Source organism: Stenotrophomonas sp. NPDC078853 (assembly GCF_044901215.1).
In the GTDB taxonomy this organism is placed as follows: domain Bacteria; phylum Pseudomonadota; class Gammaproteobacteria; order Xanthomonadales; family Xanthomonadaceae; genus Stenotrophomonas; species Stenotrophomonas lacuserhaii.
The window spans coordinates 285,618-343,288 of the sequence record NZ_JBJDOQ010000003.1; the positions used below are offsets into that span (position 1 = coordinate 285,618).

Sequence of the window (57,671 nt, forward strand, 5' to 3'; positions counted from 1 at the left end):
GCCGCTACTTCCGCAAGCTGGACCGCTATTCGGCCAACCTCGCACTGATGGCCGACATCTCCATGATGACGCTCGGCGGCAAGCTGAAGTTCAAGGAGTCGCTGTCCGGTCGCCTGGGCGACGTGCTGAGCCATGTCTACATGACCAGCGCGATGCTCAAGCGATACCACGATGAAGGCGCACCGGTGGCCGACCAGCCGCTGTTGGCCTGGGCCTTCCATGACAGCGTGCACAAGATCGAAGAATCGCTGTCGGCGGCGCTGCGCAACTTCCCGATCCGTCCGATCGGCTGGCTGATGTGGCTGCTGATCTTCCCGCTGGGCCGTCGTGCCGAAGCCCCCGGTGACCGCCTGAGCCGTCGCGTCGCCGCGCTGCTGATGGCCCCCAACGAAGCCCGCGACCGCTTGGCCGATGGCGTGTTCATGACCCCGTGCGAGAACAACCCGGGCGGGCGCATCAACAGCTACCTGGCCAAGGCGATCATGGCCGAGCCGGTGGAGCGCAAGTTCCTCAAGGCGCTCAAGAGCAAGGGCATCGAGGCGCTGGACTACAACAAGCAGCTGGACGAAGCCGTGGCCGAAGGCGTGCTGACCCAGGACGAACGCAGCCTGCTGGAAGAGCTGCGTGCGATCACCCTGGAAGCGATCACCGTGGATGATTTCGACACCCACGAACTGCGCTCGGCCGGTTACTACGACCTGCCGCGCAAGGAGACCGGTTCGCAGCAGGCGGCCTGACCGCCTCGCAACCGAACCGGGATCCCGACGGGGTCGGATTCCTTTTCCGCAGGAAAAGGGCTCTGACCCCTTCTTATTTCAGTGCAGGTTGCGGCCAGCCAGCCAGATCGCTCCCAGCGCCAGCAGGGCGGGCAGTGCCTGGATGTAGAAGATCCGCCGGTTCACCGTCCATGCGCCGTAACAGCCGGCCACCACCACGCAGACCAGGCTGAAGATGGTGATCTCGAAGTAGCGGACCAGGCCGACCAGGATGCCGGCGGCCAGGAAGCCGTTGTAGAGCCCCTGGTTGGCCGCCAGCACGCGCGTGGCCTGTGCCTTCTCCGGCGTATTGCGGAAGGTCTTCAGGCCCAGCGGGCGCGTCCACAGGAACATTTCCAGCACCAGGAAGTAGACGTGCAGCGCAGCGACCAGCAGCGTCAGTGACAACGCGATCCAGATCCAGTACATGGGCAATCCTCGAGTAAGTGCGCAGAGCTTACTTGACGATCGGCAGCCGGCGGGCGCATGCGCGGGCCCGCTAGCGGTCGCGTGGCAGTTTCTTCTCCTGGCGCAGCACGCCGAAGGCCGCCAGGGTCATCAGCGATGCCACCACGATGCCGCCAGCGAACACGATGTTCGACCCCAGCAGCGACAGGCCCTTGTGCACCCAGGTGAAGCCCAGGTCCGCACCGCGGTAGACCACGGTGTCGATGGCCGCGCCGGCCTTGTAGCGCCACTGGCGGTCCACACGGGTGTAGAGGGTCTCGCGCGCCGGCTTGAACAGCGAGAACTCGCTGGCGCGCGTCACCACCTGCACCACCGCCACCAGCAGCGGCAGCGGCGAGGCCGCCAGCACCGAGAAGCCGACGATGATGGCCAGCGCCGGGATCAACAGCGCCGGTGCCACCCCATGCCGCGACAGCAGCCAGCGCGTGAGCGTCAACTGCACCAGCAGGGTCAACGTGTTCACCGCCAGGTCCAGGTGCGAATAGAAGGCGGTGCGCGCTTCCGGATCCGGATAGGCCACGCGTACGATCGACACCTGCTGGTTGTACAGCAGCGTGCCCACGCCCACCCCGAACACCACCAGCAGCGCCAGCCAGCGCAGCAGCGGTTCGCGCACGATCAGCTTGAGGCCATCCAGCACGCTGCCCCCCATCGGCTGCTCACCGGACACCAGCTGCTGCTCACGCTCGCGCAGGATCGCCCAGTGCCGCAGCCGCCAGATGCACAGCAGGCAGATGCTGAGGAAGCCGGCCGAGACCAGCATCAGGTTGGCGATGCCCACACGCTGCACCAGCGCCCCGGTGATGACCGGGCCAAGGAACGCGCCCAGCGTTCCGGCCGCGCCGATGTAGCCGTAGTACGCCCGCGCCTGTGCATTGGAGAACACATCGGCCATGAAGCTCCAGAACACCGCCACGGCGAACAGGTTGAACACCGTCACCCAGAAGAAGAACGCCATGCCCCGGCCCGGCACGTTGCTGTCGAACATCAGGTGGAAGCCGAGCAGGGTGACGATGAAGAAGCCATACACGACCGGCATGAAGACGCGCCGCGGCTGCCGGCTCACCAGCCAGCCGTACACCGGCTGCAACACCAGCATGATCAGGAACACGCAGGTGAACAGGAACTGCAGGACGAAATCCTGCAATGGGACCCCTTGGCTGCCGAACAAGGCGATCAACGCCGGCGGGAACACTTCCTGCAGGTCTGAAGAGGACGCCATCGCCTCGCGCACCGGGCGCAGTACGTAATACCCGCTGAGCAGGCAGAAGAAATACAGGAAGGACCACCCCAGCGCGGGCGTGTCCCGCAGGGCCTGCACCAGTCCGCGCAGCGGGCCGCGTAGCAGCGGCGGCTCCAGCGGCGCGCTCACGCGTCACCCCGCACGCGCGCAGGGCGGCAGCAGCAGGACATGGGCGACTCCGGGAGGAAGGAAGCGCGTACGTTATCCAATGCACTGCAACATCACCAGCGTGCCGGTGCGGCAGGCCCGCGCAGCGCGGCGCCGGGATGGCGCCCGATCCGGCACCGAAATCCCAGTATTTTCAGCAAGATGCGCATTCATCTTCGCTTTGTTTGTGCAACGACGAAAAGCGGGGCTAGAATCGGTCACAGCAGTCGCGCTCGGGTCCCGATCAATGAACAAGAACAGCAGGCGCCGTCCGTTCCGCACGGCGGCCACCGGAATGCTGGGCATGCTGATGCCCGTCGCCCTTTCCACCACGGCGCAGACGTCCGCGCTGCCGCCGATGCCCACCAACATCGAAACCGCTGTCGCGTCGCCGGCGCATACGCATCCGGCGGCCTACCGCACCGGCCTGGCCGCCCATCCGCAGGCACCGGCGGCCGGCTTCAACGTGGCCAACATCGAATCGATGGCGCAGCAGCTCACCTATGGCGAGCGCGTGCCGGGCATGGCGGTGGCCATCGTGCAGGGCGGTCGCATCCTCAGCGCGCGCGGCTATGGCGTCACCGACGTCAACAATCCGCTGCCGGTCGATTCGCACACCGTGTTCCGCCTGGCCTCGCTGTCCAAGGCCTTCGCCGGCACCATGGCCGGGCTGCTGGTCAACGATGGCACGCTGCGCTGGGACAGCAAGGTCACCGACTACGTGCCGGGCTTCCAGCTGGCCACGCCGGAGGCCACCGACCGGCTGACCGTTGCCGACCTGCTGAGCCACCGCGTCGGCCTGCCCTACAACGCCTACGACCGCGACGTCGAAGCCAACGCCGAGTACTACACCCTGACCCAGAAGCTGGGATCCACCTCGCTGAAGTGCCTGCCCGGTGACTGCTATGCGTACCAGAACGTGGCCTACAGCCTGATCGGCGATGTGGTCTACGCCGCATCGGGCAGCTTCTACGAACAGGCCGTCGAACGGCGCCTGTTCAAGCCGCTGGGCATGGACGATGCCAGTCTCGGCCTTGCCGGCATCCAGGCCAGCTCGCGCTGGGCGCGACCGCACGTGCGCAGCCGCAATGGCTGGGTTTCGCTGAGCCCGAAGCCGACCTATTACCGGCTCGCGCCTGCGGCCGGCGTCAATGCCAGCGCCAACGACATGGCGCAGTGGCTGCTGGCCCAGACCGGCCACCGCCCGGACGTGCTGCCCGCCCCGCTGCTGGCCACCCTGCACGCTTCGCTGGTCAACACCCCGGGCGAAATGCGTTCGGGCTGGCGCCGCGAGCGCCTGCGTTCGGCGGGCTATGCCCTGGGCTGGCGCAACTTCGATTACGCCGGCCACGAAGTGGTGTTCCATGCCGGCGCGGTGCAGGGCTATCGCGGTCTGGTGGCGCTGGTCCCCGAACGCGACATGGGCATCGCCATCATGTGGAACGGCGAAAGCAGCCTGCCCAGCGGCCTGCTGCCGACCGTGCTGGATTCCGCCCTGGGCCTGCCGACCCAGCGCTGGCTGGACGTGGATACCGACTTCGGCAGCGACAGCCTGATGGCCGAAGGTGCACCTTCGCAGGACAAGCGCAAGGGCGCCTCGTCCAACCGCGCCAGCGCCTCGCCACGATAACAAAGCATAAAAAAACCCCCTCTCCGCTGGGCTGTCGGAGAGGGGGCTTCAGGTACGGCTATCGGGACGTGCTTAGATCAGCGGCGCCGGGGTTGCCGGGAGGGCCACCGGAGCGGCCTTCTTGCGGCGTGCCGGGCTCTTGCGGGCGGCCTTCTTTGCGGCCGGCTTCTTCGCAGCTGCCTTTTTCGCGGTCTTCTTCACGGCCTTCTTGGCGGTCGCTTTCTTGGCGACTTTCTTGGTGGCCTTCTTGGTCGCCTTCTTTACTGCTTTCTTGGCAGTGGCCTTCTTGGCGGTCGCTTTCTTGGCTACCTTCTTGGCGGCCTTCTTCACTGCCTTCTTGGCAGTTGCCTTCTTGGCGACCTTCTTGGCGGGCTTGCGCGCGACCTTCTTCGCTGCCTTCTTGGCAGTCGCCTTCTTGGCGACCTTCTTGACGGCCTTCTTCGCGGTCTTCTTCACTGCCTTCTTGGCAGTTGCCTTCTTGGCGACCTTGCGCGCGGTGGTCTTCTTGGCCGCCGCCTTCTTCACTGCCTTCTTGGCGGTCGCCTTCTTGGCGACCTTCTTGGCAGTGGCTTTCTTGGCGGTGGCTTTCTTGGCTACTTTCTTCGTCGCCTTCTTGGCGGCGGGCTTCTTCTTCGCAGTTGCCATGGGATGGCTCCTCGTCAGTGATGGAGTGTTGAAACGCCCAGGTAAATCGAACCCGCTGAAGCTGCTCGCGGGGCCCGCCGACGCGTCTTCCGCGTCGTGACGGTTGCTGCGATGCGCGCTTCGATCGGCGAGGCTGGCATCGCGGCAGAACGTAGCGTGCAATTGCCACGGGGAAGCTGGGCCGACTGCGCCGCGCGTCGCGGTGCAGTGGGTGTCCGGGTTGTGCTTCGCGCCTGGCGTTTGATCGGTTGCACTCGGTTTTGCAGTAAAGGTCTGCTGGGCGAAACCTAATCACGCTTTTTTGGGCTGTCAACAACCCCCCACGAAAAAATTCACGCCGCAGGTGTCCGGCGATGGCTGCTGGCGGTGCGAGCGGCGGCGTTGCCGATCACCGCTACCGGCATGCATCGACCGGCGCAACGCGCATGCGCGCATCGGCACGGCGAACGAAAGCACTTTAAACAAGCCTTATTCTGAAACAGCCGCACAACACGCGGAATGATGCGGTACTGCCGCGCGCAGCGTGGCGGTGACCATCCCACCTTCCCCAACGCTTCGCAAACGGTCACTTTTTTTTTCACACGCGGCGCCTCGAACTTTGCGACGCAAACGCGATTTTGCGCAAAACTTTTCGCCCCCGCCGCACCAGCCGCCAACCCTCGGACCTACCGACAACCTCGTCGACAACCGCATGCTCATGCCCGAGGCCAACCTCCGCTGCGCGCTGCGCGCATGAGCGAGGTGCCCGGATGCGGACAAAAAAAAAGGACCGCCAGGGGCGGTCCTTTGGTCTACCGGGGCGACGACGGATCAGTGGTCGTCGTCTTCCAGTACTTCGGCGTAGTCGTCCGGACCGAGCAGTTCCTCCAGCTCGGCAGCCAGGTCGCTCGGCTGCACGACATACAGCCAACCTTCGCCGTACGCATCTTCGTTGATGGTTTCCGGCTTGTCCGTCAGGGCCGAATTGACCTTGATGATGGTGCCGGTGACCGGGCTGTAGACATCCGACGCGGCCTTGACCGACTCGACGACCGCGATGGTTTCGCCGGCCTTGGCTTCGCCGTCCACCTCGGGCAGCTCGACATAGACCAGATCGCCGAGCAGGCCCTGGGCATGGTCGGAAATACCTACGGTGACGCTGCCGTCGGATTCGACGCGCGCCCATTCGTGGGACTTGAGGAACTTGAGGTCGCCGGGGATCTCGCTCATGGCACTGCTCCAGGAATACGGGTGTGGAAAAAACGCGGGTAGTGTAACCAACCGGCCGGCCCTGCTGGCAGGCCCCGGCCGACAAAACAGGATCAGGCGACCGGCAACACGCCGTCCTGCGCCTGGCCTTCGCGCACGAACGGGAACTTGACCACGCGCACCGGCACGGCACGGCCGCGGATGTCCACGCTCACCTCGCCCAGCTCACCTGCGGGCACGCGGGCGAACGCGATGCCCTTGGCCAGCGTCGGCGAGAACGTGCCCGACAGGATCTCGCCCTGGCCAGCGGCGGTGAGCACGGCCTGGCCATGCCGCAGCACGCCCTTCTCATCCATCACCAGGCCGATCATCTGGCGCGCATTGCCGGCGGCTTTCTGCGCTTCCAGCACGTCGCGGCCGATGAAGTCGCGGCCTTCGTCGAGCGAGACCGTCCAGGCCAGCGCGGCTTCGTACGGGGTGATCTCTTCGTCCATGTCTTGGCCGTAGAGATTCATGCCGGCTTCCAGGCGCAGCGTGTCGCGCGCGCCGAGGCCGGCCGGCTTGACGCCCGCCTGCAGCAGTTGGCTCCAGAACGCCACCACGGCGTCCTGCGGCAAGAGGATTTCGAAACCGTCTTCTCCGGTGTAGCCGGTGCGCGCCACGAACAGGGCGACACCGTCGGCCGAGGTCACATCGGTGGCCGCGAAGCGTGCCAGCTTGGCCAGGGTAGCGGCGCCAGCGGCGTCGACCAGACCGATCACCGCATCGCGCGCCTGCGGGCCCTGCACGGCCAGGATGGCCAGGTCGGGACGCTGCTGCACCGACACGCCGAACGGCAGCGCCTGTTCGGTCAGCCAGGCCAGGTCTTTTTCGCGGGTGGAGGCGTTGACCACCATGCGGAAGAAATCATCGGCCAAGTAGTAGACGATGAGGTCGTCGATCACCCCGCCACGCTCATTGAGCATGCAGGAGTACAGCGCCTTGCCGGTCACCTTCAGCTTGTCGACCGAATTGGCCAGCAGGCGACGCAGGAACGGCTTGACCTGTTCACCGCGCAGGTCGACCACGGTCATGTGGCTGACGTCGAAGACGCCCGCTTCCCGACGCACCAGATGATGTTCATCCAGCTGCGAACCGTAGTGGATGGGCATGTCCCAGCCCCCGAAATCGACCATCTTGGCGCCGAGGGCGCGGTGGGAATCGTTGAGCAGCGTCTTCTGGGTCATGACCGGTCCGGCAACAGGGAAACAAGGTCGCCATTATCCCAGATAGAGGCACAGCGCTGCGCGGGTCCACGCCATCGCATTCGCGCTGCCGCTCCCACGCTTTGCTGCGCAAACCGCGGGCCCCGCCTCACCAGCACCCAGACCCCCCGCTTCGCGACCGCCCCTGACCCAGGGGCTCCCTCCACCTGACACGCCACGGGCGCTTTGTAGCGCCGACCCATGGTCGGCGGAATGTTTCCGCCAACGGCCCGCTGCGCTCGCCGACCATGGGTCGGCGCTACCGCTTTTCCTCTTCTTTTTTACGCGGGTGGCGGCCACCGGAACCTGTCAGGGGGTCGGGCGGGGAGGCTGTGCGGGGCCTTGAGCGGCAGGAGCCGCGAAGAGCTACATGGACGTACTTGCGCGTGCCCCGCACAGCCCCACCGCCCGGCCCAAACACGTGACCCGCTCTTGGCGAGTCACCCGCGGGGGGGTCTCACCCGTTCGCTTCCACCTGCAGCACGCCATCGACCACCGCCACCACCCGCACCGGCGTCCCCGCCGCCAGCTCCGGTCCGGTCACCTGCCACGACGCATCATCGATGCTCACCCGCCCCTGCCCGGCCACGATGCCCTGCTGCAGCACCGCCACGCGGCCTACCAGCTGCTCGCTGCGGCGGTTCAACAGCGGCTTGTCGCTTTCGCGCCCGCGCGTGCGGCCCCAGCGCCGATAGGCCTGGATGGCCACCACGCTCAGCACCACGAAGGCCACCACCTGCCACAGCACCGGGATGCCGGGCACCAGCGCGGTGATCAGGAACACCGCGGCAGCGCCGATGCCGATCCACAGCATGAACGCGCCCGGCGCCATCGCTTCGGCGGCGAACAAGACCAGGGCCAGCGCCCCCCATCCGACCACTTCCCAGCGCATGTCAGTCTCCAAAGCGCGGCGGGACCGCGCGCGTGGACTTCTTCTCTTCCTGTTTGGCGAAGGCGTGCTTGGCCAGTTCGGCGACGCCTGCGATCGATCCGATAACGCCACTGGCTTCCATCGGCATCAGCACCAGTTTCTGGTTGGGCGAGGTCGCCAGCTCCTTGAAGGCCTCGACGTACTTCTGCGCGATGAAGTAGTTGATCGCCTGCACGTCGCCTTCTGCGATCGCCACCGACACCATCTGGGTCGCCTTGGCCTCGGCCTCGGCCAGGCGCTCGCGGGCTTCGGCATCGCGGAACGCTGCTTCACGTCGACCCTCCGCTTCCAGCACGGTCGCCTGTTTCTCACCGTCGGCACGCAGGATTTCCGACTGGCGCGCGCCTTCGGCTTCGAGGATCTGCGCGCGCTTTTCGCGCTCGGCCTTCATCTGCCGTGCCATCGCATCGAGCAGGTCGCGCGGCGGCTGGATGTCGCGGATCTCGATGCGGTTGACCTTCAGGCCCCAGGGATTGGTGGCCTGGTCGACCACGCTGAGCAGCTGGGCATTGATCACTTCGCGCTGGCTGAGGGATTCATCCAGGTCCATCGAACCGATCACGGTACGGATGTTGGTCTGCACCAGGGCGATCATCGCCACTTCCAGGTTGGACACTTCATACGCCGCCTTGGCCGCATCCAGCACCTGGAAGAACACCACCCCGTCCACCCGCACGGCGGCGTTGTCTTTGGTGATCACTTCCTGGCTCGGCACGTCCAGCACCTGCTCCATCATGTTCACCTTGCGACCTACCCCGTAGACGATCGGGATCAGGAAGTGCAGACCGGGCGACATGGTGTGGGTATAGCGCCCGAAGCGCTCCACCGTCCATTCGTACCCCTGCGGCACCATCCGTACGGCCTTGAACAGGATGATCACGGCCACCAGGGCCAGTACCACGGTAAAGAACATCGTCGGGAACATCGCGCTTCCTCTTCCATGAAAACCGACCTGCAGCATACCGCGCGGGGTGGGTTTGCCGCGCTGGCGGGCTTTTTGTTTGCTTGTTGCGGCGGCGGGAGAGGCTGCACGGGACACGCCGCAAGTACGTCCATGCAGGCTACTGTCCGGCTCCTGCCTCACAGTGTCCCGTGCAGCCTCTCCCGCCCCCTGCCTCAAGCCAGCAGCCCCCGCCGCTACGCTTTAAATGCGGGTCGTGGCCATGAAGCGTTCGCGGTCGTGGGCGGTGCGGCGGCGGATCTCCGCCAGCGCTTCGTTTTCAGTGGCTTCCAGCATCGCTTCGAACAGGCGCTGGAAGTGATGGCGCATCGCGTTGCGCGCTGCAACAGGATCGCGCGAGGCGAGGGCTTCGAAGATCGCCATGTGCTCGTCCGCGCGGCTGGCGCCATCGTCGTGGCAGACCCGCGAATAGACTTCGGCCACCCGCGGCAGGTCGCTGCGCATGCGCCAGATCTGCTGCACGAAGTACTCCACCACCGGATTGCCGGACAAGCGCGCGATGGTCAGGTGGAAGCGGCGGTCGAAGTCGCCTGCTTCGGCGTCGGTGAGGTCGCGGCGGCACAGCGCCTCGGCCAGCACCCGCAGTTCTGCGATGTCCGCATCGTCCAGGTTGCCGGCCGCCAGCGCGGCCGCCTCGGCCTCGAACACCGCACGCGCTGCGGTCAGGTCGAAGGCGCTTACGTCGGGGAAGCCGCCCTGCCCGTCCAGCGGGCGCGGCTTCACGTAGACCCCCGAACCGATCCGGATGGCGATCCAGCCCTGCGCTTCCAGGGCGATTTCCGCCTCGCGCACGGTCACCCGGCTCACGCCGAAGCGTTCGGCCAGTTCCCGTTCGCCAGGCAGGCGCGCGCCGGGCGGGAACTCTCCGTCCTCGATCAACTTGCGCAGTTTTGCGGCGATGGTCTGGTACAGGCGGTTGGCGGACATGGGCTGACCCTCGGTGGTTCCCTCCGGCACCGTCCCGGGCCACCGCACGCGGGGCTGGTCCGGTTGGAGCAACGGCGCGATCACCAGGATCGCGCCGTCTCGTTCAGAACTTGTATCGTACACCGAAAAATGCACGTCGCCCGTAGCTCACCACCTCGCGGAAGTTGCCATAGGAAGGCTGGTAGGCCACGCGAGGTTCATTGGTGATGTTCATCAGTTCCAGCGACAGCGACAGGTTCTTGTTCACCCGGTAGCGGGCGCGCAGGTCCACGCTGGTGTTGTCATCGTAGTACCGGTTCTGCTGCGCGGTGTTGCCGGTGAAGTCCTGGTAATACTTCGAACGGAACTTGGCGATGGCCTGGATGTTGAACGGACCGACGTCCCAGTACAACGAGCCGGACAAGACGTGCCGCGAGAACCCGCTCAGGCCGGCAGGGGAGACGATCGCGGGAATCACGCTGCCATCGCTGGCGAGCTGCTCGCCCAGGCGCGAATCCTGGGTTTCGTAGTCCGAATCGGCGTAGTTGTAGCTGACCTTGAAGCCCATCCCGTCAAACGGCTGTGGCAGATAGGAGAAGCGATGGGTGGCACTGAGCTCCATGCCGGTCAGCGTGCTGTCCTCATCGGTGGTGACCTGCTGGCGCACCGGCACCGTCACCGACTGGCCGTTGAGGGTGTAGGTCTCATCGACCAGCGCGGTCGCCGTACCCCCGTTGAACTGCTTCCAGTAGACGGCGGCGGCCAGCAGCGTGTCCGGGTTCGGATACCACTCCAGCGAAAGATCACCGTTCCAGCTCATCAGCGGCTGCGCGGCCGGGTTGCCGCTGGCACTGATGTCGTCCAGCGCATCGGCCAGGTTGCCGAAGCTGGCATCCCCGTTGACGTTGATGGTGCGGCCGGCGCCGAGGGCGGAGATGTCCGGCCGCGACATGGCGCGGTAGCCCGCCACGCGCAGCAGCAGGTCATCCCGCAGTTCGAAGGAGGCGTTGACGCTGGGCAGCAGCTTGTCGTTGCCGGCCTTGAAGGTCTGGGTGGTGAAGTCACCGGTCGGCTGCAGGCGGATGGTGCCATCGCCGTTGTCCACCACGGTCAGGCCGGTGCGCACGCCTTCCGAACGCACGTCGGTCTTCACCCAGCGCACGCCGAGGTTGCCGGTCACCGGCAGGCCGAACCATTCACTGGCGAACTCGCCCAGCAGGTACAGCGAACGGGTCTTCTCGGTGATGTCCACGTTGTTGGGATCCTGCATCGACGGGTCGAGCAGGCTGTCGCTGGTGCCGCGGAAGGACTGGTACAGGCACATCGGGTCGAAGTAGGCCCACTCGGAGATCGTGTTGCCGCTGGCGGCATCCATGAAGTCTTTCTGCGGGAAGGCGGTACGGCAGCCGCGGTTGGCGGCGATGATCGAGGCTTTGTCACCGGCAATGCGCTGGTCGTAATCGGTGACCAGCGTGTTGTCGCGCAGCGTGTAATCGGCCTGGCTGGCATGCAATCCGCCCTTGATCCGGGTGAAGAATCCGTCCTCCGGCATGAAGCTGGCATCGAAGCGGCCCGCGCGGATCTGATGGTCGTTCTCGGTCTCGCTGGAGGTCACGCGCGCCGCGCCGGTGTAGGCATCCCAGTTGCCCGGGTCGAAGGCGGGATCGAGGTAGACGCTCGGCACCTCGCCCTGCCATGCCCAGTCATAGTTCACATAACCGGTGGTGCCGCTGCTGATGCCGGGCACGATCGCATTGGCGGTGTCGCGCTGGTTGGCGCGCAGGCGGGTGGCGCGCTCGTTGTCGACGCGCCGGGTATGCGAATACGAAAGATCGGTGGACAGTTCCCAGGCCGGGCTGGGGCGCACGATCAGGTTGAGGCCGCCACCGGTGTACTCCTCGTTGCGCCAATAGCGGTTGGAGGTCGAATCGATCGAGGTGCTGCCGGACAGTGCGCGCACCACGCCGTTGTCGTCCACCTGGCGGTCCACGATGCCACGACGGGTATTGGAAAGGCTCAGGTCGCTGCGGTTTTCATACCAGTTGCGGTCGGTATGTTCCACATCGACATTGACCTCGACCACATCATTGGGCCGCCACTGCACTGCGGCGAACTCGCTCTGGCGGTCGTTGCGCTCCTGCTTCAGGCGGTAGATCCGGCTGCTGGGCACCAGGTAGTAAGGCGTGCCGGCCGCGATCGCGGCAGCCCCCGGCTCGGTGCAGTTGGCGTTGGCGACATTGACCCGCCCGTCGCAGGCGTACCAGGTGGAGCCGCTGGTGATGCTCTCTTCCGGATCAGACCCTTCCAGGCGTTGGATGCCCAGCGAGACGCCGAGCTTGCCGCCGTTGCTGAATTCGAACTGGTCGATGTAGCTGGCCGTGCCGCGGTAGCCGATGCCATCGTCGTCCTTGTACTTCTTGTCGTACTCCGCCCAGCTGCCGCGCAGGTCCATCTGCACCGAGCGCTTGCCGTATTCCAGCGGTTTCACCGTCTCCAGACCGATCGTGCCGGCCACGCCGCCTTCGATGATGTCGGCGCGCTGGGTCTTGTAGATCGCCACGGTATTGATCAGTTCGGCCGGGAACATGTTGAAGTTCACCGAACGATCGCCACTGCCGTTGGTGATCTCGCGGCCGTTGAAATTGGTGCTGCTCAGGAACGCACCCAGGCCACGGATCGAGATTTCCGAGGCGCCGGTCTTGTCGCGGGTGGACGCCGCGCCGGTCAGCGTCTCGATGGCGTCGGCCAGCGACGGCGCCGGCAGGTCACCGATGTCTTCAGCCGACAGCACATCGGAAATGACCGTGTCGTCGCGCTTTTTGTTGATCGAGCTCTGCATCGATTCGCGGATCCCGGTCACCTGCACCTGGTCCAGCGTGGTGGCCGCGCCGGTGGCTGGCGGATCGGCCTGCTGGGCCATGGCAGGCGCCGCAGCGAAAAGCGCTGCCAGCAGGGCGGCCGCCAGCGGATGTGGATGGAACGGTGAAACGGGCAGTTCAGTACGACGCATGATGTCCTCCTCCCAAAGGATGTCCCGCACAGCGGGCATGGGGCGCACTTTCGACATGCGGACACACAAATGTCAACCAATTGGACTGATTCTTTCGTCTTACCACTGCTATAGGCCAATTTGCAGCTAAAAGATGTGCTGTTGCAGCATGACTTGGCGATGTTCTTGCCCTACTTTGCATCCCAACTGGACTAGCAATACGGCTTACAATCATCTCCTGCCTCGCAGGCCACGCTTCGGAGGGAACACCATGCAGTGTCCGTCACGCCATCTGACCGCCGCCCTGTTGCTGGCGCTGGGCATTCCGTTCGCGTCGCCCGCCGAGGCGGCAAGCTACCTGGTGCACGACGCCGGCGAATACACCGCCGCCTCCGCCAATCTGCAGCCAGGCGATGAGATCGTGCTGGCCAACGGCACCTGGAACAACACACGCCTGCTGCTGAAAGGCAACGGCACCGCGGCCGCGCCGATCACCCTGCGCGCGCAGTCGCCCGGCCAGGTGGTGCTCACCGGGCAGTCGGACCTGCGCCTGGCCGGCCAGCACCTGCATGTGGCCAACCTGGTGTTCCGCAACGGCTACAGCCCCAGCGATGCAGTGGTGGCGTTCCGCGAATCCAGCAAGGCAGTGGCGCGCAACAGCCGGGTCACCGGGCTGGTGATCGATGACTACAGCAATCCGGACCCGGCCGACCAGGACCAGTGGGTGATGCTCTATGGCGCATTCAACCGGCTGGACCACAGCCAGCTGCGCGGCAAGACCAACGCCGGCCCTACGGTGGTGGTGGTGCGTGATGCCACCCAGGGTCTGGACAACCAGCATCGCATCGACCACAACTGGTTCGGCCCGCGGCCGGCGCTGGGTGTCAACGGTGGCGAAACACTCCGCGTCGGCACCAGCGACACCTCGCTCAGCGATTCCAACAGCACCGTCGAAGCCAACTGGTTCGAAGGCTGCGATGGCGAAACCGAGATCATTTCCAACAAGTCCGGCGGCAACACGTACCGCGGCAACGTGTTCTACCGCTCGGCCGGGTCGCTGACGCTGCGCCATGGCAACGGCAACCGCGTGCTGGACAACGTCTTCCTGGGTGATGGCAAGGCTGGCACCGGCGGCGTACGCGTGATCAACGCGCAGCAGCAGGTCAGCAACAATTATTTCCAGGCGCTGGCCGGCAGCAGCAACCGCGCCGGCCTGGCGGTGATGTACGGCCAGGCCAACGCCGCGCTGTCGGGCTACTCGCCGGTGGTGGATGCCCTGATCGAGCGCAACACCTTCGTCGACGTGGCCAAGGTCAGCTTCGGCGTGGGCTACAACGCGGCCAGCGCGATGGTGGTGCCGCCCAGCAGCAGCCAGTTCCGCGCCAACCTGATCGTCAACCGCACCGGTGCCAATCCGGTGACGGTCGATGGCAGCCTGGCCGGCGTGGCCTTCAGCGGCAATGTGCAGTCGCCGCTTGCCTCCACCGCGCTGCCGGGCGGCGTGGACAGCATGACCGTGACGCTGGTGCAGGCACCGAACGGACTGTGGTCGCCCTCGCCCGCGCTGGCCGACGTGGGCGCGGCAACCAACCTGGCGGTGATACCGCGCGCCGATACCGGAGTCACCTGGTATCCCAAACAAGGGGAATGGACGGATGCGGCCGCTGTCGGCCACCGTCTGTCCGCCAACGGAGCTGATCGATGAAACACACCTGCCTGTCGCTTGCCCTCGCCGTGGCTACCGCTACCGCAACCCTGTCCCTGCTGCCCGCCTCGGCTGCCTTCGCCGCGGCTCCCGCAGCGGCGGAAAGCAGCACGGCCCCGGTGCTGGTGACCGCTGCGCAATGGCAGCAGATGGCCAGCGATGGTGCGCGCTATCCGTGGTTCGCCAAGGAGCAGGCGCGCAACAAGGCGATGCTGGAAAAAATGATGAAGGCCGGCATCGACGTGCCCTTCCCCAAGGACAAGGGCGGCGGCCGCACCCACGAACAGCACAAGCGCAACTACCAGGCGCTGCTGGCTGCTGGCACGCTGTACCGCCTCACCGGTGACACCGCCTACGTGGACTACGCGCGGCGCATGCTGCTGGAGTACGCCACGCTGTACCCGACGCTGGGCCCGCATCCGGAAGGCCGCGGGCAGATCCCGGGGCGGGTGTTCTGGCAGGTGCTGAACGACTCGGTGTGGCTGGTCAATGCGGTGCAGGGCTACGACGCGATCCGCGACGCACTGCCGGCCAAGGACCGCCAGACCATCGATGACAACGTGTTCCGTCCGATGGCTGAATTCCTCGCCAGTGAGCCGAAGAACTTCGACCAGATCCACAACCATTCCACCTGGGCGGTCGCGGCCACCGGCATGACCGGCTATGTGCTGCGCGACCAGGAGCTGGTGGAAAAGTCGTTGCGCGGCAGCCGCAAAGACGATGAATTCGGCTTCCTGCGCCAGGTCGATCTGTTGTTCTCGCCGGACGGCTACTACGAAGAAGGCCCCTACTACCAGCGTTATGCGCTGGCGCCGTTCCTGCTGTTCGCCAATGCCATCGAACGCAACGAGCCGCAACGCCGCATCTTCGAGCGCCGCGACGGCGTGCTGCTGAAGGCGGTCGACGTGCTGGTGCAGAGCAGCTACGACGGCCTGTTCTTCCCGATCAACGATGCGATCCTGGACAAGGGCGTGGACACCGAGGAACTGGTGGCCGGCATTGGTATCGCCTACTCCCGCAGCGGCGATGACCGGCTGCTGTCCGTCGCCGAACAGCAGGGACGGCTGCTGTTGACCCCGGAAGGGCTGAAGGTGGCGCAGGGCCTGGCCGCCGGCAAGGCCAAGCCGTTCGATTACACCCCGATGCTGCTGCGCGATGGCCCGGACGGTGACAAAGGTGGCCTGGCGATCCTGCGCATGGGCGGTGAACGCGGCCAGGCGCTGGTACAGAAAGACACCATGCAGGGCATGGGCCACGGCCACTTCGACAAGCTCAACTGGCTGTTCTATGACAACGGGCAGCGAGTGGTAACCGATTACGGCTCGGCCCGCTTCCTCAACGTGGAAGCCAAGCGCGGTGGCATCTACCTGGCCGAGAACCGCAGCTGGGCCAAGCAGACCATCGCCCACAACACGCTGGTGGTGGACGAGAAGAGCCACTTCAACGGCGACTGGAAGGTCGGCGAGGAACATGCGCCGACGGTGCGCTTCTTCGAGGCCGGCAAGGATACCCAGGTCGCTTCGGCGACGATGCGCGATGCATATCCCGGCGTGGTGTTCACCCGTACCCAGGCCCTGCTGAAGCATCCGGAGCTGGGCCTGCCGGTGGTGCTGGACCTGCTCCAGGTGAGTGCGGACAAGGCAGCGCGCTTCGACCTGCCGCTGCACTTCAACGGCCACATCGTCAGCACCGGATTCCAGGCCGAACGCTTCGTGGACCAGCGCCCGGTGCTGGGCAGGGAAAACGGCTACCAGCACCTGTGGCTGGATGCGCGCAGCCAGGCCGGCAGCGATCCGCGCACGCTTGCGTGGCTGCTCGACGGGCGCTTCTACAGTTACCGCTTCGGCAGCAGCGCGCCTTCCCAGGCCCTGCTGGTGGAGAGTGGTGCCAATGATCCCGAGTTCAACCTGCGCCGCGAACCGGCACTGGTGCAGCGCGTGGACGGGCAGCGCGCGGTGAGCTTCTTCAGCGTGCTGGAGCCGCATGGCGAGTACAACGGCACCGCCGAGTACGTGCACGGTGCCGACAGCCAGATCCGCGACCTGAAGCGCGCACGCGGCAGCGATGCGGAGCTGGTCGAGGTCACCCTGGCCAGCGGCGCGCGCCTTGCGCTGGGCGTGGCCGATGACAGCAGCGCCGATGTCGAACACACCGTCAGCGTGGAGGGGCGCAGCTACCGCTGGCGCGGCAGCCATGCGCGGATCGACCGCGCGGCCGGCAAAGGGGATGCACGATGAAGGGGCCGGCCGCCATCGACACGTTGCGCAAGGTGCCGGTGCGCTCGGCGGTGCGCTGGCTGATCGTCGGCCTGATCGCGGTCGCCACGGTGATCAACTACATCGACCGCAATGCGCTGGCGGTGATGTGGCCGGAGATCGCCCGCGAGGTCGGCGCGACCAAGGATGACTACGCCTTGCTGGTCACCGTGTTCATGCTGTTCTACGCAGCGGGCCAGTTCCTGTTCGGACGACTGTTCGACCTGATCGGCACCCGGATGGGCTTCGCCCTGTCCATCAGCGTGTGGTCGATCTCCATCGCGCTGCATGCGGTCACCCATTCGATCCTGTCCTTCAGCCTGGTGCGGGCGATGCTCGGGGTGAGCGAAGCAGGCGCCTGGCCGGGCGCGGTGAAGGCCAATGCCGAATGGTTCCCCGCACGCGAGCGTGCGTTGGCACAGGGCGTGTTCAATGCCGGTGCCTCGATCGGTGCGATCGTGTCGGCGCCGGCGATCGCCGCCTTGTACCTGTGGCTGGGCTGGCGCGGCACCTTCGTGGTGATCGGTGCGATGGGGTTCCTGTGGTTGCTGCCGTGGCTGTTCGTCTACCGCGCCGGGCCGGACAAGCATCCGTGGGTCAGCGACGCCGAGCGCAGGCTGATCATGCAGGACCAGGCCGGAGCGGCCGACCCGGCTGCACCGCGGCGCAGCGTGCGCGAACTGCTGGCGCACCGGCAGAGCTGGGGCATGCTGGCCTGCCGCTTCCTGCTGGACCCGATCTGGTGGCTGTTCGTGTCCTGGCTGCCGATCTACCTGGCCGAAACCTTCGGCTTTGACATCAAGCAGATCGGCCTGTTCGCCTGGGTCCCGTTCGTCGGCGCGATGCTCGGCAGCCTGACCGGTGGCTGGTTGTCCGGCCGGCTGATCCGCGCCGGCCACAGCGTGGACCGCGCACGCAAATGGTCGATCACCCTCGGCTGCGTGGTAATGGCCCCTGCCCTGCTCGGGGCGGTGCTGGCGGCCGAGCCGCTGACCGCCGTGCTGACCATCGCTGCGGTGCTGTTCGGCTTCCAGGTGGCGATCGGCAACATCCAGACGCTGCCGGGTGACCTGTTCGGCGGACGCTCGGTCGGCACCCTGGCCGGCCTGGGTGGCCTCGCCGCCGTGGCCGGCACGCTGATCACCACCTGGCTGGTGCCGGTGCTGACGCGTGAATCGTACGCGCCGATGTTCATGCTGGTGGCGGCCCTGGTGCCGCTCTCGCTTATCGCGTTGTGGTGGATCACCGGTACGGTGCGCCGCCTCGATGCCCCTTCGTCGGATTCCTGAGCGCATGCCTGCGCTCCCTTTTTTCCCCCCTCACGTAAACAAGGAGTTTCACCCCATGTCATTCCAGGACAAGGTGGCCATCGTCACCGGTGGCGGCCGCGATATCGGTCGCGACATTTCGATCAAGCTGGCCGCTGCCGGCGCCCGCGTGTGCATCAACTATGCCAACGATGAAGCCAGTGCACGGCAGACCCTGGAGCTGATCCAGGCCGCCGGTGGCCAGGCCATCGTGCATCGCGCCGACGTCACCGATCCGGCCGCGGTTGCCGGCCTGGTCGCTGCGGCGCAGGCCGCCTTCGGCCCCCGCATCGACGTGCTGGTCAACGTGGCCGGCGGCATGGTGGAGCGTCGCCCGCTGGCCGACATCGATCCGGCGTTCTTCCACAAGGTGATCGACCTCAACCTGACCTCGACCTACCTGACCACCCACGCGGTCGTTCCGCACATGGGCGAAGGCGCGGCGATCGTCAACTTCGCCTCGCAGGCCGGACGTGACGGCGGCGGCCCGGGCGCGGCGATCTACGCCACGGCCAAGGCCGGCGTGATGACCTTCACCCGTGCGATGGCCAAGGAACTCGGTCCGAAGGGAATCCGGGTCAACGCCCTGTGCTGCGGCATGATCGCCACCCGCTTCCACGATGAGTTCACCAAGCCGGAAGTGCGCACCGCGGTGGCCGCCGGTACGCCGCTGCGTCGCCAGGGCCGGCCGGCAGAGGCGGCCGACGTGGCGGTCTACCTGGCCTCGGACGCGGCAGCCTTCATGACCGGTGCCAACGTCGACGTCAACGGCGGTACGTTCTTCTCCTGACCGGAGTTTTGCCATGCTGCGCTGGATCACTGCTGTTTCGTTTGCCGTTGGTTCGGCGCTCTCCGCATCGGCTGCCCCTGCGCAGCCGGTGTGGGTCACCGCATGGACCGCCTCGCCCGCGCCGGATCGCCTGGATGGCACGCCGCAGGCCCCCATGCAGTTCGCCGCACAGACCGTGCGCCAGGACATCCGGCTGGGCAGCCGCGCCGATGCGTTGCGGCTGCGCATCAGCAATGAACTCGGGGTTGCCCCGCTGCGGTTGCAGGACGTGACCGTGCAGGGGCCTTCCGGCACTGCGCTGCCGGTCACCGTGGCCGGACGCGCGCTCATCGAAGTGCCGGTTGGGGCGGCGCTTTTGACTGACGCGGTACCGCTGCAGGCGGCCGCCCTGGATGAAATCCGCATCACCGGTTACTTCCCGCAGGCGACCCGGCCTGCGGTCCGTCGCACCACCGTGCGGGTCGTCGATGGCCGTCATCCGACCATCGCCGATTCGGTGGCGGTGTCCTACCGGCAGAATGTGTTCTCCGCGGTGCTGGTGCAGCGCGCGGATCGGCCGTCGGTGATCGTGGCGCTCGGCGACTCCATCACCGAAGGCGCCACCGCCCAGCGCGGCTCGTACAACCAGTGGCCCGAACGGCTGGCGGTGCGGTTGCAGCGCGCTTGCCCGGACCGCTTCGTGGTGCTCAACCAGGGCATCAGTGGCAACAAACTGCTCGACCACGGCCGCAGCCACAGCGCGCTGTCGCGGCTGGATCGCGATGTGATCGCCACCGCCGATGCCGACCAGGTGATCGTGTTCGAAGGGATCAACGATATCCGCCATGGCGGTGGGCCGGCACCACTGCCCGGCCGCAACGCCGCAGACATGCAGGCCGGCTACCGGCAGATCGCCGACCGCGTGCACCTGCACGGCGGGCGTGCGTTCATCGGCACGCTGACCCCGTTCGGTGGCTCGGAGCGCTACGAACCTGTTTCAGCTGCCACGCGCACGGCGATCAATGCCTGGGCGCGCGGGCCGCAGAGTGGCTATGACGGCGTCGTGGATTTCGATGCAGCGCTGCGTGACCCGGCGGTGCCGGAATCGCTGCCGGGCGGCATCACGCGCGATCACCTGCATCCGAACGATGAAGGCTATGCACGCATGGCCGATGCGATCGACCTTGGGATGCTGGGCTGCCGGAAGCCCTGATCGTCCTGGCCGGTGGGTGGATGACGAATGCTCCGGTGGGAGGATGACGAATGCTCCGGTGGGAGGATGACGAAATGCCCCGGTGGGAGGATGACGAATGCTCCGGTGGGTGACGACCGTTGGTCGTCACGCGTCTTGCGGGCGGAGAGCGTGACGACCAACGGTCGTCACCCACCAGATCATCAGCCGGTGCGCGGGGCGAACATGATCACCGCCATGCCGGCCAGGCACAGGCCCACGCCGAGCAGGTCCCAACGGCCGGGACGGATGCCGTCCACCAACCACAGCCAGACCAGCGCAGTGCCGACGTAGACACCACCGTAGGCCGCATACACGCGCCCACTGGCCTGCGGATGCAGGGTCAGCAGCCAGGCGAACAGGGCCAGGCTGGCCGCCGCCGGCAGCAGCAACCACGTGCTGCCATCGCGACGCAGCCACAGCCACGGCAGGTAGCAGCCGATGATCTCGGCCATCGCCGTCACGACGAACAACCCGAAGGTCTTCACGATGCGGTTTCGTCGGCCTTCGCGTGCTGCCAGAGCGCTTCCTGGGCGTCCAGGTCCAGCTCGGCCAGCCGCTTCCCGTCTTCAGCGGCGCGCGCTTCCATGGCGCGGAAGCGTCGCTCGAACTTGTGGTTGGCCCCGCGCAGCGCAGCGCCCAGGTCGAGATCGGCGTGGCGTGCCAGGTTGGCACAGACGAACAACAGGTCGCCGAGTTCTTCCTGCAACCGGGTCTTGTTCGCCGCCACGTCACCGCGTTCGAATTCCTCGCGCAGTTCCTGCAGTTCCTCGGCGGCCTTGTCCAGCACCGGCAACGGGCCGGGCCAGTCGAAGCCGACCTTGGCCGCGCGCGACTGCAGCTTCATCGCCCGCTGCCATTCCGGCAGTCCGCGCGAAATGCCGGCCAACGCCGAGCCATCCGTCTCGCCCTTGGCAGCGCGTTCCTCGCCCTTGATCGCCTCCCAGTTGCGCAGCACCTCGGCGGCGTCGCCGGCACTGGCATCGGCGAAGATGTGCGGGTGGCGGCGGACCATCTTGTCGTTGATGCTGCGCGCCACGTCGGCGAAAGCGAACGCGCCCTGCTCCTGCGCCATCTGCGCGTGGAAAACCACCTGCAGCAGCAGGTCGCCCAGTTCATCGCACAGGTCGTCCAGGTCACCGCGATCGATCGCATCGGCTACTTCGTAGGCCTCTTCGATGGTGTACGGCGCGATGGTGGAAAAATCCTGCTCCAGGTCCCATGGGCAGCCGCCCTGCGGGTCGCGCAGGCGCGCCATGATCGCCAGCAGGCGGCCCAGTTCGGTGGCGGCGTCGCTCGTGCTCATGCAGTCTCCGGTTCGTCTTGGGGCAGCCAGTCGCGCCATGCCAGGCGGGTGTCGCCCAAGGCCATGAAATCACCGTTGAGCAGGCTTTCGCGGCGGTTGTAGCGGAATGGCTTGCCGGTAGCGGTGGACAGCACCGCGCCACCGGCGGCGTGCAGTACGCACTGGCCGGCAGCGGTGTCCCATTCGCTGGTCGGACCCAGCCGCGGATACACATCCAGGTCGCCCTCGGCGATCCGGCAGAACTTCAACGAAGAGCCCTGGGCCACGGTTTCGATGTCGCCCATGCGATCCAGCAGTGCCTGCGTGCGCGCCGAACGGTGCGAGCGGCTGGCGGCGACCCGCAGCGGTGCGTGCGCCGGCACGCGGGTACGCAGCACGGTGTCATGCACGCCCTGCCGGCGGTAGGCCTGCTCGCCGCGCATGGCGTGCCAGACCAGCCCGGTCACCGGCGCCAGCACCACCCCGAAGGTCGGCGCGCCCTGGTAGACCAGCGCGATGTTGACGCTGAATTCGCCGTTGCGCTTGATGAACTCGCGGGTGCCATCCAGCGGATCGACCAGCCAGTAGGCGCCCCAGTGGCGCCGCGTTTCCCAGGGGGCCGCGGTGGCTTCCTCGGACAGGATCGGCAGGTCCGGAGTGAGCCGCGACAGGCCGCGGACGATGCGCTGGTGCGCGGCCAGGTCGGCTGCGGTGACCGGGCTGTCATCGGCCTTCATCGTGATGTCGAAGCCGGACGCGTAGACCTGCATGATCGCTGCGGCGGCATCCTGGGCAATGGCGATGACCGTTTCGCGCAGGTCGGTGGTGAGGCGGGCGTGGGTCATGGCGCCGTCGCGCCACGCTGCAGCCACTCTCGAGCGATGAACAGGGCCGCCAGTGAGCGGCCCTCGGAGAAGTCTTCGCGCAGCATCAGCTGGTCGATCCGTGACAGCTTCCACGGCACCACTTCCAGTTCTTCGGGCTCATCGCCCTGCAGCCGTTGCGGATACAGATCGCGCGCCACCACCAGCCACGACTGGTGGCTCATGTAGGTGGGGGCAAGGGTCATCGCGCGCAGCACGTCAACGCGGTGCGCGCCGTAGCCGGCCTCTTCCTTCAGCTCGCGGTCGGCCGCGTGCTCCGGCGTTTCGCCGGCATCGATGCGGCCCTTGACCAGGCCCAGTTCATAGCGGTGCATGCCGGCGGCGTATTCACGCACCAGCAGCACGGTGTCATCGTCCAGCATGGGCACCACCACCACGGCACCGTGGCCGCGGCTGACCAGTCGCTCGAAGCGGCGCTGTTCACCGTTGGAAAACTCCAGGTCCAGGTGCTGGCGCTGGAACGGGCCGTTTTCCTCATCGGTGATGCGGTGGATGATCGGCAGGGGACGGCTCATGCGGTATACCCCGCGCGGGCCGATAGAATGGACGGAGGAAGCAACATGTTCATGAGCCCACGATGCTAGCAGAGACACCCCCCTCCCCGCAGGACGCCCGCCCATCCGTTCTGGAGAACGCCGCATGCGCGTGACCCGCTGCCCCGTGTCGATTCCCCTGCAGGCCGGCCAGACCGTGTCGCTTCCCGAAGACGCCGCCAACCACCTGCTGCGGGTGATGCGACTGCGCGAGGGCGATGCCTGCGTACTGTTCAATGGTGATGGGCATGACTATGCCGCCACGATTGTCGTCGCCGGCAAGCGTGATGCACAGGTGCGGATCGAAGCAGCCACGCCGCTGGCCAACGAATCGTCGCTGCGGATCACCCTGCTGCAGGGCGTGGCGCGCGGCGAGAAGATGGACCTGATCCTGCAGAAGGCCACCGAACTCGGCGTGGCGGCCGTGGTGCCGGTCAATGCCGAGCGCACCGAAGTAAAGCTGGATGCCGCGCGCGCAGAGAAGCGCGTCGCGCACTGGAACAACGTGGTGCAGTCCGCCTGCGGCCAGTCAGGGCGTGCGGTGATTCCGCAGTTGGGCCCGCCGTTGGGCTTGGCCGCAGCGATGGCGGTGCTGCCCGCCGATACACTGCGCCTGACCCTGGACCCGGAAGGCAGCCACCGCCTGTCCACCCTGCAGGCAGCGCCCGCAGGCGGCGTGGTGATCGCCATTGGTCCGGAGGGCGGCTGGTCGCCGCGCGATCGCCAGCAGTTGGCGGCAGCGGGCTTCCAGGGGCTGCAGCTGGGGCCGCGGATCCTGCGCACGGAAACGGCGGGGCTCGCCGCGATCGCGGCCCTGCAGGCACGCCTGGGCGACATGGGCTGAGGCGCGCGCCTGCGACCGTGGGTCGTGGGTAGGTCAAGGCCGTTGCTCGTGGTGGGTGACGACCGTTGGTCGTTACGCTTCGGCCTGGGCAAGGGCGTGACGACCACCGGTCGTCACCCACCGGGTTGGTCGTCACCCACCGGGCTGGTCGTCACCCACCCACTGCTGGGTTCAGTGCAGCGAATCCAGTGCGGTTTCCACCGCGTCCAGGTTCGGCAGCAGCGCGCTCTGCTCACCCAGCAGCACGCGCATGTGCACGCTGTCGGGAAGGGTTTCTTCGGACGCATCGGCCAGCAGGCCATCGCGCGGCACCGAAATCAGCTGCGGGAAGCTCTGCGTCAGCAGCGCGAAATACGGGCGCTGGGCATTACCGGCCAAGGCCTTGAGCACCACGACCTTGTTGTTGCCGCCGATGCTTTCCTCGCCCAGCCCGGACAGCCGCGCAAAGGACACCAGCGGCACCTCCCAGCCGTGCCAGGCCAGCGTGCCCAGCAGCCAGTCGGGACCTTCCGCGCTCGCCTGCACCTGCACCTTGGCCATCATTTCGGCCACGGTGGCATTGGGCAGCAGCACGCGTTCGGGACCGGACTGGATCAGGACCCCGCGGATCTCATCGTTGTTGGCATGGCTCACTGTGCTTCCCCTTGTTCCGGACGTGCCCAGCGGGCACTGATGGCCTGTGCGAGCTCCTGCGGCTCACCGGCGAACATGCCGGCCGCCACCACGGCGGTGGCCGCGGCCGGGTCGTAGCAGCCCTCGCCCACCTGGCCGCCCACCCATGCACCGGCCTCGGCCAGCGTCAGTGCCGGGTCGACCTGCAGCAGGTCGGCACCACTGAGCAGGATCACCGCGCTTTCGCCCGGCGGCAGCCGCGCCAGTTCCAGGCCCTGGGGTCGGCTTTCGAACTGCAGTCCGCCATCACGCAGCACGGTGGCGGTGTCGTCGGACAGGATGTAGACGTGGCCTTCCAGCACATCTGCGCCGGTTTCGGCGAGCAGCACCGGCAACGGCGAAACCCGCGCCATCTGCTTGACCAGATTGCCGTAGCGCGCGCCGTCCAGCGGCATCCGCACCAGCAGCGGTACGTCCAGCGCCGACGGCAAAGCGGCCAGCAGGCGCCGCAGCGCATCAGGGCCGCCGATGCCGGCCAGCACCACCACCGCGCCGCGCGCGCCGCGGCGTGGCCCGGTACCGGGCGGCGTGTCGTCCATGTCCACCAGCGATAGGTGGGCCGAATCAAATACCGGCAACGCCGGCGGCGCGGCGGTCTGGCGGCTCACCGCAGCGGGCGCGGCGTCCTCGTCCAGCAGCGCCCAGCGGCTGTGGTCGGCCAGCGGCGGCGGCACCACGGCGCCTGCATCGACAGGCGTGGCAGGGGCGTCGGCTTCGGGCAGGTTCGCCGCCAGTGCCTGTTCCAGCGTCTGCGGCTCCTGCCACTGCGCGGGTGCTTCATACAGGCTGTCGCCCGCCAGCAGATCAGCCGCGTCGACCGCTTCGTCCAGGTGGAAGTCCAGCGGCGCATCAACGTGCAGCTGGGCCGGCGTATCCGGCATCCCCGGTTCGATCTGCAGGTCTTCTTCGATTTCCGCACCGGGCGGCAGCACTTCGCGATGACCATGCAGCTTGGCCGCCAGGTGCCGCGCCCAACGCTGGGTTTCCCAGCCTTCGCGGCGCGCCGCCAGTTCGGCCTCGTCGAACACCAGGGTGAAAGCCGGCGAAGACAGCGCATCGTCCAGCCGTTCCAGGGCGGCTTCCACGGCGGGCTCCAGTGCGATCACCACGGCCTGCGGGGCAAGCGCGATCAGCGTTGCAGGATCCAGCGCATCGGGATCTTCTTCCAGCACCAGCGCCACGCCGGCCTGGACCAGCGCCTCGCGCAGGCGGTCGCGGGCCGCGCCCGGGCGTGCCAGCAGCGCGACGGCCGGCGGCAGGCTTGCATCATTCTCGGACACGGGCGATCCCCAGCAGGTCGTACACGTTACGCATCAGGTCCAGCTCCTGGTAAGGCTTGCCCAGGTAACGCTGCACGCCGATTTCGAAAGCGCGCTGGCGATGCTTGTCGCCGCTGCGCGAGGTGATCATCACGATCGGCACGTCGCGGTAACGAGGGTCGGCACGCATCGCGGTGGCCAGCTCGTAGCCATCCATGCGCGGCATCTCGATATCCAGCAGCATCAGGTCCGGTACGCGTTCTTCCAGCCGCTCCAGCGCTTCCACGCCATCGCGCGCCACGCTGACTTCGAAGTTGTGGCGTTCCAGGATGCGGCCGGTGACCTTGCGCATGGTCAGCGAATCGTCCACCACCATCACCACCGGCACCTGGCGCTGCTGTTCCAGTTCGGCCACCGGCAGCGAACGCTCCGGGTTGGCGACGAAGCGGCGCACCAGCGGTGCCACGTCCAGGATCACCACCACGCGGCCATCGCCGGTGATGGTGGCACCGTAGATGCCCGGCACCGAGGCGATCTGCAGGCCGACCGGCTTCACCACGATTTCGCGGTTGCCGAGCACCTGGTCGATCGCCACCGCAGCGCGCAGGTCGCCGGCCCGCACCAGCAGCAGCGGCACCTGCGCCTGCCCTTCGGCACGGGCCGGGGCCTGGCCGATCAGGCTGCCCAGGTCATGCAGCGTGTACTCCTCGCCGCTGTAGCGGTAGGTGCTGTCGCCGGCCTCGAAACGGTCGCGCGAAATACGGCCGATGCCACTGACCGAACCCACCGGGACGGCGAAGGTGGTCTCGCCGATCTGCACGAACACCGCCTGGGTGACGGCCAGCGTCTGCGGCAGGCGCAGGGTGAAACGAGCGCCCTGGCCGCGTACCGAGTGGATTTCCACGCTGCCGCCGAGCTGGCGCACTTCGTTGCGCACCACGTCCATGCCCACGCCGCGCCCGGCCAGCTGGCTGAGCTGGTCGGCGGTGCTGAAGCCGGAGGCGAAGATCAGGTTGTCCAGTTCGTTGTCGGCCAGGGTGGCATCGGCCTGGATCAGGCCGCGTTCCAGCGCGCGCCGGCGGATCGCTTCGCGGTCCAGCCCGGCACCGTCGTCGGCCACGTCGAGCACGATTTCAGAGCCTTCGCGGTGCAGGCGCAACGAGATCTCGCCTTCCACCGGCTTGCCTGCCGCGCGCCGCTGTTCGGCCGTTTCCAGGCCGTGGGCGACGGAGTTGCGCAGCATGTGCTCCAGCGGCGCCACCATGCGATCCAGCACGTTGCGATCGAGTTCGCCGTGGGTACCTTCCAGCGTCAGGTGGACCTGCTTGCCGGTATCGGTACCGGCCTGGCGCACCACACGGCGCAGGCGCGGCACCAGCCCGTCGAACGGCACCATGCGCGCGCGCATCAGGCCGTCCTGCAGTTCCGAGCTGACGCGCGACTGCTGCTGCAGCAACGAATCGTACTGGCGTGAGAGGTCGTCCAGCACGCCCTGCAGGCCGCCAAGATCGGCTGCTGATTCGTTCAGCGCGCGGCTGAGCTGCTGCAGCGTGGAGAAGCGGTCCAGTTCCAGCGGATCGAAGCTGTGGTCGGCCTGCTCCTGCTCGCGCTGGTAGCGCGCAACGATCTGCGCCTCGGTTTCCAGGTCAAGACGGCGCAGCTGGTCGCGAAGACGGGCATTGGTGCGGTCCAGTTCGCCCATGGCGCCGCGGAAGGCACCGAGCTGCTGTTCCAGCCGCGAACGGTAGATCGCCACTTCACCGGCGTGGTTGACCAGGCGATCGAGCAGGTCGGCACGCACGCGCACCTGTTCCTGCTGCGGACGCGCGCCGCCTTCTTCCTCGCCGCCGGCTTCCACCGGCAGTGGCGCGGACAGCGGCAGGCTGGCGATCAGCTCGGCCGCACTGGGCGCGGCAGCGGCGGGTTCGTCGGCCTCGGCCTGCGTGGCCGGCCGGCCCTGGGTACGCGCATCGAAAGCAGCCACCAGGTCATCGGCCGCTGCCACCTGGCGATGGTTGCCGGTGAGGGTGAGCATCTGGTGCAGGCGATCGAAGCCGCGCTCCAACAGCTGCACGTCGCTGTGCTCGATGCTGGTGCGTCCGGCGAACACCGCTTCCAGCAGCGACTCGATGCCGTGGCCGAGATCACCGATGGGATTGATGCCGGCCATGCGCGCGCCACCCTTCAGCGTGTGCAGGTCGCGCTGCAGGCCGGCCAACGGCTCACGGTCCTCCGGCGCGGTGCGCAGTTCGCTGATCAGGCCGTCGCAATGGTCGAGCAGGTCCTTGCCTTCTTCGACGAAGATGTCGACCAGCTCGCGGTCCAGCACGCTGAAGTCCAGCGCATCGGCGCTGCCGACTTCTGCTTCGACTGCTTCCGCTTCGACTGCTTCGTTATCCGAGGCGTCCACAGCGTCCTGCAGGGCAAGCTCGCGCGCATCTTGCGGCACCTCGGCTGCACCGGCGCTGGACGAACCAGCAAGCGATGCAGCGGCAGGCTCCATCTCGAAGTACGGCTGCTGCACGACGTCGGCTTCGGCTTCGGCTTCGGCTTCGACTTCGGCTTCGACAGCGAGCGGTTCCGGTTCCTCGGCGTATGGCGCCGTAGCCGGCTCATCGGCATCGCTGTTCTCGGCGAAAGCCGCGTCCTCGCGCGCCGATCCGGCATCGCCGGCGACAGAGATGAGCTCGCCCGCGTCTTCCTCTACGGAATCGTCGATGACGTGCAGCCCTTCATCCAGCGCTTCCTGCAGCGACACGGCTTCGCCGAAGGCGGCACTGCCCTGCAGTTCGTCGGACAGCGCCTCGCCCGCCTCCTCGCCCGCCTCCTCGCCGGTCGCCCCGCCGGTCGCCTCGAGCGCCTGCCCGAGCGGTTCGTCGTGCTGGGCGGCAGGTTCGACGGCACCCGGCACGTAACTGTCGGGCAGCGCGGCATGCGCTGCGTCGTCCAGATACAGCGACAGGTCCTCTGCGCCGGTCAGCTGCACCTCGACATCGTGGTCCTGGGCCGGTTCGGCGGTGGCCTGGTCGCTCTCGTGCGATGTTGCCGCCGGCACGTCGGCTTCCGCGACGAAGGTCGGCTCGGCGCCCCATTCGTGCTCGACCGACGGCGCCGGTAGCGGATCCAGGAACGAAGACAGATCGTTGGCGCCGGTCAGTTCGACCTGAGCCACGGCCGGCGCGTCGAACGGTGCGACCTGCTCGTCGCTGGACCGTTCTTCAATCCGTGCAACCTCATCGCTGGCGGACTCGCGCTCGGGCTCGATGACGTGCAGTTCGCCGCTGTCGACCATCGCCTCGGCGATCTGCTCGACCTCGACCTCGACCTCGGCCTCGGCCTGCGCTACCGGCTCGGCCGCGTCGATCACCTCGAGGTCGAGATCGACATCGGCACTGACGGCAGCAGGGTCTGGCTGCGCCTGTTCAAGCACATCGGCGGCATCTTCCATCACCGGCCAACGCGCTTCGGGCAGGGTCGCGGCGAGCGCCTGCAGGCGTTCGGCAAGTTCCTGCTGCAGCGGGATGCGGGGCGATTCGGCCTGCAACGCCAGCATCGTGGCTTCGATCGCGCGCGCAGTGGCGTCCAGCGCATGCACGCCCTCATGGCTGGGCGCTTCGGCAGCCGCCAGCGAGCGCTTGATGTAGCTTTCGGCCGCGCCGGTGACGGAGGTGATCTCCGGCACATCGGTCATGGCGAAGGCACCGTTCATGGTGTGCACGGCACGCAGCAGCGGATCGGAGACCGGCTGCGGGTCGACGCGCGACGACGCCAGCCACCCGTGCAGGGTGGCCATGTGCGCTTCCACTTCGGCTTCCAGGATCTCGCGCAGCACGCTGTCGATGCTGGCCGGCGCACCCTCGAGGGAGGCGGGCGCCACATCGGCGGCGAAGGCTGCTTCCAGCGCATCGATCCCGGCCTGTTCGTCCGTTCCGGAAACCGCCGTGGCGACCGGATGGATGGGCAGCGGCACGTGGAAGGTTTCTTCGCCGGCGCCAACGCGGTCGGCGATCGACTGCAGCGCCTGCAGGTCCGCGCTGACGCGCTGCCCACTGCGCAGTGCTGCATTGAGTTCGGGCAGGGCGTGGTAGGCCTGTTCGACCACGGCCACCACCGCCGGCGTTGCCGGGCGGGAGCCATCCAGCACGCGGTTGAGCATGCCTTCGATCTTCCAGGCAAACTCGCCCAGCGTACGCGCGCCCACCAGGCGCCCACTGCCCTTCAGCGTGTGGAACACGCGGCGGATCGGACGCAGGCGGTCCATGTTGTCCGGCTGCGCGCGCCAGGCCGGCAACAGCCCGCCGAGGTTGATCAGTTCTTCGTCGAACTCTTCCAGGAACACCTCGCGGATGTCCTGGTCGATGTTCTCAGCCTGCTCGTCGAATCCACCGTCGAGCGTTTCGGCGGCGGCAACCGGCGTTTCGGCCAACAGCGGCGCCTGCGGCTCCGGCTGCGGATTGAAGTCGGCCGCAGCCGCGGCCAGTTCGGCCAGGAAGCGCGCATCGGCATCGTCGACCACCGCAGAGTCGGGCGACGGTGGCTCAGCTTCATTTGCCTGCAGCGGCTCGGACGATGCGAACGGCGCCGGTTCGGCAGCAGTGATCACATCGAATCCTGCCGGCGCCTCGATGACCGAGGCTTCCAGCGCTTCCAACGAAAGGACATCGTCGGCACGGCTGATGCCGCCCTCATCGAAGCGGAAGCTGACCGGCTCGATCGCATCGTCTTCCGCCTCGACTTCGGCCAGCACCGGGTCGAAGTCAGCGCCATCGATCAGCAGCAGGCCATCGTCGGCGTCGCCGAGCACTCCGGGCACGTCTCCGTGTGCAGCAGCATCGGCGAGCGTGCCCTGATCCTCGTCGGCGACGGACAGATCCACCTGGGTAACCGGTTCGACCGTCCAACGCGTGGCATCGGCGGCATCTTCAGCGAATACCGGATCGAAGTCGGTGAAGGTCGGCGCGCGGCTGTCGCTCTCTTCAGGCGTCGCGTGGAAGCTGCCGAGTTCCCAGGCCGGCACCTGCGGCGGAACCGCGGTGGTCGCGGCGAACACCAGCGTCGGGGCCGCCGGTTCGGTCGGTACATGCTCCAACGGTGCGCCGTCGAGCGCTTGCGCATCGGCAGGTGCATCGGATGCAGGCTCAAGGCCCTGCACGTCCAGCGCAGGTACGGTCGGCGCGGTGTCGAATACAAAGTCCGGCAGCGGCGGCGGCACCTGTGCGGGGGCCACGACCAGTGCGGGCAGCTCCAGCGTTTCCAGCCCGGGCACCGCGAGCGGCGGCGGCAGCACGGCTTCGCGCTGCACCGGCTGCGGCGCCGCATCGGCCAGCGGCTCGACGGCGGCGGCGTTGGCTACCGGCAGCGGCCAGTAGCGCAGGGCTTCCAGGCTGCTGCGGGTGATCTCCAGGATGCTCTCGCGCCCGGCGCGACGATCGCGCAGCGCTTCCAGGTAATACTCCAGGCTGGCCATTGCATCAGCCAGCGTGTCCAGCTGGCGTCCGCTGGGCACGCGCTGGCGCCCGATCAACTCGGCGTCGATGTACAGCTGCACGCCCTTCAGGTAGTCGGCCGGCACCGGCAGGTCGAGCATGCGCAGCGCGCCGCCGACTTCGCCCAGCAGGCGCGGTACGTCCTGCAGCTGTTCGTGGTTCCAGTTGGTTTCGATGAAGGCGACGAAATGCTCACGGGCCACGGTGAAGTTGGCGATCGCTTCGTGCGCCAGCACTTCCAGCGTGCGCCGGGTTTCGGCGGCGGAAGGGTCATCTTCGCCGCTGCCGGTCGCGCCCAGATGGGCTACCTGGTCATCCAGCGAAGCGTCCACGTACAGCAGTGCACCGGCGACATCCAGCAGCAGGCTCTCGTCGATCTGCTGCTCGCCCGCGACCACGCTGCTGAGCGCATCGCGCTGCTGCACCACCACGTTGCGCGCTACGTCCAGGCCCATCATGGCCAGCGTATCGCCCACCGCGGCAAGTTCGTTGACCTGCTGCTGCAGCTGCTGCGGCGCGCCGCCGGTGCGCAGGTGCAGGTCCAGCGCGTCCTTGATGCGCAGCAGCTCTTCCTTCACCGCGTTGCCGACGGTATCGAGCAGTTCGCGGTTGCGCCCGCTCAGGCTGCCGCGGGCGTGGTCGAGTTCGGCTTCGGTAGCGCCGACGCTGTCCGGCGCAAAGGCCAGCAGCACGCTTTCATTGATGCCCGCCACGCCACGCGCGGCACGGATTTCGTTGAGCAGCGGCAGCAGCACGATCGGAATGTCGCGGTGGCCGTTCTGCAGGCGCTCCAGGTAATCCGGAAGCAGCACGCTGCCACGCATCAGGGTCGCGCAGGATTCATCGCGCTCGGCGACCTCTCCATTGCCGATCGCCACGGCGAGCTGTTCCAGCTCCTCGGCCACCATCGCCGGTGCATACAGTTCCACCATGCGCAGCGTGCCCTGCACCTGGTGCAGGTAGCCGGCGCACAGGCGCATGCGGCTGGCGTCGGCGGGCGCCTCGACGAAGTACTCGACCTCGTTGCGCACCTGGCGCAGGGTCTCATCCAGCTCCGGCTTCACCCAGCCCAGGGCGGCATGGCTCATTGCATCGCGCAGGGTACTCATGGGCGGACTCCGGTCGCCAGCGAACGCATGCCGCGCGGGGCATGGCATGCAGTGTGGCGGAAATAGTGACGATGCTTCATCAGGTAATCCTTGCTTCCCCGTACTGCCGGCTTACGCCGGCAGCTTGAAGTCGGCGACCGAGCGGCGAAGGTCGGCGGCCAGCTGTGCCAGGTGGCCGATCGATTCGGCGGTCTGCCCCGCACCCTGCGAGGTCTGGCCGGTGATCTGCCGGATCACGCCCATGGTATGGGTGATGTCCGACGCGGCCGAGGACTGCTGCTGGGCGGCCACGGAGATGTTCTTGATGAGGTTGTTGAGGGCGTTGGACACGCGCTCGATCTCGGTCAGCGCGGTGCCGGCGTCCTCGGCCAGGCGTGCACCGGACACCACCTCGGCGGTTGTCTGCTCCATCGAGGTGACCGCTTCGTTGGTATCGGCCTGGATGGCCTGCACCAGGCCTTCGATGCGTCGCGTCGCACCGGAGGTGCGTTCTGCCAGGCGCTGCACTTCATCGGCCACCACGGCGAAACCGCGACCGGCCTCGCCTGCAGAAGCGGCCTGCACCGCCGCGTTCAACGCCAGGATGTTGGTCTGCTCGGAAATGTCGTTGATCAGTTCCACGATCGAGCCGATTTCCTGCGAAGACTCACCCAGCCGCTTGATGCGCTTGGACGTTTCCTGGATCTGATCGCGGATCTGGTCCATGCCCTGGATGGTTTCGCGCACCACGCCGGCACCTTCGGCGGCGATGACCACCGAGCGCTGCGCCACTTCGGCGGACTCGGAGGAATTGCGCGATACCTGTTCGATGCTTGCCGCGATCTCGCCGATGCGGTCCGAGGCGGTGGTGATCTGGTTGGCCTGGTGGCCTGCCGCTTCGGCCAGCTGCATCGCCGTGGCCTGGGTTTCCTGGGTGGACACGGCGACCTTGGCCGAGGTGTCGTTGATGGTGGTCACCAGGTGGCGCAGCTCGTCGACGGCGTAGTTGATGGCGTCTGCGATGGCGCCGGTCATGTCTTCGGTCACCGACGCTTTCACCGTCAGGTCGCCCTCACCGAGCGAGCTGATTTCATCCAGCAGCCGCATGATGGCCTGTTGGTTGCGGCTGTTGAATTCCACCTGCGTCTGGTAACGCAGTTCCTGCTCGCGCGAACGTCCGCGCACCGAGGTGCTGACGAAGCCGATGATCGCGATCAGCGACAGCGCGCCGGACACCACGCCGATCCAGAAGTTCGGGAACAGCCGCGTATCGCTGGCCGAGCCGAAGGAAGAGAACGCGTTGAACAGGCCCTTGCTGTCGGCCAGCATGTCCGACGAACCGGCGGTCAGGCTGGCGGCCGCGGCCTGCGCGGCGAACAGCTGGCGCGAGCTGGCCAGGATCGCATCGGCGTCGGTCTTCATCGCCGTCCACTGCTGCTGGGACTGCTCCAGCGCGGCCAGCGCGGCAGCGCCACGAACTGCGGCGATGCCCATGTCCTCGTTGCCGTTGCGCAGGCCGTCGAGCACCTGGCTGAACACGGTGATGTCGCGGGCCAGGGCATCGCCGGCGCCGGCGGCACCGGAGCCACCGGCGCGGATTTCAGTGACCCGGCGCGCCATCGTGCCGGCGACCACGACCTGCTGCAGCGCGCTGTAGATCTGCGCCGACGGTGCACCGGAGGCACTCATCGCGCGCACCACTTCGTTCAACTGTGCCTGCAGGCCCGGCACGGCACCGGTGAAGTTGTTCGCGTTGCCGGCCAGGGTCAGCACCGCCGGCTCACTGGACACCAGCTGGGCGGCACTCTTGGCCAACGGCTGCCAGGTCGCGGCCAGCTTGCCGATCGGGGCGGACACGCCCGGTTCGGTGCCGTAGCGGCCCTGCAGGGTGGCGACGTTCTCATCGATCGCGGTGCGGGTGGCCTTGAACGCGGTGAAGGCCTGCGCGTTGCCGGCCACTGCTTCTCGTCCCTGGTTGGCCAGCTGCTGTGACAGCACCTGCAGGTCGGCGGCCTTGGTGCTGGCGTCGGCCAGGCGGCTGCCCTGCCAGGTGGCCACGCCGGTGTTCAGGCCGAACAGCGCCATCGCCAGCAGCAGCAGGATCAACCACGCGTTGGTGCCACCCAGGCGCACCTTGGCCGCCTTGCTGGAATCGGAAGCAGTACTCATCGTTCAACCTCGATGTTCAATGCAATGCAGGAACGGAAGCCAGCGTTCAGGCCGCGGCTTGCCGGAATTCGGGAGTGCGCGACAGCAGCGAGAGCGAGAAAACGCCCCAGTCGTGGTCGTCGGCATGGAAGGCGCGTTCGACGAAGTGGGCGTAGCGCCCCTCGGCCAGTCCACCGGCCGCCACTTCCTGGTCCAGCTCGAAACTACGCTGGCCGTAAAGTTCGTCGATGGTCAGTGCCACATCGCCTCCGGCCTGGCGCATCACCAGCACGCGCTGGCCTTCCTGCTGCACCGTGCGCGCGCCTTCCAGGAACAGTTTCAGGTCGATCACCGGGAACAGGTTGCCGCGCAGGTTGCCCACGCCCAGCAGCCACGGCTGCGCGCATGGCACCGGCGTCACCGGTGGCATCGGCACGATTTCCACCACCTCGCGGAAGTCCGAGACCAGGCGGCGATGGCCGACGCGGTACCCCACCCCACGCCACAGGTCCTGGGCGAACTGGCGTTCGGGCAGCTGCACCGCATGGGCCAGGCTGCGGCGCTCGTACGCTTCGAGGATGTCGAAGGGAGAGCGCATCAGGACACCAGCTCGTTGATCCGCGCGATCAGGTCTTCCTCGCGCGGCGGCTTGACGATGTAATCGGCAGCCCCCTGGCGCAGGCCCCAGGCCTTGTCGGTTTCCATCGCCTTGGTGCTGACGATGATCACCGGGATGTGCTTGGTGGCCGCGTCGCGGGCCAGTGCGCGGGTGGCCTGGAAGCCACTCATGCCCGGCAGCACGACGTCCATCAGCACCAGCTGCGGCAGCTGGCTGCGAACCAGTTCCAGCCCGGCTTCGGCGTTGTCTGCCTCTTCGACCTCATGCCCTGCCTTGCGCAGCCATTGGCTGAACACCGCACGGTCGGTCGGTGAATCCTCGATCAGGACGATACGAGCCATTTTGCCTTTCCCCCCTGGTCAGGCGTTGACGTATGTGCGGATGGCACCCAGCAGTTCTTCGCGCGTGAAAGGCTTGGTCAGGTACTGCTCCGAGCCGACGATGCGCCCGCGCGCCTTGTCGAACAGACCATCCTTGGACGACAGCATGATCACCGGCGTCGACTTGAACAGCTGGTTGCCCTTGATCAGCGCACAGGTCTGATAGCCGTCAAGCCGCGGCATCATGATGTCCACGAAGATGATCTGCGGCTGCTGGTCTGCGATCTTGGCCAAGGCCTCGAAGCCGTCGGTGGCGGTCACCACCTCGCAGCCTTCGCGTTTCAGCAGCGTTTCCGCCGTCCTTCGAATGGTCTTCGAATCGTCGATGACCATCACCCGGAGTCCTGCGAGCTCCCCGCCCGCAGTCATGTTCTCAGTCATTACCGTTCCCCATGCGCGGCACTTCGGTCGGTGCCGCTGCGAAGGCGTATCTATATCGCACTTGCGTGACCGCCAGCAAGTTCGGCGACGACTTTCGTGCGTGAGGCCCGTCCGGCCGTGTTGCCGGGGGCCGGAATCATGGGCCGCACGCAGCGTTGCGCGCAGACAGGCGGGCACGCCGCGGGCGGAGCCGCTACCATCAGCACCTTGCCTGACAGGTGCCGCCATGCCGTTGAACGTCATCGTGGTGATGGACCCCATCGCCCATATCAAGATCGCCAAGGACACCACCTTCGCCATGCTGCTGGAAGCGCAGCGCCGAGGCCACGCATTGCATTATGTGAAGCCCGGCGGGTTGAGCCTGGACAACGGCCGCGCTGTCGCGCGCACCGCCCCGCTGCAGGTGCGCGACGACCCGGCCGACTGGTACACCCTGGGCGAATTCAGCCAGACCGTGTTCGGCCCTGGACAGGTCGTGCTGATGCGCAAGGACCCGCCGGTGGATGCCGAGTTCATCTACGACACCCAGGTCCTCGACGTGGCGGCCACGGCCGGCGCGCGGGTGGTCAACAATCCGCAGGGACTGCGCGATTACAACGAGAAACTGGCCGCCCTGCTGTTCCCGCAGTGCTGCCCCCCGACCCTGGTCAGCCGCGATGCCAAGGCGCTGAAGGCCTTCGTGCTGGAACACGGCCAGGCCGTGCTGAAGCCGCTGGACGGCATGGGCGGACGCTCGATTTTCCGCAGCGGCACCGGCGATCCGAACCTCAACGTGATCCTGGAAACGCTGACCGATGGCGACCGCAAGCTGACCCTGGCGCAGAAGTTCATCCCGGACATCACCGCCGGCGACAAGCGCATCCTGCTGGTGGACGGCGTGCCGGTGGATTACTGCCTGGCGCGGATCCCGCAGGGCGATGAGTTCCGCGGCAACCTGGCCGCCGGCGGACGCGGCGAAGGCCGTCCGCTGAGCGAGCGTGACCGCTGGATCGCAGCCCAGGTGGGCCCGGAGATGAAGCGGCGTGGCATGCGTTTCGTCGGCCTGGACGTGATCGGCGAGTACCTCACCGAGGTCAATGTGACCAGCCCGACCTGCGTGCGTGAACTCGACGCGCAGTACGGCCTGAACATTGCCGGCCAGCTGTTCGATGCCATCGAGGCCGACCTGCCGCGATGAGCGCGATGGTTTCCCCCGGTGCCGGCGGCCGCGAATCACAGCGGCTGGGCGCGACCCTGGCCCTGTCCATCGCCCTGCATGCACTGTTGATCCTGGGCGTGGGGTTCGCGGTGCGCGGCGACGCCCCGCTGGTGCCGACGCTGGACGTGATCTTCACCCAGACCCAGACCGCCCTGACGCCCAAGCAGGCCGATTTCCTGGCCGCCGCCAGCCAGGTCGGCGGCGGCGAGCACGACAAGGCGATGCGTCCGCGCGAGAGCCAGACCGGCGTGGTGCCGCAGGCGCTGCCCGGCAGCAGTCCGGTACCGCAGCAACGCCAGGATGCCGCCGCCCCGCCGCCGCCTCAGTCGCGGGTGGTGAGCAGCCGCAATGGCGAAGAGCAGGTGGTGCGGGCCCAGCAGCAACCGATGCCGGAACAGCCGCGCCCGGATTCGCCGTTGAACGCGCGCGAGCAGCGCGATGCCGAGATGGCCCGGCTCGCCGCCGAGGTACATCTGCGCTCGGCGCAGTATGCCAAGCGGCCCAACCGCAAGTTCGTTTCCGCCAGCACCCGCGAATACGCCTGGGCCAATTACCTGCGCGCCTGGGTAGACCGGGCCGAACGCGTGGGCAACCTGAACTACCCCGATGAAGCGCGCCAGCGCCGCTTGGGCGGACAGGTGGTGATCACCGTGGGCGTGCGCCGCGATGGCAGCGTGGAAAGCGCGCGCATCCTGCGCTCAAGCGGGACCCCGCTGCTGGACGAGGCGGCCCTGCGCGTGGTGCGGCTGGCGCAGCCGTTCCCGGCACTGCCGCAGACCAAGGACGACGTGGATATCCTGCAGGTGACCCGCACCTGGGCGTTCCTGCCCGGTGGCGAATTGCGCGACGACTGAGGGGTGTGTGTGTTTGCCGGGCTGCGCCCGGCGCCTGCTTTTTTTCGAGCAACGTCAACGTCAACGTCAACAGCTGCAGGGTTGTTTGTGGGCGGGGCGGGGTGGGTTGTCCCCATCCGCTTGCTCGCCGGTGCAGGACCTCTGCGGATGAGCGTTCCCGCCAACCCACCCCGCCCCACCTTCGACAGGTCCAAGGCGGCCTTGGAGCACGCGGCTCTGGTAGCGCCGACCCATGGTCGGCGGAATGTTTCAGGTGAACGGATAAAGGCCGCCGAGCATGGCTCGGCGCTACTGCTTTTCTATTTCTTTATTACGCGGGTGACGGTCCCCGGAATCTGTCATGGGCCGGGCAGTGGGGCTGGGCGGGGGCGTTGAGCGCCATGGATGGCGCGAAACGAGGCCCGCATGGATGCAGCCTTTGCCGTCCCCCGACCAGCCCCACCGCCCGGCCCAACCCAGCTGCGGCAACCAGCAGCCACCCGCGAGGGGGTCCACCCGTTCGCGCCCTCAGCGCTGTCTGGACGCCCGCAACGCCTGCTGCTCGACCAGCGTCAACGCCACGTTGTCGCGCAGGTACGCCGGCTCCACCCGCTCCGGGGCGATCGCTTCGCCGCGCGCCAACAGCGGCAGCGCGAGCGCCAGAACATCCGAAGCACGCGGCAACGCCGTGGCGTCCACGCTGATCAACGCAGTGCCCAGCTGCGCCACGATCGCGCCCTCGGCCGCGCCGAAGCCGGTGCCCACGCCGGCGCAGCGGATTCCCTCGGGCAGCACCACCGCCTGTGGCGGGCACACCCGCTCGGCATCCTGCAGCCAGGGCAGGCCGTCGACCCGCTGATAGCGGGCCACGTAGACCTCGCCCATCCGCGCATCGATGGCAGCCAGCACCTGGCCTGCCTCGGCCGGCGCGCGCATCGCCAGTGCCTGCAGCGTGGAAACCGGAATGAGCGGGCGATCCAACGCCAGCGCAACGCCCTGCGCCAGCGCGATGGCCAGGCGCACGCCGGTGAACGCGCCCGGACCGCGGCCCAGGGCGATGGCATCAAGCTGCGAACGCGCGATGCCTGCCTCGGCGAGCAGTTCCTCGGCCCACGGCAGGGCCAGCTCGGCGTGCCGGCGCGGCGCGATCTCAAAGCGTTCGCGTACCTGCCCATCCACGTGGACGGCAACGGAGCAGGCTTCGGTGGACAGTTCAAAGGCGAGCAGTTTCATCGTTTCAATGGTCAGAACAGGGAGAGCGGCGTACCCGGCGGCGGCACGTCATCGGGAGCAGGCGCAGGCGCCGCCGGCAACCATTGTGGGGCAAAGAAGGCCTGTACATCGGCCAGCGCGCGAGTGCGCCGGAACGGTGGCAGCGAGTCCAGGAAGACCCGGCCGTAGCCTCGGTTGAGCAGCCGTGGGTCGCACAGGACCAGCACGCCGCGGTCGGTCTCGCTGCGGATCAGGCGGCCGACGCCCTGCTTCAGCGCGATCACTGCCTGCGGCAGCTGTTCGTCGCGGAACGGGTTGCCCCCCTGGGTGCGGATTGCCTCCAGCCGGGCCTCGAATACCGGGTCGTCCGGTGCGGCGAAGGGCAGCTTGTCGATGACCACCACGCTCAGCGCATCACCGACCACGTCTACGCCCTCGCGGAAACTGGCCGATCCCAGCAGCACCCCGTTGCCGGATTCGCGGAAGCGCTGCAGCAGCGTCGCACGCGGCGCCTCGCCCTGTACGAACAAGGGCCAGGGCCCGCCGCGCAGCGCTTCGGCCGCCTCGCGCAGCGCGCGATGTGATGCAAACAGCAGGAAGGCACGCCCGTGCGAGGCCTCCAGCACCGGGCGCAGGGTGGCGATCAGCGCGGTACCGAACCCGCGCGCGGCCGGATCCGGCAAGCCTTCCGGCAGGTAGCACAGCGCCTGGGTCGGCCAGTCGAAGGGGCTGGGCTGGACCAGGGTGCGCGGATCGTCCAGGCCCAAGCGCTGGACCACGTGTTCGAAGCCACCGCCGACGGTCAACGTAGCCGAGGTGAATATCCACGCCGCCAGCGTGCGCTGCCGGTGTTCGCGCAGTGGACCGGACACATCCATCGGCGTGCGCTGGCAGCGGAATCCCCGCGGGGTGAGTTCGTACCACAGCACATCGCCGGCTTCGCCAACCGCCGTGTCCGGCTCGGCATCGAAGTCCAGCAGCGGCGCGTCATCGCCCAGCCAGCGACCGAGCCGCGACACCGCCTCGCGCGCGCGCGCATGGCAGGCGTCCAGCCCGGACGAGGCTTCGCGCAGGCCCTCCAGCCCCTGCAGCAGGGCATGCAGTGCACTCATCGCCGCATCGAAACCATCGCGTACCTGCGGCACCGCCAGCGCACGCCACTGCGTGCCGCGCGATGGCAGGCCGTCCATCGCGGTACGCAGGTCGATCAGCGCGTGCTCCAGCGCTGAAACCGGCGCCTGCAGGGCGGCCTGCGCACCGGCCACACTGCGCGCTTCCAGCAGGCAGTCGCGCGCCAGCTCCTGCCACGGACGCATGCCGAAGCCTTCACCGAAGAACTGTGCCGCCAGCTCGGGCAGCTGGTGGGCTTCATCGATGACGAACGCCTCCGCCCCCGGCAGCAGCTCGCCGAAGCCTTCCTGCTTCAACGCCAGGTCGGCCAGCAGCAGGTGGTGGTTGACCACCACCACGTCCGCGGCCTGGGCGCGCTGGCGCGCCTGCACCACGAAGCAGTCATCGTAGTAGGCGCAGTCAGGGCCAAGGCAGTTGTCCACCGTGGAGGTGACCATCGGCAGCAGCGGGGAATCGTCGGCCAATGCATCCAGTTCGGCCATGTCGCCATGCCGGGTACGCCCGGACCAGGCCAGGATGCGCTGGAACTCGGCCGCTTGCTGTGGCGAGCTGAAACGCGGCTCGCCGCGCGCCTGCTGCAGCCGGTAACGGCACAGGTAATTGGCGCGCCCCTTGAGCAACGCACTGCGATGGCCGACGCCGAGTGCCTGTCGCACGCGCGGCAGGTCGCGATGGTAAAGCTGGTCCTGCAGCGCGCGGGTACCGGTGGAGATGATGGTTTTCATCCCCGACAGCAGCACCGGTACCAGGTATGCATAGGTCTTGCCGGTGCCGGTACCCGCCTCGGCCAGCAGCAGGTCCCGCTGCTGCAATGTTTCGGCAATCGCTTCGGTCAGGCACAGTTGCGCCGGGCGTGGCACGAACGCGTCCAGGTGGGAGGCGAGCGCCCCGCCCTGGCTCAGCGCCTCGCGGCTGGCATGGACAAGATCAGGCTTCATCAACGCTGACAGGATACCGGGTGGGGAGCGTTTTCGCCGGGCCGCGCCCGGCAGCGCAGAAGCCGAAGCGAACAGCTGGGGGTCTGTGTGTTGGCGGGACGGGGTGGATTGGCGGGGGACGGCAAGGACTGCATCCATGCGGGCCTCGTTTCGCGCCATCCATGGCGCTCAACGCCCCCGCCAACCCACCCCGCCCCACCTTCGACAGGTCCATGGAGGCCTTGGTAGCGCCGACCCATGGTCGGCGGAATGGTTCAGGTGAACGGATAGAGAGCCGCCGACCATGGGTCGGCGCTACCGCTTTTTCTCTTTTTTCTTGCGCGGGTGGTGGGGCTGGGCGGGGGCGTCGAGCGCCATGGATGGCGCGAAACGAGGCCCGCAGGATGCGGCTTCTGCCGTCCCCCGCACAGCCCCACCGCCCGGCCCAAACCCAGCTCCAGCCTGAAAGCCACCCGCGAGGGGGTCCCACCCGTTCGCCGACCTCAGTAGCGCATGATCGGCGGCACGGTGCAGCTGGCAATCTGTGCATGCGCCGACACGGCGTTCTCTTTCTCGCCGCGCGCCAGGCGCGCCTGCTCGATCGTCGCCCAGTGCCGACGGCACAGCGGACCGGTTTTTGATCCAAGCTGCAGGGCCTGGTGCGCGAACTGTTCGGCCGGGGCCCATTGGCCCTGCAGCAGCGCGATCTCGGCGCGCTCCTGCAGCACCGCTGGATCGTCGGTCACCAGGCCCAGCGCCCGGTCCAGATGCGCTGCCGCAGCCGCCAAGTCACCGGCCTGACGCTGCGCCTGCGCCGACTGGCGCAGATCGTCGACCTGCGGATCGCGCAGCGGCGCCACCGATACTTCCTTGTCATCAGGACCTGCGGCGGCCTCGACTGCGGCCATGCGCTGGGCGGGCGTCGTGGTATCCACTGGCGCCACCACCGGCGGTGGCGCGCTGACACAGGCAGCCAGCGAGGCGCTCAGCGCCAGTGCAACCAGGGACACGCGCAGGGTACGGAAAGACATGGCACTCACCTCGGGGACGTCGAAGGCGCTGGCTGCGCCGAAGGTTCTGCGGGAGCATCCGGCTTGGGATCCAGGCCGAACCAGCTGCGCCAGCCCCCACCCTGCTGGCCACCCTCTTCGGGCAACGCGGCAGGCGGGGCACAGGGCGCGTACGCTGGCGCATAGCCGACCACGAACGGGAAGCGGCGGGCGCCGGGACAGCCCGCATCGGTGGCGCCGGTTCCAGTGGCCTCGACGTACTGGTAGTCCAGGCCCTTGTCACTGACCCGCAGCGGCGCGGTCGGCAGGCGCGAGAAGATGCCCGACCAGACCCGCATCGCGCCGGTGGCGCCGAACAGTCCGGTCTGCTCGTTCTGGTCGTTGCCCATCCACACTACCGCCAGGTGGTCACCGGTGTAGCCGGCATACCAGCTGTCACGGCCGTCGTTGGAGGTGCCGGTCTTGCCGGCCGCCTGCAGGCGCGCCAGGCCATCGGCGTTCAGGCGCTGGGCAGTACCGCTGGAGACCACCTGCTGCAGGCCGATGCTGATCAGGTTGGCGGCGATCGAATCCCCTTCCTGGGCCGGCGCCGGGGTCTTGTCATAACGCTTCAGCAGTTTGCCCTGCGGATCCAGCACGCCACGCACGGCATGCAGCGGCTGTATTTCACCGCCGGATGCCAGGAACTGGTACAGCTGGGCCATCGCATACGGGCTCTGGTCGGTCGCGCCCAGGATCACCGCCGGATTCGGGTCGGCCTTGATCCCGGCCAGCACGTGGATGAGCTGGGTGACCCGCTCCGGACCCACCTGCATGCCCACCCGCACGGTGGCCTGGTTGTACGAATGTGCCAGCGCATCGACCAGCCGGACCGTGCCGTGGCTGCGGTTGTCCGCGTTGCCCGGCGACCAGTTGCGGTTGCGCCCAAGGTTCACGGTGACCGGTGAATCATCCACCCAGCTGGCCAGCGAGTAGCGATCCGGCTGGGCAAGCGCCAGCAGGTACACGAACGGCTTGAGCAGCGAGCCGACCTGGCGCTGCGCCTCGATGGCCCGGTTGAAGCCCGGCGCGGAAACATCGCGGTTACCCACAACGGCCAACACGTCCCCGTTATGCACGTCGGTCAGCACCAGGCCGGCCTGGATCTCCGGCCGTTTCTTGTTCTCCAGCGATTTCACGGTGCGGGTCACCGCGCCTTCGGCGTAAGCCTGTGCGGACGGCGCCATGCCACTCATCACGCTCATTCCTGCGCCCTGCAGCACCGACTCAGGGTAGTCATGGCCGAGCTGGCGACGCACCAGGTCGATGTAGGCCGGGAACCGGTTGGCCGCCACGATGCCGGGATTCTTCGGCACGCCCAGTGGCGCCTTCACGGCGCGCTGGTATTCCGCATCATCGATCAGCGTGGCCTCGTGCAGCTTGCCAAGCACGAAGTTGCGCCGGTCCAGCGCGCGCTCCGGATTGCGCCGCGGATCGTAATAGGACGGCCCCTTCACCAGGCCGATCAGCAGCGCGATGTGCTCGCTTTCCAGCGATGACAGGTCGCGCCCGAACCAGAACTCGGCGCCCGAGGACATGCCATGGATGGCCTGGCTGCCGCGCTGCCCCAGATACACCTGGTTGAGGTAGGCCTCGAAGATGGTGCGCTTGTCATACCGCGCTTCCATGATCAGCGCGAACAGCACTTCGTTGAACTTGCGGGTGAGCGTCTGTTCCTTGCCGATGCCGAGCAGGCCGCTGCGCGCCAGCTGCTGGGTCAGCGTGGAAGCGCCCTGCCGGCTCTGCCCTCCGGACCGCACCGTCACCCACACCGCGCGTGCGATGCCGGACAGATCGATGCCGTGGTGACGGTTGAAGTCCTTGTCTTCCACTGCCTGCAGGCCGGTGACCAACAGGTCCGGCGCTTCTTCCATGCGGATCAGGCGGCGCTCTTCCTGCTTCTGCCCGTACAGCGTGGCGATGCGGGCCGGATCCAGGCGCGCGGCCTTCAGTGCCTTGCGCCCTTCAGCATCACGCAGCGAGGCGATGCTGCCGCCGGACAGCGTCAGCTCCACCCGTCGCGGCGCCACGCGGCCGTCAACATCGTTGTAACCACGACTGGAAATGGTGAAGCGCGAGCCCTTCACCGCGTAGGTCGCCGGCGCCTCGCCGACGCCGTCATCGCGGTACGCCGACGCGGCCAGTTCGGTCTTCAGCGTGGCCGCGTCCATCGCCTTGCCCGGCAGCAGGACCAGCGGGCGCGCGTACACCCGCGTGGGGATCTGCCAGCGCAGCTCCCCGAAGCGCTGGGTAACCTGATGGTTCAGGTACACCGTATACGGGATCAGGAAGCCCAGCCCCAGCGCAACGGCGGCCATGCTCCAGGTGATCAACCGACGGCGCCAAGGCGAAGCGCCGGTGTCGTTGTCGTCGTCGAGATCGTCGATGTCGTCGGAATCGTAGCGTCGGGGCACAGGCAGGGCGCGATATTTGAATGCGCCGAGTCTACCCCAGGCCCCGCGAACGCTGCCTGTTCCCGTCCCCGCCGTTGGGTTCAGTTCAAGCTGGCCGCGGCGCCGGGCAGGCTCAGCCGGGCAGTCCGCCGGTGCGGCCCACCACGCCGTCGCGCAGTCCCTTGCACATGAACACCAGTCGCTGCCAGCGCGCCGGAAGGAACAAGGCGTTGCCGATGAACTTGAGCACCAGTCGCGGCACATCCTGGGCGATCCACACCCGCGGGGTATAAACGCGGCGATACAGCAGCACCCGGTTGCGCATGATGAAGTACAGGCGGAACGGTTTGTGTACGATCACCCCGTCCTGCTTCACCCGTGAAGCGAGCAGCTCCTCACCGATGCTGTGCGCCATCTGCGCATCGCATATGCCGTGCAGGGACAGGCCCGCACGCTTGGCACGAAAGCACCAGTCCATGTCGATGTTATCGATGAACAGTGCTTCGTCCATCGGTCCGATCCGCACCAGTGATTCCACCGGAACGAGCGAACCGGAGGTGATCAGGAAATCGCAGGACACCCGCTGCCCTGGCCCGCCGCGCAGTTTGCGGTTGAACGGAAATCCAAAGCGCACGAACGGCGCCAGCTCGCCGCTGCGCGCATCGCGGAACTGCGGCCCCACCGCCGCCACGTCACCGCCCTGCTGCAGCTCGACCAGCGCCGCACCCAGGGTGCGCACCATGCCTTCGGCCAGCACGCTGTCCTGGTCCATCATCAGCACATGCAGGAAACCCAGTTCGCGCGCGCGTTCGCAGGCCCGGTTCAACGCAGCGCCCAGGCCGACGTTGAGCGCCGATGGCATCACACTCACGCGGCGATGTCCCGCCAGCAGGCCGGCCACGTCCACCCCACCGCTGCCGTTGTCGAACACCACCACGTGTCCCACCTGGGGAACCACGCTGGCCACTACCTGCTGCAGCAGCGCGGGGTCCGGTCCATAGGTCACGATCACCGCGCAGGTAGACTGCGCGTCGAAACGCGTTGCATGTCCTCGTCCGTCCGCATGGCGGACCGCGTTTTCGGCAAGAGGGACAGCAGCAGGCATGGAAGACCGTGGCAGAGGGATGCAGCGGCAGGACTATAGCGGACACGGCAAGCGGCCGACAGCGCAACGGCTCAGCGCGGAAGCCCGCCTGCCTGGAGGACACGTGCTTCGAACGCAGGAAGTTCAGCAAGCGTGGGCTGCAGTTGGCGGGCCTGAAGGGCGGCGCGCGCCGCGAACCCGACATCTCCACTGCCCAGCCGTTCACTGCCAATGGCAACCCAGCGCAGGGCAAGGCGGTTGCGCGCCACCCCCAACCCGGGATCGGTCGGCGCCAGGGTCTGCCACGCCTGCAGGCAGCCGCCGGCCGCTTCCACCCGGTTCTGCCGCAGTGCGTCCTCGAAGCAATGGCGGCTGGCCGGCAGCAGGCGCTTGGCCGCCGCAACGACGCGCCGGTCGTCCGGGGCGAGCGACTGGGCTTCGCGCAGCGCATCGTAGGCACTGGCACCGGGCGGGGCGATCAACTGTCCGCGCGCCTCGGCCTCGCCCAACTGTTCCAGCAGGCGCCCGAGCTGCTTCGTGCTGGCACCGGGACGCACACCGCTGCCGCGTTGTGACTGCCTTGCCAGGCGGGCACGCTCCACCTGCTGGCGGGCCGCCGTGAGCTCACGCGAGGCTCCCTGCAGGCGTTGCGCATCGTCAAGCCGCGCCGCGGCCTCATCGAAGCGGTAATCCGCCGCCAGGCGCTGGCCCTGCTTCAGCAACGCGGCGGCCAAGCGCCCGCGCTGGAGGGCAACGGCCGGGTCGTCCCCCGCAGCGTCCAGCGCAGGTTGCAGCTGCGCCAGAGCAGCGTCCAGCCGGCCACGCTGCAGCTCGCGGGCAGCCTGACGCGCACGCAATTCCAGCGCGCGCGACAGCGCCTCCTGGCTGGCCGGAAGGTCGGCATGGCCCGGATCATACTCACGTGCGCGCCGTAACAGCCGGGCGGCCTGTTGCACATCCCCACGCTCGCTGGCCGTGCGTGCACGCAGCAGTAGATCGCTGAGCGCGTCTTCACGCGCCTCCAGGGCCGCCACGTCCACAGGACGCAGTTCGAGCACGCGCTGGAGCAGCGGCAGGACATCTTCCGGGGTGTCGTCCAGCCGTCCGGCAGCCAGTGCCTGGCGCGCCTGGCCCAGCAGCACGTCAAGCCCGGCGCCTGCTGCCTGCCGGTCGCGAAGCTGGCGCGCGAGGGCCTCGCTGGCCGGCTGTGGCACCTGCAGCTGCCGCGCCAACGCGAGCGCTTCGGCGGCCGAACCGAGGTCGTCCCGGGCCAGCGCCTCCGCGCCCCACCGCAGCGCCGCCGCGCCGGTCCGCGCCAAGCCCTCGCGTGCCTGGCTGCGGTCGCCATCCAGCGCCAGTGCAGCCTGGAAATACTCGCGCGCGCCACTGCCATCGGCTGCGCTCAGGCGGCCCGCCAGCAAGGCACGATCTCCCTGCTCCAGCAACTGCTGGATGCGCGGCTCATCCCAGAACCAGTCGGCCAGCGGCCTTCGCAGCAGGATCAGGGCGAGGAACAGCACGACGGCAGCCAGCAGCGCCCAGCGCCAGATCCTGTGCGTGTGCCGTGCCTGCAGCCACCACCAGCGCCCTTCCTGGCGTACGCGCTGCAGCGCATCGTGTCCCGGCCCGCCTGCGCGACGCGAATTCCTTTCCATGTGCGAAGACTAGCCCGGAGGACGTGAAGTTCAGCCGAGCCTGCGGACCTGGCTGACACCAGGCAGCGCATCCATCTTGCCCAGCAGCGCGGAAAGCTGGTCGAAGTCGCTGACTTTCAGCCGCAGGCGCAGGTGGGCCTGGCCACTGTTGCGGACGTTGTCGCTGTGGATGTCCAGCACATAGGCATCTTCCTGCGCGATCAGGTTGGTGATGTCCTTCAGCAGCCAGCGCCGGTCTACCGCATCGATCACCACATCCACCTCGTAGCCGCTGCCGGCCTGGCCCCACTCCACCGGCAGGATGCGCTGCGGACTGGTTGCCGAAAGGCGGGCCAGCGACGGGCAATCGGCGCGGTGCACGGTCACCCCGCGGGTGCGCGTGAGGTAGCCCACGATGGGTTCGCCGGACACCGGCTGGCAGCAACGGGCCAACTGGACCAGCAGGTTGCCCACGCCCTGCACGGTGAACTTGCTCTTGCCCAGGCCCTCGCGGCGTGCCGTCGGACGCGGCAGGGCCGGCGGCGCAGGCGGCTGGCTGGCGGCGCGTTCGGCCTCCAGGAGGGCCCGGCTGACCTGGTTGGGGCCGGTGTCGCCCAGTGCCACCTGGATGTACAGGTCCTCCGCACTGTCGGCATGGAATTTCCTCAGCACCGTGGAAAGATCAGCCTGCGCCAGGCCCAGGCGTTTCAGCTCCCGGTCCAGCAGCTCGCGGCCGGCCTGCACGTTGCGCGCGCGATCCAGCTTGTGGAACCAGTTGCGCACCTTTTCGCGTGATCGATTGCTGGCGAGGTAACCGTTGGCCGGCAGCAGCCAGTCGCGCCGCGGGTCGGCTTCCTTGGCCGTCAGGATCTCCACCCGATCCCCGCTGCGCAGCCGATAGGTCAGCGGCACGATGCGGCCGTTGATCTTCGCACCACGGCACCGGTGCCCGACCATGGTGTGCACGTGGTATGCGAAGTCCAGCGGGGTGGCGCCCTGTGGCAGGTCCATCACCTCGCCCTTGGGGCTCAGCGCATACACCCGGTCCTCGGTGAGCTCGGCATCCAGCGCACCGGCCAGTCCACTGGCCGAAGCCTCCTGTGCCTGCTCCAGCAGCTGCCGCATCCAGGTGATCTTGCGGTCGAACGCCTTCTCGCCGCCCTTGCCGCCTTCCTTGTATTTCCAGTGGGCGGCCACGCCGAGTTCGGCCTGCGCGTGCATTTCATGGGTGCGGATCTGCACCTCGATCGTGCGCCCTTCCGGCCCCACCACGGCGGTATGCAACGATCGGTAGTCGTTGGCCTTGGGGCGGGCGATGTAATCATCGAATTCGCTCGGCACCGGCGCCCACAGTGCGTGCACCACGCCCAGCGCGGCATAGCAGGCGCCGACATCGTCGACCATCACCCGCACCGCGCGGATGTCGTAGAGCTGGTCGAAAGACAGGCGCTTCTTCTGCATCTTCCGCCAGATGCTGTAGATATGTTTCGGTCGGCCACTGACTTCGGCGTTGATGCCGTTGGCCGCCAAGTCACGCGACAGCAGTTTCTTGACGTTCTCCACGTAGCGTTCGCGGGCAACGCGGGTCTCATCCACTTCGCGCGCGATGCGCCGGTAGGTATCCGGCTCCAGATGCCGGAACGCCAGATCTTCCAGCTCCCATTTCAGCTGCCAGATACCCAGCCGGTTGGCCAGCGGCGCATGGATGTCGCGGGTCAGCTGGGCCAGCGCGCGGCGCTGTTCTTCATCGTCCAGCTTGTCCGCCGCGCGCATCCGCGCCAGTTGCCTGGCCAACAGCAAGGGCACCACGCGCAGGTCCTGGATGATCGCCAGCAGCAGTCGACGCAGGCCTTCGCTGTTGCGGCCCGCTTCGCGCCCGGCATGCAACGCCCACACCTGGTCGGCAGCATCCAGGCCGTCCAGCAGGCCGGTGACGGCGGCCGGGTTGGCCAGCGGCAGGCCGGCGACGCGGCCGCGCAATGCGGGTAGATCGAACAGCAGCGCGGCCACCAGCGAGCTTTCGTCGGCCGAGAGCAACGCCAAGGCGTCGAACGTATCGCCCAGTACCGACCAGTTGGCGTCGACCATCTCGCCGTGCCCGACCTGGGCCCATGCACCGAGCAGTGCCTCGCGCAACGGTTCGTGGACCGCCGCGGCGGAGGGGCGGTTCAACAGAGTATCCAGGCCAGGCACGGAAGCGCGGTTCACGACGATCACAGATAAGACGGGTACGAACTACACTAGCGCCGCACCCGTTCAGGGACAATCGCTGCGAGGACATCCGCGCGCCGATGTTCATTCCCGACGCGCCTGCCCTACACTCGGCCCAATCCCCATGGAAACCACCCAATGACCCTGCCTTCGCCCCGCCTGCTTGCGTGCTCGCTGGCCCTGCTGGCCGTTTCGTCCACGGCGTGGGCCCAGCGCATCGTGGAAGGTGACCTGCAGCAGCAGATGAGCCCGGCCGAGTTCAAGGCCGCCGGACTGGACAGACTGCAGCCGGTCGAGCTGGCCAACCTGAATCGCTGGTTGCAAGGCAAGGTGGAAGCCGCGTCGGCCGCCGCCATCCAGGCTGCGCGCGAAGAGGGCCGCAAGGCCGTCGTCGAAGAGCACCGCGGGTTCTTCGACTTCGGCAGCCGCGAACCGATCACCAGCGTGCTGCCGGGCGAGTTCCGCGGCTTCGCCCAGGGCCGGGTGTATGTGTTGGCAAACGGCCAGCATTGGGAGCAGACCGACAGTGCCAATGTCGGCGGCGTGCGTCGGCAGGATCCTCAGGTCAGCATCGCCCCGTCGGTCAGCGGCGCCTGGTATCTGCAGATTCCCGGCGTCAACACCCGCGCCAAGGTGAAGCGGGTGAAGTGAGGGCGGGCCGGGCCGACAGTGCCCGGCCATGCTCCGCGCGCTAGCGCGTCTTGTGCAGTTCGGCAGCGCGCTGGGCGACTTTCTTGGCCGAAATGCCACCCCGCCCGATCAATTCCTGCGCGAACAACGAGACACGCAGTTCCTCCACGTCCCAACGCAGCGCCTGCCAATGTGGCCGATCCTGCATCCCCTGCTCACGGCCCTTCTGCAGCGCCTCCAGGAACGGATGCAGCTCCAGCATGCGGGCCTGGTCGCGCGGTGGATCGCGCTTGGCGCGCTCGGTCCGCAGCAGCATGGCCTTGAGGTAGCGCGGGTACTGCGACAGCGCATCGGCAGGCGTGTCGCGCAGGAAGCCGGCATGCACCAGCCCGGCCAGCTGCCGCTCCATGTCATCCAGATTGCCGCGCGCCCAGCCCATCAGCGGTGCCTCCAGCGCGGGTTTGATCTCGGCCACCAGGCCGAGGATCGACTCGGCCAGCTTCAGGCGCTCCATCGCCTCACCGAACAGTGCCTTGCCCGCGCTGTCACGCCGCTGCGCGAACGCCTGCGGGTCCCGGATCGAATCCAGGCCCTCGGCCAGCACGGCATTCATCGCCGCGTCCACGATGTCGCCGCGCAACCTTTCCTGCGACTCGATGGCCGCGTACAACAGGCCGGTTTTCGGTGACACCGGCAACTGCTTGCGCGCCTGCTTGGCCTTCTCGGCCAGGCCGATCTCCAGCAGTCGGCGTACGCCGCGTGGATGCGCTTCAGCGGCCTGCTGCGGATCGGCGAAGATGCGCAGCGCAGCCGAATCCCCTTCGTCCACCAGTGCCGGGTAGGCCGGCACGCCGGCTTCGCCGGGCACCTGCAAGGGGATCGGTGCAGACGGGAAATCGCGCAGCCCTTCTGCTGCCATGTCACGCCCTGCGCGTGCAGCGAAGGCATGACCGGCCTTGTCACCGAAGCGTGCGCGCAGCCCCTCCAGGTCACGCGAGGTTGCCAGTACCTTGCCCTGCTCGTCGCGCAGGCGCAGGTTCATGTGCAGGTGGGTATCGACCGAGTCCAGGTCGAAGTCGAGCGCGGCCACCGCCGCGCCCGTCGCACGCGACAGGAACCGTGCCAGCTCGCCGCGGATGTCATCGGCACTGGGCTGCGGGAACGCTTCGGCGAAGGCCCGTGCGAAGTCCGGTGCGGGCACGTAGTTGCGCCGCATGGCCTTGGGCAGGCTGCGGATCAACGCTGTGGCCTTGTCCGCCACGAAGCCCGGCGCCAGCCAGCCCAGTTGCACCGGATCCAGTGCGTTGAGCAGGTGCAGCGGCACGTCCAGCGTTACGCCATCGTCGTCCGCGCCGGGTTCGAAGCGGTAGTTCAGCGGCAGCCGGGCATCGCCCAGCGCGAAATACTTCGGGAACCGGTCTTCTTCGCTGCCTTCGCCGGGCAGCAGATCGACGAGTGACCAGGACAGGCCATGCCGCTGCGCAGGCGGCAGGCTCTTCCACCAGGCATCCAGTCCGGCTGCAGAGTGGATATCCGACGGAATCCGGTCCAGGTACCAGCGCGCCTGCCAGCCTTCGTCGGCGACGATACCGGCGCGGCGCAGCTTGGCTTCCTCTTCGCGCGCCTGTTCCAGCACCTTCTGGTTGTCGGCGACGAAGCTGGCGCGGGTAGTGATCTCACCGGTCACCAGTGCCTGGCGTACGAAGATGTCGTGCGCTTCAGCGGGTTCGATGCGACCGTAGTGCACGGGTTTCTTCGGTGCCAGCACCAACCCGAACAGACTGATCTGTTCCGAGGCCAGCACCTGTCCCTGCGCACGCGACCAGTGCGGATCGAAGTGCTTGCGCAGCAGCAGGTGCGGCAGCTCGGCGATCACCCAGTCCGGCTCGATCGCCGCATTGGTCAGGCCCCAGATCTTCTGCGTATCCAGCAGGGTGGCGGCGAGCAGCCACGGCGGCGGCCGCTTGGCCAGCGTAGAGCCCGGGAACGGCTGGAAACGGCGCTGTCGTGGCGCTTGGAAGTCACCTTTTTCGGTACGGTGGCCGATCTGCGTAGGCAACCCGGCGATCAGCGCGCGATGCAGTGTCTGGTAGGCCGCAGAACGTGCGCGCTCGCTGAAGCCACCGCCTTCCGGTGCCTGCTCCTTCTGCGCACGCACCGCCACCGGCACGGGCGCCTGCTCGGCCGGCTTGCCTTCGCGCGCCAGTCGCGCAGCGCGATGCAGCTGGCCACGCGTGGCCTTGATCGCGGTGGCGTCATCGCTGGCCGCGGCCGGCGCCTTGCTGCCCGCCAGCAGCGGCGCCAGCGAAGCCTCGGCAGCCTCTTCGGTCCAGCCCAGTTCCTCGCACAGCAGGCGCAGCTGCCGGTGCAGCTCGCGCCACTCGCGCATGCGCAGGAAACCGAGGAAATTGCGCCCGCACCAGTCACGCAGCTTGGACTGGGTCAGGTCTTCATGGGCCTGGCGGTAGGCATCCCAGAGCCGCAGCACGCCGACGAACTCAGAGCGTCCATCGGCGAACTGGGCATGCGCGGTATCGGCCGCCCCACGGGCTTCGGGCGGACGCTCACGCGGATCCTGGATGCCCAGGAACGAGGCGATCACCAGCATCGGCTTCAGGCAGCCGGCCGCCTGCGCGGCCACCAGCATGCGCGCCAGTTTGACGTCCACCGGCAGTCGCGCCATCTGCTTGCCCACGGCCGTCAGGCGACGCTCGCCATCCACGGCCCCCAGTTCGGCCAGCTGCTGCCAGCCGTCGGCAACCGCGCGCTCGTCCGGCGCTTCCAGGAACGGGAAATCCTCGATCCGGCCCAGGCCCAGCTGCAGCATGCGCAGGATCACCCCGGACAGGCTGGAGCGCCGGATCTCCGGATCAGTGAAGTCCGGCCGGGCGTGGAAATCCGCTTCGGCGTACAGCCGGTAGCAGATGCCCTCGGCCACGCGTCCGCAGCGTCCCTTGCGCTGGTTGGCGCTGGCCTGGGAGATCGGCTCGATATGCAGGCGATCCAGCTTCTGCCGTGGGCTGTAGCGCTTGACGCGGGCGAAGCCAGGATCGACCACGTAACGGATGCGCGGCACGGTCAGCGAGGTCTCGGCCACGTTGGTGGCCAGCACGATGCGCCGGTTCGGGCCCGGGTTGAACACACGGTCCTGGTCCTGGTTGGACAGCCGCGCATACAGCGGCAGCACCTCGGTCTGGCGGTACTTGCGCCGTTCCAGCGACTGGTGGGCATCGCGGATCTCGCGCTCGCCCGGCAGGAAGATCAACACATCCCCGCGCGCGTCGATCCGGGTGATCTCATCGATCGCACTGACGATGGCATCGTTGACCGTGCGCTCGCCCTGCTCTTCGCCCTCGCCTTCCAGCGCGCGGTAGCGCACCTCCACCGGGTAGGTGCGCCCTTCCACGCTGATCACCGGCGCATCGTCGAAATGTTCGGCGAAACGTCCGGTATCGATGGTCGCCGAGGTGACGATCAACTTCAGGTCCGGCCGCTTCTTCAGCAGCTGCTTCAGGTAGCCGAGCAGGAAATCGATGTTGAGGCTGCGCTCGTGCGCCTCGTCGACGATGATCGTGTCGTAGCGCGACAACCAGCGATCGCTGGCGATTTCCGCCAGCAGGATGCCGTCGGTCATGAATTTGATGCGGCTGTCTTCGCTGACCTTGTCATTGAAGCGCACCTGGAAACCCACCAGCTGGCCCAGTTCGCTGTTCAATTCCTGCGCTACGCGGCTGGCCACCGCACGCGCCGCGATCCGCCGCGGCTGGGTGCAGCCGATCATCCCGGCTTCGCCTCGGCCGGCAGCCAGGCACAGTTTGGGCAGCTGGGTGGTCTTGCCCGAACCGGTTTCACCGGCGATCACCACCACCTGGTGGTCACGGATCAGCGCGATGATCGACTCGGCTTCACGCGCGATCGGCAGCTGCGGGTCCAGAGTAATGGCCGGTTTCTGGCTGGCCCTTGCCTGGCGGCGCTGTACCGACGCCTGCAGTGCCTGCTCGAACGCTTGCGCCAAGCCAGCATCCTGCGGCTTGGATTGCCAGCGCGCGAGCATGCCGAGCAGGCGCCCCCGGTCGCGGGTCATCGCGCCGTCGAGGGCGGTCCGCTGCTGCGACAGGCGGGAGGCCGGGTTTTTTTCAATAGAGTTCATCAATCGATTCGTTTAAAAACTTGATAGCGACCAGACATTAGTTCTGGTCTATCGTGAAGATCATCTCATCCACAAGGAGAAACGTCCCCATGGCAAAGACCAAGAGCATCACCAAGGCCCCGGCACTGGCCAACGCGAAGGCCGCCCAGACCGGCAAGCAGAAGCTCGCCGCGGCAGCACCTTCCGCACCTGGCATTGATATCGGGATCAAGGAAGGCGAGCGCAAGAAGATCGCCGACGGTCTGTCGCGCTACCAGGCTGACGCGTTCACTTTGTACCTGAAAACCCACAACTTCCATTGGAACGTGACCGGGTCGATGTTCAACTCGCTGCACGCCATGTTCGAGACCCAGTACACCGAACAGTGGGCCGCGCTGGACGAAGTGGCCGAGCGCATCCGCGCACTGGGCTTCAACGCACCGGGCTCCTACCGCGAATTCGCCGCGCTGACCTCCATCCCGGAAGAGCCCGGCCTGACCAACAGCGCCGACTGGCGTGAAATGGTACGCCAGCTGGTGGTCGCCAACGAAGCGGTCTGCCGCACCGCCCGCCAGGTGCTGGACGTGGCCGACGACGCCGACGACGCCCCCACCGAAGATCTGATGACCCAGCGCCTGCAGACCCACGAGAAGTACGCTTGGATGCTGCGCTCGCTGCTGCAGTAAGGCCGCGGGGCGAAGCCCCGCTGCCTTACTGGCCCCGCATCCCTCCTATCCCCCGCGCCTGTCGGCGCACCCCCCTTAGCAGGAGCCATGCGGCTGCGCCGCACGGTTCCTGCCCCCGCATCCCTCCTATCCCCCGCGCCTGTCGGCGCCCCCCCCTTAACAAAGGGGGGCTTGCACAGGGTGAGATGGCGTGATGGCGCAGCGCATTGTGCCTGATGGTGCCCGCCGAGCGTGGCTCGGCGCTACCGTGGCCGCTGCGGCGGTAGTTGATTCCTCGCATGCCCGTGGCCGCCATGAACCTGTCGGAGGTGGGGCGGGGAGGCTGTGCAGGACCGTCTGTTGCCATGGATGGCAACAGCGAGCCCCCATGGACGGGTTCACGGCGTGTCCTGCACAGCCTCCCCGCCCCGCCCACCACCCAGCCCTGCCGCTTTTGACGTTCGCGCAGAACGCAACGCAGAACAGCACCCCGCCCGAACGGGTAAACTAGCGGGATGCCTTCCAGTCCCGCGCACGAGCTGCTCCGCCGCGTCTTTGGTTACGACGACTTCCGCGGCCCGCAACGGGACATCGTCGAGCACGTCGCTGCCGGCCATGATGCCCTTGTCCTGATGCCCACCGGCGGCGGCAAGTCGCTCTGCTACCAGGTCCCGGCCCTGCTGCGGGACGGCTGCGGCATCATCATCTCCCCGCTGATCGCGCTGATGCAGGACCAGGTCGAAGCCCTGCGCCAGCTCGGCGTGCGCGCCGAATTCCTGAACTCCACCCTGGATGGCGAAACCGCTGCGCGCGTCGAACGCGACCTGCTGGCCGGCGAGCTCGACATGCTGTACGTCGCTCCCGAACGCCTGCTGACCGGCCGCTTCCTGTCCCTGCTCTCGCGCAGCCGGATCGCCCTGTTCGCCATCGACGAAGCGCACTGCGTGTCACAGTGGGGCCACGACTTCCGGCCGGAATACCGCCAGCTCACCGTCCTGCACGAGCGCTGGCCGGAGATCCCGCGGCTGGCCCTGACCGCCACCGCCGACCCGCCCACCCAGCGCGAAATCGCCGAACGCCTCGACCTGGCCCAGGCGCGGCACTTCGTCAGCTCCTTCGATCGCCCCAACATCCGCTACACCGTGGTGCAGAAGGACAATGCGCGCCAGCAGCTGACCGGCTTCCTGCGCAGCCACCGCGACCAGGCCGGCATCGTCTACTGCATGTCGCGGCGCAAGGTCGAGGAAACCGCCGAGTTCCTGTGCAGCCAAGGCTTCACCGCCCTGCCCTACCACGCCGGCCTGCCGGCCGAAGTGCGTGCCACCAACCAGCGCCGCTTCCTGCGCGAGGACGGCATCGTGATGTGCGCCACCATCGCCTTCGGCATGGGCATCGATAAACCGGACGTGCGCTTCGTCGCCCATACCGACCTGCCCAAATCCATGGAAGGCTACTACCAGGAAACCGGCCGTGCTGGCCGCGACGGCGAGCCCGCCGAAGCCTGGCTGTGCTACGGCCTGGGCGATGTAGTGCTGCTCAAGCAGATGATCGAACAGTCCGAGGCCGGGGAAGAACGCAAACAGCTGGAACGCTCCAAGCTGGACCACCTGCTGGGCTACTGCGAATCCATGCAATGCCGGCGCCAGGTGCTGCTGGCTGGCTTCGGCGAGACCTATCCGCAGGCTTGCGGCAACTGTGACAACTGCCTGACCCCACCGGCCGCCTGGGATGCCACCATCCCGGCGCAGAAGGCGCTCAGCTGCGTGTACCGCAGTGGCCAGCGCTATGGCGTGGGCCACCTGATCGACATCCTGCGCGGCAGCGAGAACGACAAGGTGCGCCAGAGCGGCCATGAAAAGCTGAGCACCTATGGCATCGGCAAGGACCTGGACGCGCGGACCTGGCGCAGCGTGTTCCGCCAACTGGTGGCCACCAGCGTGCTGGAAGTGGACACCGCCGGCCATGGCGGCCTGCGCCTGACCGACGCCAGCCGTGACGTGCTCAAGGGCCAGCGGCAGATCAGCATGCGCCGCGACAGCGCCCCCAGCAGCAGCCGCGAACGCAGCACCCAGCGCAGCGGCAGCGGCCTGTCGGTGCTGCCGCAGGACCTGGCGCTGTTCAACGCGCTGCGGGGGCTGCGCGCCGAACTGGCCCGCGAGCAGAACGTGCCGGCCTTCGTGATCTTCCACGACAGCACCCTGCGCAACATCGCCGAACAGCGCCCGACGTCGCTGGACGAACTGGCCCGGGTCGGCGGTATCGGCGGCACCAAGCTGTCGCGCTATGGTCCGCAGCTGATCGAGGTGGTGCGGGAAGAGGGCTGACGGCGGGTGCCTTGTGCTGCTCCAGGGTTGAACCGGCGGTTCAGGCGGGGCTGCATCGACGCACCGATCCGGCTAAGGTAGCGACATGTCCGTGGCCTCCCTCCTGCTGCGCGTGGTGCTGATGATCAGTCTGTTGCTCAACGGACTGAACGCAGCCATGGCCGGAGAACACCGCATGGACGCGCCTGAAACGGCGCCCGCTGCAGCGCCTCCATGCCACGGGCACGCCGCCGCACCGGCCGGCCTGCAGCCGCCGCTCGCCAGCGATCACCAGACCCTGGCTGCACCTGACGACGCCCACTGCAAAC

The 57,671-nt window shown here is 67.6% G+C and carries 42 protein-coding genes (2 of these 42 cut by a window edge); 14 read left to right on the plus strand and 28 right to left on the minus strand.

The genetic code is table 11. From position 1 onward, the window contains the following. Nucleotides 1–737, plus strand: partial view of an acyl-CoA dehydrogenase gene (locus ACI2JH_RS05125; protein WP_101116102.1) — the final stretch only. 1,744 nt of this gene lie to the left of the window's left edge; 737 of the gene's 2,481 nt are visible here — the last part of the coding sequence; its start codon lies off the left edge, out of view; it ends in the stop codon at nucleotides 735–737. 78 nt (nucleotides 738–815) lie between these two features. Here ACI2JH_RS05125 and ACI2JH_RS05130 read toward each other — a convergent pair whose 3' ends face one another. Then, the gene (locus ACI2JH_RS05130) at nucleotides 816–1,184 is read right to left on the minus strand and encodes a DUF1304 domain-containing protein (RefSeq protein ID WP_182656831.1); all 369 of its coding nucleotides are present in this window, start codon (nucleotides 1,182–1,184) and stop codon (nucleotides 816–818) included. A 70-nt stretch (nucleotides 1,185–1,254) separates the two neighbouring features. Next, nucleotides 1,255–2,595, minus strand: coding sequence for an NTP/NDP exchange transporter (locus ACI2JH_RS05135; RefSeq protein WP_404735600.1), 1,341 nt, complete (start codon nucleotides 2,593–2,595; stop codon nucleotides 1,255–1,257). 265 nt (nucleotides 2,596–2,860) lie between these two features. On the opposite strand from ACI2JH_RS05135, the gene ACI2JH_RS05140 reads away from it, so the two are divergent. Continuing rightward, complete coding sequence (locus tag ACI2JH_RS05140) at nucleotides 2,861–4,243, plus strand: serine hydrolase (RefSeq protein ID WP_182656832.1); 1,383 nt, start codon at nucleotides 2,861–2,863, stop codon at nucleotides 4,241–4,243. 72 nt (nucleotides 4,244–4,315) lie between these two features. Here the strand turns inward: ACI2JH_RS05140 and ACI2JH_RS05145 are convergent, their stop codons facing one another. The 7 genes from ACI2JH_RS05145 to ACI2JH_RS05175 form a co-directional block, all read right to left on the minus strand. Further along, entirely contained in the window at nucleotides 4,316–4,888 is a 573-nt protein-coding gene (locus tag ACI2JH_RS05145; RefSeq protein ID WP_182656833.1) for a hypothetical protein, read from the minus strand. An 810-nt stretch (nucleotides 4,889–5,698) separates the two neighbouring features. Continuing rightward, a complete protein-coding gene (gene gcvH / locus ACI2JH_RS05150) occupies nucleotides 5,699–6,097 on the minus strand; it encodes a glycine cleavage system protein GcvH (RefSeq protein ID WP_182656834.1) in 399 nt (132 codons plus the stop codon). Nucleotides 6,098–6,189: 92 nt separating this feature from the next. Next, entirely contained in the window at nucleotides 6,190–7,302 is a 1,113-nt protein-coding gene (gcvT, locus tag ACI2JH_RS05155; RefSeq protein ID WP_182656835.1) for a glycine cleavage system aminomethyltransferase GcvT, read from the minus strand. A 475-nt stretch (nucleotides 7,303–7,777) separates the two neighbouring features. Beyond that, nucleotides 7,778–8,212, minus strand: a complete 435-nt coding sequence (locus ACI2JH_RS05160) for an NfeD family protein (RefSeq protein ID WP_182656836.1) — start codon at nucleotides 8,210–8,212, stop codon at nucleotides 7,778–7,780. 1 nt (nucleotide 8,213) lies between these two features. After that, nucleotides 8,214–9,176 carry an SPFH domain-containing protein gene (locus ACI2JH_RS05165; protein WP_042615026.1) on the minus strand — a complete coding sequence of 321 codons (963 nt, stop codon included), beginning with the start codon at nucleotides 9,174–9,176 and terminating at the stop codon, nucleotides 8,214–8,216. 219 nt (nucleotides 9,177–9,395) lie between these two features. Beyond that, a complete protein-coding gene (locus ACI2JH_RS05170) occupies nucleotides 9,396–10,139 on the minus strand; it encodes a FadR/GntR family transcriptional regulator (RefSeq protein WP_042615027.1) in 744 nt (247 codons plus the stop codon). 103 nt (nucleotides 10,140–10,242) lie between these two features. Then, nucleotides 10,243–13,128, minus strand: coding sequence for a TonB-dependent receptor (locus ACI2JH_RS05175; protein WP_404735601.1), 2,886 nt, complete (start codon nucleotides 13,126–13,128; stop codon nucleotides 10,243–10,245). Nucleotides 13,129–13,378: 250 nt separating this feature from the next. Between ACI2JH_RS05175 and ACI2JH_RS05180 the strand changes: the two genes are divergently transcribed. From ACI2JH_RS05180 to ACI2JH_RS05200, 5 genes are read left to right on the plus strand one after another with little or no spacing between them, the layout of a single operon-like run. Beyond that, nucleotides 13,379–14,812 carry a polysaccharide lyase 6 family protein gene (locus tag ACI2JH_RS05180; RefSeq protein ID WP_182656837.1) on the plus strand — a complete coding sequence of 478 codons (1,434 nt, stop codon included), beginning with the start codon at nucleotides 13,379–13,381 and terminating at the stop codon, nucleotides 14,810–14,812. Further along, nucleotides 14,809–17,049, plus strand: a complete 2,241-nt coding sequence (locus tag ACI2JH_RS05185; protein ID WP_404735602.1) for an oligoalginate lyase — start codon at nucleotides 14,809–14,811, stop codon at nucleotides 17,047–17,049. The genes ACI2JH_RS05180 and ACI2JH_RS05185 overlap by 4 nt, the downstream gene beginning before the upstream one ends. Continuing rightward, nucleotides 17,046–18,356, plus strand: coding sequence for an MFS transporter (locus ACI2JH_RS05190; RefSeq protein ID WP_042615031.1), 1,311 nt, complete (start codon nucleotides 17,046–17,048; stop codon nucleotides 18,354–18,356). The genes ACI2JH_RS05185 and ACI2JH_RS05190 overlap by 4 nt, the downstream gene beginning before the upstream one ends. Nucleotides 18,357–18,411: 55 nt before the next feature. Beyond that, nucleotides 18,412–19,164: an SDR family NAD(P)-dependent oxidoreductase gene (locus ACI2JH_RS05195; RefSeq protein ID WP_182656839.1), complete on the plus strand. Its 753-nt coding sequence runs from the start codon at nucleotides 18,412–18,414 to the stop codon at nucleotides 19,162–19,164. Nucleotides 19,165–19,177: 13 nt separating this feature from the next. After that, nucleotides 19,178–20,356 (plus strand): GDSL-type esterase/lipase family protein, encoded by a 1,179-nt coding sequence (locus ACI2JH_RS05200; protein WP_182656840.1) that lies wholly within the window; start codon nucleotides 19,178–19,180, stop codon nucleotides 20,354–20,356. A 182-nt stretch (nucleotides 20,357–20,538) separates the two neighbouring features. Here ACI2JH_RS05200 and ACI2JH_RS05205 read toward each other — a convergent pair whose 3' ends face one another. From ACI2JH_RS05205 to nudE, 4 genes are read right to left on the minus strand one after another with little or no spacing between them, the layout of a single operon-like run. Beyond that, nucleotides 20,539–20,862, minus strand: a complete 324-nt coding sequence (locus tag ACI2JH_RS05205; RefSeq protein WP_182656841.1) for a YnfA family protein — start codon at nucleotides 20,860–20,862, stop codon at nucleotides 20,539–20,541. Then, nucleotides 20,859–21,680 (minus strand): nucleoside triphosphate pyrophosphohydrolase, encoded by an 822-nt coding sequence (gene mazG / locus ACI2JH_RS05210; protein WP_182656842.1) that lies wholly within the window; start codon nucleotides 21,678–21,680, stop codon nucleotides 20,859–20,861. Before mazG ends, ACI2JH_RS05205 begins: the two co-directional genes overlap by 4 nt. Continuing rightward, complete coding sequence (gene cysQ / locus ACI2JH_RS05215) at nucleotides 21,677–22,504, minus strand: 3'(2'),5'-bisphosphate nucleotidase CysQ (RefSeq protein ID WP_101116183.1); 828 nt, start codon at nucleotides 22,502–22,504, stop codon at nucleotides 21,677–21,679. Before cysQ ends, mazG begins: the two co-directional genes overlap by 4 nt. After that, nucleotides 22,501–23,058 (minus strand): ADP compounds hydrolase NudE, encoded by a 558-nt coding sequence (gene nudE, locus ACI2JH_RS05220; protein WP_182656843.1) that lies wholly within the window; start codon nucleotides 23,056–23,058, stop codon nucleotides 22,501–22,503. The genes cysQ and nudE overlap by 4 nt, the downstream gene beginning before the upstream one ends. Nucleotides 23,059–23,182: 124 nt before the next feature. On the opposite strand from nudE, the gene ACI2JH_RS05225 reads away from it, so the two are divergent. Then, nucleotides 23,183–23,920 (plus strand): 16S rRNA (uracil(1498)-N(3))-methyltransferase, encoded by a 738-nt coding sequence (locus ACI2JH_RS05225; RefSeq protein WP_101116171.1) that lies wholly within the window; start codon nucleotides 23,183–23,185, stop codon nucleotides 23,918–23,920. A gap of 171 nt (nucleotides 23,921–24,091) precedes the next feature. Here the strand turns inward: ACI2JH_RS05225 and ACI2JH_RS05230 are convergent, their stop codons facing one another. The 7 genes from ACI2JH_RS05230 to pilG form a co-directional block, all read right to left on the minus strand. Further along, nucleotides 24,092–24,553 (minus strand): chemotaxis protein CheW, encoded by a 462-nt coding sequence (locus ACI2JH_RS05230; RefSeq protein WP_101116173.1) that lies wholly within the window; start codon nucleotides 24,551–24,553, stop codon nucleotides 24,092–24,094. Beyond that, nucleotides 24,550–25,872, minus strand: coding sequence for a chemotaxis protein CheB (locus ACI2JH_RS05235; RefSeq protein WP_404735603.1), 1,323 nt, complete (start codon nucleotides 25,870–25,872; stop codon nucleotides 24,550–24,552). The genes ACI2JH_RS05230 and ACI2JH_RS05235 overlap by 4 nt, the downstream gene beginning before the upstream one ends. Continuing rightward, a complete protein-coding gene (locus ACI2JH_RS05240) occupies nucleotides 25,859–32,446 on the minus strand; it encodes an Hpt domain-containing protein (protein ID WP_404735604.1) in 6,588 nt (2,195 codons plus the stop codon). Before ACI2JH_RS05240 ends, ACI2JH_RS05235 begins: the two co-directional genes overlap by 14 nt. A gap of 111 nt (nucleotides 32,447–32,557) precedes the next feature. Then, a complete protein-coding gene (locus tag ACI2JH_RS05245) occupies nucleotides 32,558–34,594 on the minus strand; it encodes a methyl-accepting chemotaxis protein (protein WP_042614339.1) in 2,037 nt (678 codons plus the stop codon). A gap of 46 nt (nucleotides 34,595–34,640) precedes the next feature. After that, nucleotides 34,641–35,171: a chemotaxis protein CheW gene (locus ACI2JH_RS05250; protein ID WP_042614340.1), complete on the minus strand. Its 531-nt coding sequence runs from the start codon at nucleotides 35,169–35,171 to the stop codon at nucleotides 34,641–34,643. Next, on the minus strand, nucleotides 35,171–35,533 hold the full coding sequence (locus tag ACI2JH_RS05255; RefSeq protein ID WP_057508185.1) for a PleD family two-component system response regulator: 363 nt from the start codon (nucleotides 35,531–35,533) through the stop codon (nucleotides 35,171–35,173). Before ACI2JH_RS05255 ends, ACI2JH_RS05250 begins: the two co-directional genes overlap by 1 nt. An 18-nt stretch (nucleotides 35,534–35,551) precedes the next feature. After that, nucleotides 35,552–35,953, minus strand: a complete 402-nt coding sequence (gene pilG / locus ACI2JH_RS05260) for a twitching motility response regulator PilG (RefSeq protein WP_042614342.1) — start codon at nucleotides 35,951–35,953, stop codon at nucleotides 35,552–35,554. 226 nt (nucleotides 35,954–36,179) lie between these two features. On the opposite strand from pilG, the gene gshB reads away from it, so the two are divergent. Together gshB and ACI2JH_RS05270 are read left to right on the plus strand one after the other, a co-directional pair. Next, nucleotides 36,180–37,130 carry a glutathione synthase gene (gene gshB / locus ACI2JH_RS05265; RefSeq protein WP_101116179.1) on the plus strand — a complete coding sequence of 317 codons (951 nt, stop codon included), beginning with the start codon at nucleotides 36,180–36,182 and terminating at the stop codon, nucleotides 37,128–37,130. After that, nucleotides 37,127–38,005: an energy transducer TonB gene (locus tag ACI2JH_RS05270; RefSeq protein ID WP_319278498.1), complete on the plus strand. Its 879-nt coding sequence runs from the start codon at nucleotides 37,127–37,129 to the stop codon at nucleotides 38,003–38,005. The genes gshB and ACI2JH_RS05270 overlap by 4 nt, the downstream gene beginning before the upstream one ends. Nucleotides 38,006–38,512: 507 nt before the next feature. Here the strand turns inward: ACI2JH_RS05270 and tsaB are convergent. The 7 genes from tsaB to ACI2JH_RS05305 form a co-directional block, all read right to left on the minus strand. Next, complete coding sequence (gene tsaB / locus ACI2JH_RS05275; protein WP_182656847.1) at nucleotides 38,513–39,217, minus strand: tRNA (adenosine(37)-N6)-threonylcarbamoyltransferase complex dimerization subunit type 1 TsaB; 705 nt, start codon at nucleotides 39,215–39,217, stop codon at nucleotides 38,513–38,515. Between the two features lie 11 nt (nucleotides 39,218–39,228). Continuing rightward, a complete protein-coding gene (locus ACI2JH_RS05280) occupies nucleotides 39,229–41,265 on the minus strand; it encodes an ATP-dependent DNA helicase (RefSeq protein ID WP_404735605.1) in 2,037 nt (678 codons plus the stop codon). Nucleotides 41,266–41,747: 482 nt separating this feature from the next. Next, a complete protein-coding gene (locus ACI2JH_RS05285) occupies nucleotides 41,748–42,275 on the minus strand; it encodes a hypothetical protein (protein WP_404735606.1) in 528 nt (175 codons plus the stop codon). Between the two features lie 5 nt (nucleotides 42,276–42,280). Beyond that, nucleotides 42,281–44,707, minus strand: a complete 2,427-nt coding sequence (mrcB, locus tag ACI2JH_RS05290) for a penicillin-binding protein 1B (RefSeq protein ID WP_404735607.1) — start codon at nucleotides 44,705–44,707, stop codon at nucleotides 42,281–42,283. A gap of 112 nt (nucleotides 44,708–44,819) precedes the next feature. Next, nucleotides 44,820–45,692, minus strand: coding sequence for a glycosyltransferase family 2 protein (locus ACI2JH_RS05295; RefSeq protein WP_232771842.1), 873 nt, complete (start codon nucleotides 45,690–45,692; stop codon nucleotides 44,820–44,822). Nucleotides 45,693–45,862: 170 nt separating this feature from the next. Beyond that, nucleotides 45,863–47,425 carry a hypothetical protein gene (locus ACI2JH_RS05300; protein ID WP_404735608.1) on the minus strand — a complete coding sequence of 521 codons (1,563 nt, stop codon included), beginning with the start codon at nucleotides 47,423–47,425 and terminating at the stop codon, nucleotides 45,863–45,865. 30 nt (nucleotides 47,426–47,455) lie between these two features. Continuing rightward, on the minus strand, nucleotides 47,456–49,612 hold the full coding sequence (locus ACI2JH_RS05305) for a bifunctional (p)ppGpp synthetase/guanosine-3',5'-bis(diphosphate) 3'-pyrophosphohydrolase (RefSeq protein WP_182656852.1): 2,157 nt from the start codon (nucleotides 49,610–49,612) through the stop codon (nucleotides 47,456–47,458). 141 nt (nucleotides 49,613–49,753) lie between these two features. On the opposite strand from ACI2JH_RS05305, the gene ACI2JH_RS05310 reads away from it, so the two are divergent. Then, complete coding sequence (locus ACI2JH_RS05310; RefSeq protein ID WP_101098851.1) at nucleotides 49,754–50,266, plus strand: hypothetical protein; 513 nt, start codon at nucleotides 49,754–49,756, stop codon at nucleotides 50,264–50,266. 40 nt (nucleotides 50,267–50,306) lie between these two features. On the opposite strand, the gene hrpA is transcribed toward ACI2JH_RS05310, so the two are convergent. Continuing rightward, the gene (hrpA, locus tag ACI2JH_RS05315) at nucleotides 50,307–54,395 is read right to left on the minus strand and encodes an ATP-dependent RNA helicase HrpA (protein ID WP_404735609.1); all 4,089 of its coding nucleotides are present in this window, start codon (nucleotides 54,393–54,395) and stop codon (nucleotides 50,307–50,309) included. Between the two features lie 89 nt (nucleotides 54,396–54,484). Between hrpA and ACI2JH_RS05320 the strand changes: the two genes are divergently transcribed. From ACI2JH_RS05320 to ACI2JH_RS05330, 3 genes are all read left to right on the plus strand, one after another. Next, complete coding sequence (locus ACI2JH_RS05320) at nucleotides 54,485–55,060, plus strand: Dps family protein (RefSeq protein ID WP_182656855.1); 576 nt, start codon at nucleotides 54,485–54,487, stop codon at nucleotides 55,058–55,060. Between the two features lie 494 nt (nucleotides 55,061–55,554). Further along, nucleotides 55,555–57,363: a DNA helicase RecQ gene (recQ, locus tag ACI2JH_RS05325; protein WP_101098849.1), complete on the plus strand. Its 1,809-nt coding sequence runs from the start codon at nucleotides 55,555–55,557 to the stop codon at nucleotides 57,361–57,363. A gap of 85 nt (nucleotides 57,364–57,448) precedes the next feature. Further along, nucleotides 57,449–57,671, plus strand: partial view of a CopL family metal-binding regulatory protein gene (locus ACI2JH_RS05330; RefSeq protein ID WP_101098848.1) — the 5' portion only. Its footprint extends 161 nt past the window's final position; the window shows 223 of its 384 coding nt (coding positions 1–223); the start codon lies at nucleotides 57,449–57,451; the stop codon falls past the right edge of the window.

Excerpts from the sequence above, each read along its gene's own strand:
- ACI2JH_RS05130 (WP_182656831.1), bottom strand. The coding sequence starts at position 1,184 with ATGTACTGGATCTGGATCGCGTTGTCACTGACGCTGCTGGTCGCTGCG.
- ACI2JH_RS05140 (WP_182656832.1), top strand. The coding sequence starts at position 2,861 with ATGAACAAGAACAGCAGGCGCCGTCCGTTCCGCACGGCGGCCACCGGA.
- ACI2JH_RS05145 (WP_182656833.1), bottom strand. The coding sequence starts at position 4,888 with ATGGCAACTGCGAAGAAGAAGCCCGCCGCCAAGAAGGCGACGAAGAAA.
- gcvH (WP_182656834.1), bottom strand. The coding sequence starts at position 6,097 with ATGAGCGAGATCCCCGGCGACCTCAAGTTCCTCAAGTCCCACGAATGG.
- gcvT (WP_182656835.1), bottom strand. The coding sequence starts at position 7,302 with ATGACCCAGAAGACGCTGCTCAACGATTCCCACCGCGCCCTCGGCGCC.
- ACI2JH_RS05160 (WP_182656836.1), bottom strand. The coding sequence starts at position 8,212 with ATGCGCTGGGAAGTGGTCGGATGGGGGGCGCTGGCCCTGGTCTTGTTC.
- ACI2JH_RS05165 (WP_042615026.1), bottom strand. The coding sequence starts at position 9,176 with ATGTTCCCGACGATGTTCTTTACCGTGGTACTGGCCCTGGTGGCCGTG.
- ACI2JH_RS05170 (WP_042615027.1), bottom strand. The coding sequence starts at position 10,139 with ATGTCCGCCAACCGCCTGTACCAGACCATCGCCGCAAAACTGCGCAAG.
- ACI2JH_RS05175 (WP_404735601.1), bottom strand. The coding sequence starts at position 13,128 with ATGCGTCGTACTGAACTGCCCGTTTCACCGTTCCATCCACATCCGCTG.
- ACI2JH_RS05180 (WP_182656837.1), top strand. The coding sequence starts at position 13,379 with ATGCAGTGTCCGTCACGCCATCTGACCGCCGCCCTGTTGCTGGCGCTG.
- ACI2JH_RS05185 (WP_404735602.1), top strand. The coding sequence starts at position 14,809 with ATGAAACACACCTGCCTGTCGCTTGCCCTCGCCGTGGCTACCGCTACC.
- ACI2JH_RS05190 (WP_042615031.1), top strand. The coding sequence starts at position 17,046 with ATGAAGGGGCCGGCCGCCATCGACACGTTGCGCAAGGTGCCGGTGCGC.
- ACI2JH_RS05195 (WP_182656839.1), top strand. The coding sequence starts at position 18,412 with ATGTCATTCCAGGACAAGGTGGCCATCGTCACCGGTGGCGGCCGCGAT.
- ACI2JH_RS05200 (WP_182656840.1), top strand. The coding sequence starts at position 19,178 with ATGCTGCGCTGGATCACTGCTGTTTCGTTTGCCGTTGGTTCGGCGCTC.
- mazG (WP_182656842.1), bottom strand. The coding sequence starts at position 21,680 with ATGAGCACGAGCGACGCCGCCACCGAACTGGGCCGCCTGCTGGCGATC.
- cysQ (WP_101116183.1), bottom strand. The coding sequence starts at position 22,504 with ATGACCCACGCCCGCCTCACCACCGACCTGCGCGAAACGGTCATCGCC.
- nudE (WP_182656843.1), bottom strand. The coding sequence starts at position 23,058 with ATGAGCCGTCCCCTGCCGATCATCCACCGCATCACCGATGAGGAAAAC.
- ACI2JH_RS05225 (WP_101116171.1), top strand. The coding sequence starts at position 23,183 with ATGCGCGTGACCCGCTGCCCCGTGTCGATTCCCCTGCAGGCCGGCCAG.
- ACI2JH_RS05240 (WP_404735604.1), bottom strand. The coding sequence starts at position 32,446 with ATGAGTACCCTGCGCGATGCAATGAGCCATGCCGCCCTGGGCTGGGTG.
- ACI2JH_RS05245 (WP_042614339.1), bottom strand. The coding sequence starts at position 34,594 with ATGAGTACTGCTTCCGATTCCAGCAAGGCGGCCAAGGTGCGCCTGGGT.
- ACI2JH_RS05250 (WP_042614340.1), bottom strand. The coding sequence starts at position 35,171 with ATGCGCTCTCCCTTCGACATCCTCGAAGCGTACGAGCGCCGCAGCCTG.
- ACI2JH_RS05255 (WP_057508185.1), bottom strand. The coding sequence starts at position 35,533 with ATGGCTCGTATCGTCCTGATCGAGGATTCACCGACCGACCGTGCGGTG.
- pilG (WP_042614342.1), bottom strand. The coding sequence starts at position 35,953 with ATGACTGAGAACATGACTGCGGGCGGGGAGCTCGCAGGACTCCGGGTG.
- gshB (WP_101116179.1), top strand. The coding sequence starts at position 36,180 with ATGCCGTTGAACGTCATCGTGGTGATGGACCCCATCGCCCATATCAAG.
- ACI2JH_RS05270 (WP_319278498.1), top strand. The coding sequence starts at position 37,127 with ATGAGCGCGATGGTTTCCCCCGGTGCCGGCGGCCGCGAATCACAGCGG.
- tsaB (WP_182656847.1), bottom strand. The coding sequence starts at position 39,217 with ATGAAACTGCTCGCCTTTGAACTGTCCACCGAAGCCTGCTCCGTTGCC.
- ACI2JH_RS05280 (WP_404735605.1), bottom strand. The coding sequence starts at position 41,265 with ATGAAGCCTGATCTTGTCCATGCCAGCCGCGAGGCGCTGAGCCAGGGC.
- ACI2JH_RS05285 (WP_404735606.1), bottom strand. The coding sequence starts at position 42,275 with ATGTCTTTCCGTACCCTGCGCGTGTCCCTGGTTGCACTGGCGCTGAGC.
- ACI2JH_RS05300 (WP_404735608.1), bottom strand. The coding sequence starts at position 47,425 with ATGGAAAGGAATTCGCGTCGCGCAGGCGGGCCGGGACACGATGCGCTG.
- ACI2JH_RS05310 (WP_101098851.1), top strand. The coding sequence starts at position 49,754 with ATGACCCTGCCTTCGCCCCGCCTGCTTGCGTGCTCGCTGGCCCTGCTG.
- hrpA (WP_404735609.1), bottom strand. The coding sequence starts at position 54,395 with ATGAACTCTATTGAAAAAAACCCGGCCTCCCGCCTGTCGCAGCAGCGG.
- ACI2JH_RS05320 (WP_182656855.1), top strand. The coding sequence starts at position 54,485 with ATGGCAAAGACCAAGAGCATCACCAAGGCCCCGGCACTGGCCAACGCG.
- recQ (WP_101098849.1), top strand. The coding sequence starts at position 55,555 with ATGCCTTCCAGTCCCGCGCACGAGCTGCTCCGCCGCGTCTTTGGTTAC.